This window comes from Rhizobium aethiopicum (genome assembly GCF_014197535.1).
Lineage (GTDB): Bacteria > Pseudomonadota > Alphaproteobacteria > Rhizobiales > Rhizobiaceae > Rhizobium > Rhizobium aethiopicum_A.
In genome coordinates, this window is record NZ_JACIFV010000005.1 from 56,252 (window position 1) to 112,503 (window position 56,252).

General features: G+C 60.3%; 52 protein-coding genes, 2 tRNA genes and 6 pseudogenes (2 of these 60 running past the window's edge). 28 read left to right on the forward strand and 32 right to left on the reverse strand.

The genetic code is table 11. The features are described from left to right. The 3 genes from GGD53_RS09365 to copM all read left to right on the forward strand — a co-directional run. Positions 1-315 carry the end of a hypothetical protein gene (locus tag GGD53_RS09365; protein WP_184455214.1) on the forward strand. 450 nt of this gene lie to the left of the window's left edge, so only the last 315 of its 765 coding nucleotides appear in the window; the start codon falls outside the window, past its left edge; it ends in the stop codon at positions 313-315. Positions 316-375: 60 nt separating this feature from the next. Beyond that, positions 376-747: a hypothetical protein gene (locus GGD53_RS09370; RefSeq protein WP_184455216.1), complete on the forward strand. Its 372-nt coding sequence runs from the start codon at positions 376-378 to the stop codon at positions 745-747. A 75-nt stretch (positions 748-822) separates the two neighbouring features. After that, positions 823-1,182: a CopM family metallochaperone gene (gene copM / locus GGD53_RS09375; RefSeq protein WP_184455218.1), complete on the forward strand. Its 360-nt coding sequence runs from the start codon at positions 823-825 to the stop codon at positions 1,180-1,182. Between the two features lie 240 nt (positions 1,183-1,422). On the opposite strand, the gene GGD53_RS09380 is transcribed toward copM, so the two are convergent. Beyond that, positions 1,423-2,472 carry an aldo/keto reductase gene (locus GGD53_RS09380; RefSeq protein WP_184455220.1) on the reverse strand — a complete coding sequence of 350 codons (1,050 nt, stop codon included), beginning with the start codon at positions 2,470-2,472 and terminating at the stop codon, positions 1,423-1,425. Between the two features lie 254 nt (positions 2,473-2,726). On the opposite strand from GGD53_RS09380, the gene GGD53_RS09385 reads away from it, so the two are divergent. Further along, positions 2,727-3,431 (forward strand): HAD family hydrolase, encoded by a 705-nt coding sequence (locus tag GGD53_RS09385; RefSeq protein ID WP_184455222.1) that lies wholly within the window; start codon positions 2,727-2,729, stop codon positions 3,429-3,431. A gap of 30 nt (positions 3,432-3,461) precedes the next feature. On the opposite strand, the gene GGD53_RS09390 is transcribed toward GGD53_RS09385, so the two are convergent. Together GGD53_RS09390 and GGD53_RS09395 are read right to left on the reverse strand one after the other, a co-directional pair. Then, a complete protein-coding gene (locus tag GGD53_RS09390; protein ID WP_184455224.1) occupies positions 3,462-3,962 on the reverse strand; it encodes a hypothetical protein in 501 nt (166 codons plus the stop codon). Further along, entirely contained in the window at positions 3,959-4,588 is a 630-nt protein-coding gene (locus GGD53_RS09395; RefSeq protein ID WP_184455226.1) for a DNA-3-methyladenine glycosylase I, read from the reverse strand. The genes GGD53_RS09390 and GGD53_RS09395 overlap by 4 nt, the downstream gene beginning before the upstream one ends. Positions 4,589-4,836: 248 nt before the next feature. Between GGD53_RS09395 and GGD53_RS09400 the strand changes: the two genes are divergently transcribed. The 3 genes from GGD53_RS09400 to GGD53_RS09410 all read left to right on the forward strand — a co-directional run bounded on the left by GGD53_RS09400 (position 4,837) and on the right by GGD53_RS09410 (position 7,208). Further along, positions 4,837-5,583: a L,D-transpeptidase gene (locus tag GGD53_RS09400; RefSeq protein WP_184455228.1), complete on the forward strand. Its 747-nt coding sequence runs from the start codon at positions 4,837-4,839 to the stop codon at positions 5,581-5,583. Positions 5,584-5,718: 135 nt separating this feature from the next. Then, positions 5,719-6,411, forward strand: coding sequence for a L,D-transpeptidase (locus GGD53_RS09405; protein ID WP_064800799.1), 693 nt, complete (start codon positions 5,719-5,721; stop codon positions 6,409-6,411). A 122-nt stretch (positions 6,412-6,533) separates the two neighbouring features. Continuing rightward, positions 6,534-7,208, forward strand: coding sequence for an outer membrane protein (locus GGD53_RS09410; protein ID WP_184455230.1), 675 nt, complete (start codon positions 6,534-6,536; stop codon positions 7,206-7,208). Positions 7,209-7,231: 23 nt separating this feature from the next. On the opposite strand, the gene GGD53_RS09415 is transcribed toward GGD53_RS09410, so the two are convergent. From GGD53_RS09415 to GGD53_RS09430, 4 genes are all read right to left on the reverse strand, one after another. Then, on the reverse strand, positions 7,232-7,669 hold the full coding sequence (locus tag GGD53_RS09415; protein ID WP_184455232.1) for a hypothetical protein: 438 nt from the start codon (positions 7,667-7,669) through the stop codon (positions 7,232-7,234). Positions 7,670-7,712: 43 nt separating this feature from the next. Continuing rightward, entirely contained in the window at positions 7,713-9,023 is a 1,311-nt protein-coding gene (gene glcF / locus GGD53_RS09420) for a glycolate oxidase subunit GlcF (protein ID WP_184455234.1), read from the reverse strand. A gap of 238 nt (positions 9,024-9,261) precedes the next feature. Beyond that, positions 9,262-10,461, reverse strand: a complete 1,200-nt coding sequence (gene glcE, locus GGD53_RS09425; protein ID WP_184455236.1) for a glycolate oxidase subunit GlcE — start codon at positions 10,459-10,461, stop codon at positions 9,262-9,264. Then, positions 10,458-11,897, reverse strand: a complete 1,440-nt coding sequence (locus GGD53_RS09430) for an FAD-linked oxidase C-terminal domain-containing protein (protein ID WP_184455238.1) — start codon at positions 11,895-11,897, stop codon at positions 10,458-10,460. Before GGD53_RS09430 ends, glcE begins: the two co-directional genes overlap by 4 nt. 157 nt (positions 11,898-12,054) lie before the next feature. On the opposite strand from GGD53_RS09430, the gene GGD53_RS09435 reads away from it, so the two are divergent. The 6 genes from GGD53_RS09435 (at position 12,055) to GGD53_RS09460 (ending at position 18,584) form a co-directional block, all read left to right on the forward strand. Continuing rightward, positions 12,055-12,951: a LysR family transcriptional regulator gene (locus GGD53_RS09435; protein WP_184455239.1), complete on the forward strand. Its 897-nt coding sequence runs from the start codon at positions 12,055-12,057 to the stop codon at positions 12,949-12,951. Between the two features lie 319 nt (positions 12,952-13,270). Then, positions 13,271-13,783 (forward strand): NUDIX hydrolase, encoded by a 513-nt coding sequence (locus GGD53_RS09440; RefSeq protein WP_184455242.1) that lies wholly within the window; start codon positions 13,271-13,273, stop codon positions 13,781-13,783. Positions 13,784-13,846: 63 nt separating this feature from the next. Next, a complete protein-coding gene (locus GGD53_RS09445; RefSeq protein WP_184455244.1) occupies positions 13,847-15,346 on the forward strand; it encodes an inorganic phosphate transporter in 1,500 nt (499 codons plus the stop codon). Between the two features lie 17 nt (positions 15,347-15,363). Then, positions 15,364-16,101 carry a 16S rRNA (uracil(1498)-N(3))-methyltransferase gene (locus GGD53_RS09450; protein ID WP_184455246.1) on the forward strand — a complete coding sequence of 246 codons (738 nt, stop codon included), beginning with the start codon at positions 15,364-15,366 and terminating at the stop codon, positions 16,099-16,101. Between the two features lie 144 nt (positions 16,102-16,245). Beyond that, entirely contained in the window at positions 16,246-17,619 is a 1,374-nt protein-coding gene (locus GGD53_RS09455) for a glutamate--cysteine ligase (RefSeq protein WP_184455248.1), read from the forward strand. A 98-nt stretch (positions 17,620-17,717) separates the two neighbouring features. Further along, positions 17,718-18,584, forward strand: coding sequence for a DUF937 domain-containing protein (locus GGD53_RS09460; protein WP_184455250.1), 867 nt, complete (start codon positions 17,718-17,720; stop codon positions 18,582-18,584). 86 nt (positions 18,585-18,670) lie between these two features. Here the strand turns inward: GGD53_RS09460 and GGD53_RS09465 are convergent, their stop codons facing one another. Continuing rightward, positions 18,671-18,970: a DUF1127 domain-containing protein gene (locus tag GGD53_RS09465; protein ID WP_184455252.1), complete on the reverse strand. Its 300-nt coding sequence runs from the start codon at positions 18,968-18,970 to the stop codon at positions 18,671-18,673. A gap of 256 nt (positions 18,971-19,226) precedes the next feature. On the opposite strand from GGD53_RS09465, the gene GGD53_RS09470 reads away from it, so the two are divergent. Next, positions 19,227-20,183 (forward strand): LysR substrate-binding domain-containing protein, encoded by a 957-nt coding sequence (locus GGD53_RS09470; RefSeq protein ID WP_184455254.1) that lies wholly within the window; start codon positions 19,227-19,229, stop codon positions 20,181-20,183. 7 nt (positions 20,184-20,190) lie between these two features. Here the strand turns inward: GGD53_RS09470 and GGD53_RS09475 are convergent, their stop codons facing one another. The 5 genes and pseudogenes from GGD53_RS09475 to GGD53_RS09495 all read right to left on the reverse strand — a co-directional run bounded on the left by GGD53_RS09475 (position 20,191) and on the right by GGD53_RS09495 (position 24,999). After that, positions 20,191-20,832 carry a TetR family transcriptional regulator gene (locus GGD53_RS09475; protein WP_184455256.1) on the reverse strand — a complete coding sequence of 214 codons (642 nt, stop codon included), beginning with the start codon at positions 20,830-20,832 and terminating at the stop codon, positions 20,191-20,193. Between the two features lie 227 nt (positions 20,833-21,059). Further along, entirely contained in the window at positions 21,060-21,476 is a 417-nt protein-coding gene (locus tag GGD53_RS09480; RefSeq protein WP_184455258.1) for an MAPEG family protein, read from the reverse strand. A 106-nt stretch (positions 21,477-21,582) separates the two neighbouring features. Further along, complete coding sequence (locus GGD53_RS09485; RefSeq protein WP_184455260.1) at positions 21,583-22,137, reverse strand: hypothetical protein; 555 nt, start codon at positions 22,135-22,137, stop codon at positions 21,583-21,585. 2 nt (positions 22,138-22,139) lie between these two features. Next, positions 22,140-23,624: an IMP dehydrogenase gene (guaB, locus tag GGD53_RS09490; protein ID WP_184455262.1), complete on the reverse strand. Its 1,485-nt coding sequence runs from the start codon at positions 23,622-23,624 to the stop codon at positions 22,140-22,142. A 383-nt stretch (positions 23,625-24,007) separates the two neighbouring features. Next, positions 24,008-24,999, reverse strand: a pseudogene (locus GGD53_RS09495) (MBL fold metallo-hydrolase). Between the two features lie 240 nt (positions 25,000-25,239). On the opposite strand from GGD53_RS09495, the gene GGD53_RS09500 reads away from it, so the two are divergent. Continuing rightward, on the forward strand, positions 25,240-26,664 hold the full coding sequence (locus tag GGD53_RS09500) for a DHA2 family efflux MFS transporter permease subunit (RefSeq protein ID WP_184455266.1): 1,425 nt from the start codon (positions 25,240-25,242) through the stop codon (positions 26,662-26,664). A 5-nt stretch (positions 26,665-26,669) separates the two neighbouring features. Here GGD53_RS09500 and GGD53_RS09505 read toward each other — a convergent pair whose 3' ends face one another. The 4 genes from GGD53_RS09505 to GGD53_RS09520 form a co-directional block, all read right to left on the reverse strand. Then, complete coding sequence (locus tag GGD53_RS09505; protein ID WP_184455679.1) at positions 26,670-27,053, reverse strand: VOC family protein; 384 nt, start codon at positions 27,051-27,053, stop codon at positions 26,670-26,672. 107 nt (positions 27,054-27,160) lie between these two features. Further along, positions 27,161-28,435, reverse strand: a complete 1,275-nt coding sequence (locus tag GGD53_RS09510) for an O-antigen ligase family protein (RefSeq protein ID WP_184455268.1) — start codon at positions 28,433-28,435, stop codon at positions 27,161-27,163. Between the two features lie 343 nt (positions 28,436-28,778). Further along, positions 28,779-29,486, reverse strand: a complete 708-nt coding sequence (locus GGD53_RS09515) for an RlmE family RNA methyltransferase (protein WP_184455270.1) — start codon at positions 29,484-29,486, stop codon at positions 28,779-28,781. 10 nt (positions 29,487-29,496) lie between these two features. Beyond that, positions 29,497-31,053: an exopolyphosphatase gene (locus tag GGD53_RS09520; protein ID WP_184455272.1), complete on the reverse strand. Its 1,557-nt coding sequence runs from the start codon at positions 31,051-31,053 to the stop codon at positions 29,497-29,499. 244 nt (positions 31,054-31,297) lie between these two features. On the opposite strand from GGD53_RS09520, the gene GGD53_RS09525 reads away from it, so the two are divergent. Further along, positions 31,298-31,371: transfer RNA gene (locus GGD53_RS09525), tRNA-Gln, on the forward strand. An 893-nt stretch (positions 31,372-32,264) separates the two neighbouring features. On the opposite strand, the pseudogene GGD53_RS09530 reads toward GGD53_RS09525, so the two are convergent. Next, positions 32,265-32,626, reverse strand: a pseudogene (locus tag GGD53_RS09530) (succinoglycan biosynthesis protein exoi). A 24-nt stretch (positions 32,627-32,650) separates the two neighbouring features. Here GGD53_RS09530 and GGD53_RS09535 point away from each other — a divergent pair. The 3 genes from GGD53_RS09535 to GGD53_RS09545 all read left to right on the forward strand — a co-directional run bounded on the left by GGD53_RS09535 (position 32,651) and on the right by GGD53_RS09545 (position 34,641). Beyond that, positions 32,651-32,733 (forward strand) — tRNA-Ser (locus tag GGD53_RS09535). A 774-nt stretch (positions 32,734-33,507) separates the two neighbouring features. Next, positions 33,508-33,693, forward strand: a complete 186-nt coding sequence (locus GGD53_RS09540; RefSeq protein ID WP_210303142.1) for a hypothetical protein — start codon at positions 33,508-33,510, stop codon at positions 33,691-33,693. A 564-nt stretch (positions 33,694-34,257) separates the two neighbouring features. Next, positions 34,258-34,641, forward strand: a complete 384-nt coding sequence (locus GGD53_RS09545; RefSeq protein ID WP_184455274.1) for a hypothetical protein — start codon at positions 34,258-34,260, stop codon at positions 34,639-34,641. A gap of 301 nt (positions 34,642-34,942) precedes the next feature. Here the strand turns inward: GGD53_RS09545 and GGD53_RS09550 are convergent, their stop codons facing one another. Then, positions 34,943-35,317, reverse strand: coding sequence for a thermonuclease family protein (locus GGD53_RS09550; protein WP_184455276.1), 375 nt, complete (start codon positions 35,315-35,317; stop codon positions 34,943-34,945). Positions 35,318-35,432: 115 nt separating this feature from the next. Here GGD53_RS09550 and GGD53_RS09555 point away from each other — a divergent pair, with 115 nt between their 5' ends. Beyond that, entirely contained in the window at positions 35,433-35,888 is a 456-nt protein-coding gene (locus tag GGD53_RS09555; RefSeq protein ID WP_184455681.1) for a hypothetical protein, read from the forward strand. 113 nt (positions 35,889-36,001) lie between these two features. Here the strand turns inward: GGD53_RS09555 and GGD53_RS31625 are convergent. Then, positions 36,002-36,204 (reverse strand): annotated as a pseudogene (locus GGD53_RS31625) (hypothetical protein); the annotation flags it as partial. A 289-nt stretch (positions 36,205-36,493) separates the two neighbouring features. On the opposite strand from GGD53_RS31625, the pseudogene GGD53_RS09560 reads away from it, so the two are divergent. Continuing rightward, positions 36,494-37,426: pseudogene (locus GGD53_RS09560) on the forward strand (sialate O-acetylesterase); the annotation flags it as partial. Between the two features lie 229 nt (positions 37,427-37,655). Here GGD53_RS09560 and GGD53_RS09565 read toward each other — a convergent pair. Further along, positions 37,656-38,000 carry a hypothetical protein gene (locus tag GGD53_RS09565; RefSeq protein WP_246717727.1) on the reverse strand — a complete coding sequence of 115 codons (345 nt, stop codon included), beginning with the start codon at positions 37,998-38,000 and terminating at the stop codon, positions 37,656-37,658. Between GGD53_RS09565 and ligD the strand changes: the two are divergent. Then, positions 37,999-39,049 (forward strand): annotated as a pseudogene (gene ligD, locus GGD53_RS09570) (non-homologous end-joining DNA ligase). The gene GGD53_RS09565 and the pseudogene ligD overlap by 2 nt on opposite strands. A gap of 367 nt (positions 39,050-39,416) precedes the next feature. Here the strand turns inward: ligD and GGD53_RS09575 are convergent. Next, entirely contained in the window at positions 39,417-39,671 is a 255-nt protein-coding gene (locus GGD53_RS09575) for a hypothetical protein (protein WP_210303161.1), read from the reverse strand. A 144-nt stretch (positions 39,672-39,815) separates the two neighbouring features. On the opposite strand from GGD53_RS09575, the pseudogene GGD53_RS31630 reads away from it, so the two are divergent. Continuing rightward, positions 39,816-39,944, forward strand: a pseudogene (locus GGD53_RS31630) (pilus assembly protein CpaA); the annotation flags it as partial. A 71-nt stretch (positions 39,945-40,015) separates the two neighbouring features. On the opposite strand, the gene GGD53_RS09580 reads toward GGD53_RS31630, so the two are convergent. The 5 genes from GGD53_RS09580 to GGD53_RS09600 all read right to left on the reverse strand — a co-directional run bounded on the left by GGD53_RS09580 (position 40,016) and on the right by GGD53_RS09600 (position 45,395). Continuing rightward, positions 40,016-40,825: a membrane-anchored protein gene (locus tag GGD53_RS09580; protein WP_184455280.1), complete on the reverse strand. Its 810-nt coding sequence runs from the start codon at positions 40,823-40,825 to the stop codon at positions 40,016-40,018. Positions 40,826-41,200: 375 nt separating this feature from the next. Beyond that, positions 41,201-42,223 carry a methyltransferase gene (locus GGD53_RS09585; RefSeq protein WP_184455282.1) on the reverse strand — a complete coding sequence of 341 codons (1,023 nt, stop codon included), beginning with the start codon at positions 42,221-42,223 and terminating at the stop codon, positions 41,201-41,203. Positions 42,224-42,630: 407 nt separating this feature from the next. Then, on the reverse strand, positions 42,631-43,581 hold the full coding sequence (gene fcl / locus GGD53_RS09590; protein WP_184455284.1) for a GDP-L-fucose synthase: 951 nt from the start codon (positions 43,579-43,581) through the stop codon (positions 42,631-42,633). Continuing rightward, complete coding sequence (gene gmd / locus GGD53_RS09595) at positions 43,582-44,643, reverse strand: GDP-mannose 4,6-dehydratase (RefSeq protein WP_184455286.1); 1,062 nt, start codon at positions 44,641-44,643, stop codon at positions 43,582-43,584. It abuts the gene before it with no gap. 593 nt (positions 44,644-45,236) lie between these two features. Beyond that, positions 45,237-45,395 (reverse strand): hypothetical protein, encoded by a 159-nt coding sequence (locus GGD53_RS09600; RefSeq protein WP_184455288.1) that lies wholly within the window; start codon positions 45,393-45,395, stop codon positions 45,237-45,239. A gap of 318 nt (positions 45,396-45,713) precedes the next feature. Here GGD53_RS09600 and GGD53_RS09605 point away from each other — a divergent pair, with 318 nt between their 5' ends. Next, positions 45,714-47,765 (forward strand): polysaccharide biosynthesis protein, encoded by a 2,052-nt coding sequence (locus GGD53_RS09605; RefSeq protein ID WP_246717729.1) that lies wholly within the window; start codon positions 45,714-45,716, stop codon positions 47,763-47,765. Here GGD53_RS09605 and GGD53_RS09610 read toward each other — a convergent pair. The 3 genes from GGD53_RS09610 to GGD53_RS09620 form a co-directional block, all read right to left on the reverse strand. Next, positions 47,741-49,015: an O-antigen ligase family protein gene (locus tag GGD53_RS09610; RefSeq protein ID WP_184455290.1), complete on the reverse strand. Its 1,275-nt coding sequence runs from the start codon at positions 49,013-49,015 to the stop codon at positions 47,741-47,743. The genes GGD53_RS09605 and GGD53_RS09610 overlap by 25 nt on opposite strands. A 361-nt stretch (positions 49,016-49,376) precedes the next feature. Then, on the reverse strand, positions 49,377-49,625 hold the full coding sequence (locus tag GGD53_RS09615; RefSeq protein WP_184455292.1) for a hypothetical protein: 249 nt from the start codon (positions 49,623-49,625) through the stop codon (positions 49,377-49,379). Between the two features lie 38 nt (positions 49,626-49,663). Beyond that, entirely contained in the window at positions 49,664-50,050 is a 387-nt protein-coding gene (locus GGD53_RS09620) for a DUF2934 domain-containing protein (protein ID WP_184455294.1), read from the reverse strand. A gap of 187 nt (positions 50,051-50,237) precedes the next feature. Between GGD53_RS09620 and GGD53_RS09625 the strand changes: the two genes are divergently transcribed. Both GGD53_RS09625 and uxuA read left to right on the forward strand, forming a co-directional pair. Further along, positions 50,238-50,960: a GntR family transcriptional regulator gene (locus GGD53_RS09625; RefSeq protein ID WP_184455296.1), complete on the forward strand. Its 723-nt coding sequence runs from the start codon at positions 50,238-50,240 to the stop codon at positions 50,958-50,960. A gap of 44 nt (positions 50,961-51,004) precedes the next feature. After that, on the forward strand, positions 51,005-52,192 hold the full coding sequence (gene uxuA, locus GGD53_RS09630) for a mannonate dehydratase (protein ID WP_184455298.1): 1,188 nt from the start codon (positions 51,005-51,007) through the stop codon (positions 52,190-52,192). 66 nt (positions 52,193-52,258) lie between these two features. On the opposite strand, the gene GGD53_RS09635 is transcribed toward uxuA, so the two are convergent. Then, positions 52,259-52,906 carry a TetR/AcrR family transcriptional regulator gene (locus GGD53_RS09635; protein ID WP_184455685.1) on the reverse strand — a complete coding sequence of 216 codons (648 nt, stop codon included), beginning with the start codon at positions 52,904-52,906 and terminating at the stop codon, positions 52,259-52,261. Between the two features lie 123 nt (positions 52,907-53,029). Between GGD53_RS09635 and GGD53_RS09640 the strand changes: the two genes are divergently transcribed. Beyond that, positions 53,030-54,214 carry an HlyD family secretion protein gene (locus tag GGD53_RS09640; protein WP_184455300.1) on the forward strand — a complete coding sequence of 395 codons (1,185 nt, stop codon included), beginning with the start codon at positions 53,030-53,032 and terminating at the stop codon, positions 54,212-54,214. A gap of 24 nt (positions 54,215-54,238) precedes the next feature. Continuing rightward, the gene (locus GGD53_RS09645) at positions 54,239-55,822 is read left to right on the forward strand and encodes a DHA2 family efflux MFS transporter permease subunit (RefSeq protein WP_184455302.1); all 1,584 of its coding nucleotides are present in this window, start codon (positions 54,239-54,241) and stop codon (positions 55,820-55,822) included. A gap of 85 nt (positions 55,823-55,907) precedes the next feature. On the opposite strand, the gene GGD53_RS09650 is transcribed toward GGD53_RS09645, so the two are convergent. Continuing rightward, a protein-coding gene (locus GGD53_RS09650) for an aldose 1-epimerase family protein (RefSeq protein WP_184455304.1) crosses the window boundary here: on the reverse strand, positions 55,908-56,252 show its end. 525 nt of this gene lie beyond the right edge of the window; 345 of the gene's 870 nt are visible here — the last part of the coding sequence; the start codon falls outside the window, past its right edge; it ends in the stop codon at positions 55,908-55,910.

The window sequence follows — 56,252 nt, forward strand, 5'->3', positions numbered from 1 at the left end:
CTCTTGTCGCAGATCGGCCGCGGCGTGAAGCGGCGCCATGAAGCCGAGGCGGCCGGTCGAATGCCTGAAGACACGGTGGAGAGGCTGATCGCTGCGCATCTCAGCGGGCTTTCCGGACTTTCCTGCCGGCATTGCCTCGTGACCGACATCGCCTATGCCGTCATCGACCGCAACGGCAAAACACATGAGGAGGCCGACCTGCTGCACGGCGTCGCCCCGCCGCCGGCGAAAGCGGTCTGGACCTGGCCGGTCGCTCCGCTCGGTGAGGAAAGCAGGGATTACCGGATCGAACACAAGGTCATTGCCGGCTGGTGATCGGGATGTGACCACCGGCGGTACTTGGCTTGCAGCCGGCATTCGCCTATATCAGACGCCATGCGCATGCTCGCCCTCATCACGATGTTTCTCGGCTGGCTGATCTACAGCGCCATGTCGGCATGGGCGGGCTGTCCGACATGCGCATCGATGAATGCGCCGACTGCCGGTGACAGCGGCAGCATGCAGCATGAAATGGCTGGCATGCATATGCCGAAAGAAGCGGGCCAGGCCGCCGCTCCCTTGAAAGATCCCTGCGCCAGCGGAAACTCCGCGCATATGCCGCTTTGCGCCGCCTGTCTTCTGCTGCCGCCGGCAGTGATGGCCGTGGCCGGCGGAAAAGCCGATTTCGGCTATTCCGCGCCGCCGCTTGCCCGCGCCCTCGATGACGACAGGCCCGCTCCACAGGCACCCCCTCCCCGACTGGTCTGACACCGTGTTCCCCATGCAGAATGGGCGGCTTCGGTTGCCCGGAAACTCTATTGCCAGACAGAGGAAGGAACTCTCATGTCTTTGAAAATCATCACGCTTACCGCAATGCTTGCCGCTTTTGCCGCCCCCGCTTTTGCCGAAGACAAGCCCATGGATATGAGCAAGCCAATGGGCAGTCACGACGCGGCCAGCCACGCCTTCAGCGAGGCGAACGACAAAATGCACAAGAATATGATGATCGAGTATAGCGGCGATGCAGACGTCGATTTCGTCCGCGGCATGATCCCTCATCATCAGGGCGCCATCGATATGGCCAAGGTCGAGCTCCAATACGGCAAGGATCCCGAAGTCCGCAAGCTCGCCGAAGCCGTCATCAAGGCGCAGGAAGCCGAGATCGCCGAGATGAACGCCTGGCTCAAGGCCCACAAGAGGTAGCCGATCCCAGGTGAAGGGAACGCCTGGTATTACAGGCGTTCGTCATCCTTGAACCGGCCCCTCATCCGGCTGCCGACACCTTCTCCCCGCTTGCGGGGCGAAGGGGATATGCCGCACCGCCTTCCTCAACCTCAAGGTTGGATTTGGCACGTCCCCTCTCCCCGTTTTTACGGGGAGAGGGGTAGGGTGAGGGGCAGCCACCCGCACGAAGCAGCCGGACGTGGCACGATGCCAATAACCTCAATCCTTCGGCTCGAAATCGGCCGGGCGTCGGCCCGCGCCCTGCCGTGACAACATCCAACCCGGATATTCAGGGGCGAGCGCGCTCACCTCGTCGAGCCTCTGCATATCGCCTTCGTCGAGCTTCAGCCTGACGGCGGCAAGGTTCTGGTCGAGCTGGTCGACGCGCTTGGCGCCGATGATGACCGAGGTGACGAAAGGTTTGGCGAGGATATAGGCGAGCGCGACGGTCGCGACGCTGACGCCGTGCTTTTCGGCGACCTCGCGCATGACGGCGACGCAGGCCCAGGCTCGGTCCCTGTCGACGGGCGGGAAGTCGAAACTGGCGCGGCGGCCATCGCCGTTGCCGGGGGCGCCCGGACCATACTTGCCGGAGAGCAGACCGCCGGCGAGCGGCGACCAGACCATCAGGCCGAGCTTTTCCTCCTGCATCATCGGCACGATGTCCCGTTCGAGATCGCGGCCGGCGATGGAATAATAGGCCTGCACCGTTTCGAAGCGGGCAAAGCCGCGGCGTTCGGAAAGACCGAGCGCCTTCGAAATACGCCAGGCCTGCCAGTTGGAAACGCCGATATACCGCACGAGGCCGCGCGAGACGAGATCGTCGAAGGCGCGCAGCGTTTCCTCGATCGGCGTCACCGTATCGGTCGCGTGGATCTGATAGAGGTCGATATGATCGGTCTGCAGGCGCTTGAGGCTCGCCTCGACCGAATCCATGATGTGGCCGCGCGAGGCGCCGCGGTCGTTCGGCTGGTCGCCCATGACGCCATAGACCTTGGTGGCGATGACAACATCCTTGCGCGGGATGTCGAGGTTCTTCAGCGCCTGGCCGAGCAGCCTTTCGGATTCGCCTGACGAATAGACGTCGGCCGTATCGATGAAATTGACGCCTGCTGCAAGCGAACGCTCGACGATCCGGTCGGCGGCATTCTGGTCGACATCGGCGATGGCGCCCCACATGCTGCCTTCTTTGGCTTCGCCGAAGGTCATCGTGCCCAGGCAGATTTCCGAGACGAAAAGTCCCGTATTTCCGAGTTGATTGTAACGCATGGTCGAAAAAATCCTTTGTGTCTGCCGCAAGAGGGACTTGCGAACGGAAGAACTTCATCTTTTGATTATTGGCCTGCGCGCGACAGGCACAGCCGTGGCTGGCTGCTGGGTGAGGCCCATTCGATGTAGTGCAACGGCGACGCTTTTCAACGCCAACCCTTGTCGCATCGAAGGCGGACGCCCTTGTCTCGACATAGCCCTTGTCTCGACACAGGCGGCCGATAGATTGCGGCCATAGTTCAAGAGGTGCGCATGTGACGACCCGAGCACTGACGACGATCGGCTTCGATGCCGACGACACGCTTTGGCAGAACGAACAATATTACCGACTGACCGAAGCCCATTTTACCGAGCTTCTTGCCGATTTCGCCGAAGGCCCGAAGATTTCCGAGCGGCTGCTGGAAGCGGAGAAACGCAATCTTCGCCATTACGGCTTCGGCATCAAGGGCTTCACGCTATCGATGATCGAGACGGCGATCGAGATCACCGAGGGCAAGGTGCCGGCCAGCGTCATCGCCAAGATCCTCGATACCGGCCGCGACCTCCTCAGCCATCCGGTCGAGACCATGCCGCATGCGCGCGACACGCTGGAGGCGCTTGCCGGCAAATATCTGCTTGTCGTGATCACCAAGGGCGATCTCTTCGACCAGGAGCGCAAGCTTGCCCAATCCGGGCTCGGCGACTTCTTCGATGCGGTCGAGATCGTCTCCGACAAGACGGCCGTTACCTATCGCCGCATCTTCGCCAAGGTCGGGGACGGGCCGGAGCGGGCGATGATGGTCGGCAATTCGCTGAAATCGGATATCGTGCCGGCGATCGCCGCCGGCAGTTACGGCGTCTTCGTGCCGCACGAACTCACCTGGGTGCTGGAACATGTGGACGAACCGACGGAAGCGCCGCGTTTCCGCAAGATCGGCCATCTCGGCGAATTGCGCGAGCTGATCGACGGGCTCGCATAGCGGGCCAAGGCGACACGCATAAACCCAGCCTCATTTCGCCTTGGGAGGCGCCTTCGGAAACAGCGAGGGAGAGTCCGGCTCAGCCGGCGGCTGCTGCGGGGGGGCGGCCAACGGCTCGATCAGGATGCTGAAGGGGGCCCCGAGGCCGCGGCGCGGCGAGACCTTGGAGTAGTAGGGACGCAGCAGCCAAGTGGTGTTTTCCTTCACCGTCGTCTGAAAGCTCAAACCGTCCTCATCGGTGCCGAAGAAAGCTTCGTCATCGGGTTTCGACAGGTCGAAGATCGCCAGGAAGGCGAACTTGCTCTTGGTGGAAAAATCGATCTTCACGTGCTGACCGGCGCGCACCGGTAGCGTGTAGACATGGCCGCTGCCGAATTTCGTCCATCCCTTGAGCTGCATGGTGACGGCCGGAAACTGCAGCTTCTCCAGCTTCTCGCCGGGATCGAGCTGCGGCGTCTGCGCCGCGGCAAAGGCCGGCAAGAAGAATAGGGCAAGGGCAGCGAACACTATTTTCACGGACAGATCTTTCATGGTCGAACCAGGACGGCGCGCATCGCCTCCACCTCGGGCCGGCAGAAACAGCCCTCCAGATGATCGTTGACGAGGCCCATCGCCTGCATGAAGGCATAAACTGTGGTCGGGCCGACAAAGGTCCAGCCGCGTTTCTTCAGATCCTTCGAAATGGTGACCGATGTCGGCGTCGTCGGATTGGCGACGATGTGGTCGCGATCGACCACAACAGGCCGCTCGTTGTGGCCGGGTTCGTAGCGCCAGAAATAACGGGCGAGCGAGCCGAATTCGTCCCGAAGTTCGATGGCGCGCCTGGCATTGTTGATCGTGGAGACGATCTTGCCGCGATGACGGATAATGCCGGCATCGGCGAGACAGCGAGCCACATCCTTCTCACCGAAGAGGGCAACCTTCTCGAAATCGAAGCCGGCGAAGGCGGCGCGGAAACTCTCGCGCTTGCGCAGGATGGTCAGCCAGGAAAGACCGGATTGGAACCCTTCGAGGCAGATCTTCTCGAAGAGGCGGATATCGTCGGTGACAGGGCGGCCCCATTCCTCGTCGTGGTACTTGAGATAGTCCGGCAGGTTGGCGTGCCAGTGGCAGCGGCTCCTGCCGTCCTCGCCGATGATGATGCCAGTCGTGCTCATGTCCGCTTCATTCTCCGGGATCCGCTTCGTTCTCCGGTCATGATTCCGGCTTTACCATTTGCAAACCGTCTTTCCAAACCGATCCGTAACCCTGACGAAAAGTTTATTCGCCCGGTCGGTCTTTCATGGATCGATCTTTACCATTCGCTGGCGGATGGAGTGGCAGCGTCTTTCCCGGTCGGAACATCTCCGCCCAAGCGGACCCGTCCCGCCAGTCCATTTTCGGTCATTTGTAGAGAGTTCGTCCGATGATGAAACACCTTTTTCTTGCCGCAGCCTTCTGCGGCACCTTCTCCACGGCCGCCATTGCAGACGACCGCTACGCCACCCGCCCACCTGTTATCCTCAGCCCCGATCTGACCGCACCGTGGATCAATCAGCTCGGCGGCAAGGTCCGGCCTGTCGTCTATCAGCGCCCGGTCGTCCAGCCGCAACAGCGCGGCCTTTTCCAGCGCCGCGTCATCCGCCAGGCGCCGCAGCCCGCCCCCCAGACCGTTTCGGCGATCAATCCCGGCATCCCGGCAATCCGCCACCCGATCGAGCCGCAATATCTGCCGCAGATGGTCGATTACGACACCACGGAAAAACCCGGAACCATCGTCATCGATACCAACAATCGCTTTCTCTATCTCGTCATGGACGGCGGCAAGGCGCGGCGCTACGGTGTGGGCGTCGGTAAGCCCGGCTTCGAATGGGCCGGCGCCCACAAGATCACCCGGAAGATCGAATGGCCGGACTGGACGCCGCCTTCCGAAATGATCAGCCGCGAAGCCGCCAAGGGTCATTACCTGCCGGCGCGCATGGACGGCGGCCCGGAAAATCCGCTCGGCGCCCGCGCCATGTATCTCGGCTCGACGCTCTACCGCATCCATGGCACCAATGCGCCCTGGTCGATCGGCAGCGCCGTTTCTTCCGGCTGCATCCGCCTGCGCAACGAGGATGTCGTCGATCTCTACGACCGCGTCAACGTCGGAACCCGCGTCATCGTCATGTAAAGACACAGGCGATATCTTGGAAGCCGCAAGAACAGGCGGTTTCCTTCAGCGAAATTGCTTTATCCGGCCGGGCCGATCTTGAATCGAGCAGGAGTTCATGTAGCTTCGGGCGAATTTGCTTGAGGGGAATCGATCATGATCAAACTAATGCCGGGTCTGGCTGCCGCCGGACTTGTCCTGTCCTTGATGTCTACATCCGCCTTTGCAGCACCGGCTGGCTCCACGCCCGACAATACACGGGCTCCGGCGCAGATCGTGCGCGTCGCGCAGATGCCGAAATATGTGAAGCCGCAGTTCAAGCGCAAGAAAGTGCGCCTGGTGACGACGGAAGTGGCCGGCACCGTCATCATCGATACCAACAACAAATATCTCTACCTGGTCGAAGGCAACAACCGCGCCACCCGCTACGGCATCGGCGTCGGCCGCGACGGCTTCGGCTGGTCGGGTATCGTCAAGATCGGCCGCAAGGCCGAATGGCCGGCCTGGACGCCGCCGGCCGAAATGCGCCGCCGCGAAGCCGCCAAGGGCCACATCATCCCCGCCTTCCAGGAAGGCGGCGAGGACAATCCGCTCGGTGCGCGCGCCATGTATCTCTACCAGGGCGGCCGCGACACCATCTTCCGCATCCATGGCACCAATCAGCCGTGGACGATCGGCCTCAACATGTCCTCCGGCTGCATCCGCATGATGAATGAGGACGTGATGCATCTTTATGATCGCGCCCCCGTCGGCACCAAGGTGATCGTCATCGGTCCCGGCAACAAGCAGGGCAAGGTGGCGTTCGAGGACCGGGGCATCGACGTGTTGCGCACGATGTTCGGCGGCTGAGCAACACTTGCGAAAAAACGAAAGGCGCATTCTGACGCGCCTTTTCTTTTCCTTAGACTTTACGGCGGAAAGCTGGCACTGGTGCCTAAGAGTCGACATATTTGCAATATCGGGGCTATTCAATGACATCTGCGCTGCGTTCCTCCGCCTCCCTGCTTGCGGGCATCGCGCTTTTCACCATCTGTTCAGCAGCCTCCGCCTCGGCGGAAGACCTGGAATTCTCGATTTACGGCGGCTATCAGACCGCGCCGCACAGCGGCGTCGACGTCTCGGACGGCACGCATTTCACGGCCGGCTGGGAAGGCAAATCCTTCGGCAGCCCGCCCTATTACGGTGGCCGCGTCACCTGGTGGCTCGAGAATTTCAACAAGCCGAACTGGGGTATCTCGCTCGACTACACCCATGACAAGGTCTATGCCGACGACGACACGCTCGCCAAGGCCGGCTGGTCGCATTTCGAATTCACCGACGGCCTGAACCTGCTCACCGTGAACGGTCTCTATCGCTTCCAGGATCCGACCCGCCGCTGGACGCCCTATCTCGGCGCCGGTGTCGGCGTCAACATTCCGCATGTCGAAGTGATTCGCCCCGAGGGCAAGACCTGGGCTTATGAGTTCGGCGGCGTGACGCTGCAGGCCCAGGCCGGCGTCGACTTCAAGGTGACCGACCGCTGGTCGACCTTCGTCGAATACAAGGGGACCTATTCGCGCGTCGACGTTCCGATCGACAGCGGCGACCGACTGAAGACCAACGTCTTCACCAACGCCGTCAATGTCGGCGTATCGTTCCACTGGTAATGAATTGAAATTCAGCTGCGGCGCTATTTCATGCCGCAGCTGACCTTGCCCTCGACGGCGTAAGGTTTGCTGCCGCCCTCGATCGTCAGGGAATAGGTGCCGCTGAAATTCGCCGCCGGCTTGCCACGGGCGCCGGCGACCACCACCAGATCCAGCGTTGCGCCGCCGGTATCGTCACCGCCGCCGTCGAAGACTTCCAGGAGCAGTTCGCCATCGCGCGACCAGTGATTGCTCAGATGCTGCGATTCGAACACACGTTTTGCAAAAGCCGCTTGTGCTGGATCCTTGACAATAAGCGCGCCGCGGAAATGGTTGAGCCTATGGCCGCCTTCGTTTGCGAAACCGCTTTCGAGGGTGAAGCGCGCCTGCGCGTCATCGGCGGAACAGAATAGGCGGCTGTCGGCATGGGCCGCGCCTGCCGCACCGAGCAGTCCCGCAAGTACAATCATTCCCCGCCACATCACCCAACCTCCCGGGATCAGCCCGAATGGGCCTGCATTCCCTTCAGCCTAACGGCAAACCGGTTAATTTTTCCGGCATAGCGCCGCCATAGGCCCAATCGAGAAGTTCGACCGTATGCAGGATTGGGATCTCGGTGCCGGTGGCGATCTGGGTGATGCAGCCGATATTGCCGGTGGCGATGATATCGGCCTCGGTGGCCTCGATGTTCTTGACCTTGCGCGCCTTCAGCGCCGCCGAAATCTCCGGCTGCAGGATGTTGTAGGTGCCGGCCGAGCCGCAGCAGAGATGGCCTTCGGCCGGATCGCGCAAAGTGAAGCCCGCCGCCTTCAGCAATTGCTTCGGCTGAAGGGTGATGCGCTGGCCGTGCTGCATCGAACAGGCGGAATGATAGGCGACCGTGATGCCCCTCGGCAGATGGGCCGGCAGGTCGAGGGTCGCCAGATATTCGGTAATGTCCTTTGCCAGCGCCGAGACCCTGGCCGCCTTTGCGGCATAGGCGGGGTCGAGGCGCAGCATGTGACCGTAATCCTTGATCGTCGTGCCGCAGCCCGATGCGGTGATGATGATCGCATCGAGGCCATGGCTGTCGATCTCGCGCGTCCAGATATCGACATTGGTGCGGGCGCTTGCGAGCGCCTGTTCGGCCCGACCCATATGGTGGACCAGCGAGCCGCAGCAGACCTCGCCTTCCGGCGCCACGACCTCGATGCCGAGCCGCGTCAGCAGCCGGATGGCCGCCGCGTTGATGCCGGGATCGAGCACTGGCTGGGCACAGCCGGACAGGATCGCCACCCGGCCGCGCCGCTCCGCCTCGGGTCGATGGGTGCCGGGTTTTGAAAAGTCTGAAGGCGCGGGGACGCGGCGCGGCGCAAGCGCCAGCATGGCGGCAAAGGGTTTCAGCGCTGCCCCCCGCATCAGTCCGGCAAAGGGGCGGCCGAGACGGGCGAGATGGAGCGCCAGGCGGAAACGGCCGGGATAGGGCAGTACGGCGGCGAGAATGGCGCGCGTCAGCCGGTTTATGAACGGCCGCCTGTAAGTCTCTTCGATATGGGCGCGGGCGTGATCGACCAGATGCATATAGTCGACGCCCGAGGGACAGGTGGTGACGCAGGCAAGGCAGGAGAGACAGCGGTCGATATGGGTGACGACCTCGGCATCGGCGCGGCGGCCGTTTTCCAGCATGTCCTTGATCAGGTAGATACGGCCGCGCGGGCTGTCGAGCTCGTTGCCGAGGGTCACATAGGTGGGACAGGTGGCGGTGCAGAAACCGCAATGGACGCATTTGCGCAGGATCTGCTCGGATTCGGCGACATGGGGATCGAGCAGTTGGGTTGGGGTGAAGTTGGTTTGCATCTAGCGGGGCCTCCGCTTGGGGGGCGCTGTGCCTGGGGCACCCGCCTCTGTCCTGCCGGACATCTCCCCCACAAGGAGGGAGATCAGATGGGCGCAACGGTTTCCCCAAACAACCACCGTGGAATTACTTCGATACGGTAGAGAGGGACCGGTGATCCGACCTCTTGCCAATCTCCCCCCTTGTGGGGGAGATGTCCGGCAGGAGAGAGGGGGGTGACCCACGCACAGACTCATCTTCTCACCCCATCTTCCCCGGATTGAAGATCCCAGCCGGATCGAACTTCTCCTTCACCCGCCGCGACAGCATCGCCACCGCCTCCGGCTCCGGATGAAAGGCGGCCGTTGCCGCCCTCGCCACCGCCGACGCGCGGATCAGCGTGGCATGGCCGCCGCCGAGCGCCTTGATGAAGCGGCGGACCAGCTCTGCTTCGGGGTCTGCCTCCATCCTCATCCAGACGAGGCCACCCTGCCAGTCGTAAAAGGCGTCGACACCGGCTTCCAGGCGAAGTGCCGCGACCAGCTGATGGCCGGTTCCCGGCGCGACCGAGACGCGCCAGACCGGCCGCGTCGTGCCGTCGGCATAGGGCAGCACGTCGCGGATCTCCTGCCAGAGCCTCTGGCTTTCCGGCTCATCCAGCCGCGTCACCGTGGCAAAGGCCGACATGACAGCCGCAAGCTTTTCGATGCGCACGTCGACCGAACCGGCCAGGCCTTCGACGCGCAGAACCGTCGCCTCGCCCTCGGGCAATTTGCCGGCAAGGAATTTCCAGGTCACCGTCAGCGGCAGATGGGCGGCACTGGAGACCTCGACCGGCAGCGCCATCGCCGCCGCCATGGCATTGGCCGCTTCGGCATCGTTGAGGCCGGAGAGAACCAGCGTCTGTTCCGTCTTCGGGCGCGGTGGCACGCGGAACGTGACTTCGGTGAGAAAACCCAGCGTGCCGTGCGAGCCGGCAACCAGCTTGACGAGATCGAGGCCGGTGACGTTCTTCATCACCCGGCCGCCGGCCTTGATGATCTCGCCCCTGCCGTTGATGAAGCGCACGCCGAGCAGGCTGTCGCGGGCAGCGCCCGCAATGAGGCGGCGCGGGCCGGAAACATTGGCGGCGAAGACGCCGCCGATCGTCGGCTCGCCCGACCTGCGCATGACTGGGCGATGATCCATCGGCTCGAAGGCGAGCATCTGGCCGTTTTGCGAAAGCACCGCCTCGACCTCGGCAAGCGGCGTACCCGAGCGGACCGTCATGACCATCTCGCCGGGATTGTAGGCGACGATGCCGGAAAGCCTGGTCGATCGCAGCCGGTCTTCTGATGCAACGGCATTACCGAAACCCGAGCGCGTGTCACCGCCACAGATAGCGAGCGGCCGGTTCGTCTCCGCATGTGCGAGGACGATCGCCGCCGCCTGTTCCTCGCTTGTCGGCATCAGATCGATCATGCGGCGGGGCGCCCTTCGAGCGGGAAGACCTTCGACGGGTTGAGGAGCCAGCCGGGGTCGAAGGCGGCGCGCACCGCCATCTGCTGGGCGAGATCGGCCTCTGAATACTGATGGCGCATCAGGTCGCGCTTTTCAATGCCGACGCCATGTTCGCCGGTGAGGCAGCCGCCGGCGTCGACGCAGAGCTTGAGGATATCGTTGCCGGCGGCTTCGGCGCGGGCGGCATCCTCGGGATCGTTGGCATTGAAGAGGATCAGCGGATGCATGTTGCCGTCGCCGGCATGAAAGACGTTGGCGACCCGCAGGCCGTAATGATCGACGATCTCCGTGGTCGTCTTCAGCACATGGGAAAGCTGGCTGAGCGGCACGGTGCCGTCCATGCAGATATAGTCGGCGATGCGGCCGGTGGCGCCGAAGGCGGATTTGCGCCCCTTCCAGATCAGCGCCGCTTCGGTGGCCGACTGGCATTCGCGCACCGTCTTCACAGCGTGCCGGCGGGCGATCTCGACGATGTCTTTCAGGGTGGCGTCCATTTCGGCTTCCGAACCCTCGACCTCGACGATCAGCAGCGCCCCGACATCGAGGGGATAGCCGGCATGGGCGAAGGCCTCGCAGATCTCGATCGCCGGCTTGTCCATGAATTCGATAGCAACCGGGATGATGCCGGCGGCGATGACATCGGCAACGCAGGCGCCGGCCTCTTCCGAGCTTTCGAAGCCGAAGAGCACCGGACGGGCGCCTTCCGGCTTGGCGATCAGCCGCACGGTCGCCTCGGTGACGATGCCGAGCTGGCCTTCGTGGCCGCAGACGAGGCCGAGCAGGTCGTAACCGGCCGCATCAAGCGCCTTGCCGCCGAGCTCGATCACCGTACCGTCGACCAGCACCATCCTGACGCCGAGCAGATTGTTGGTGGTGACGCCATATTTCAGGCAGTGGGCGCCGCCGGAATTCATGCCGATATTGCCGCCGATCGTGCAGGCGAGCTGCGAACTCGGATCAGGCGCGTAGAAAAAGCCGTCGGCCGAGACGGATTCTGAGATGTTGAGATTGGTCACTCCGGCCTGAACCACGGCGACGCGGTTCGGCAGATCGATTTCGAGAATGCTGTTCATCTTCGACAGGCCGAGCACGACGGCATCCTCCTGCGGAATGGCGCCGCCGGAAAGCGAGGTGCCGGCGCCGCGCGGCACCACGGGAATACCGTAACGGTGGCAATAACGCATGACGGCTGCCACCTCGGCCGTGGTGCGCGGCAGAGCGACGGCGAGCGGCAGGCGACGATAGGACACGAAGGCATCGGTTTCGAACGGCACCAGCTCGCGCGTCTCATGAATCAGACATTCCGGCGGCAGAAGATCGGCGAGATCGGCAACGATCCGGGCGCGGCGCGCCAGCACATCGGCGCGCGGGGCGAGAAACGGAATGGCGTCGGACATGGTGTTCTCCCTGGCCCTGACGACGGGAAATCGCAGCGGGAAGATGACAGCGGGACGGGCCGCCAGCCTCTGCCGCCGGTGAACCGGCTTAGCACTTTCCCGAAAGTGGCGCAAATGCTAAGCACTTATGTCAAAAGGGGAAAAGTCTGAAAACCTTATGACCAATCTGGGTGATCTCGAAATCTTTGCCAAGGTCGTTTCGACGGGAAGCATGTCGCTCGCCGGGCGGGCGCTCGGCTTTTCTCCTGCCGTCGTTTCCAAGCGGATCAAGCGGCTGGAGGACCGGCTCGGCACCAGGCTTCTGCAGCGCACGACGCGGCAGATCTCGCTGACGGAAGCCGGACAAGGTTTTTACGACCGCGTTCTCGGTATTCTCGCCGGGTTGGAGGAGGCCGAATTCTACATTTCCGGCCGCTCGGCGCAGATGCACGGCACGCTGAAGATCTCGGCGCCGACCTCCTTCGGCCGCATGCATATCGCGCCGCATCTGAAGGCTTTCATGCAGGCGCACCCGGAGCTTGCGATCAACCTGGTGCTGACCGACGAATTCAGCGACATCATCGGCAGCGGTTTCGATCTGGCGATCCGGATTGCCGAACTGACCGATTCCAGCCTCGTCGCCCGACGGCTGGCGCCGGTGCGCCGGCTCCTCTGCGCTTCGCCGGATTATCTCGCGGCGCATGGCGAGCCAAGGCATATCGACGACCTGAAACACCATCGCTGCCTGCCGGCGCACAACAGCGATAGCTGGCGGCTGAACGGGCCGGACGGGCCCCTCAGCCTGCGGCCCGACGGCATGCTGATCACCAACTCCAGCGAGGTGATCCGCGAGGCTGTCATATCAGGCCTCGGGATCGCGCTGCGCTCCACCTGGGATATCGGCGAGGAACTGAAGACCGGCCGCCTGGTGCAGGTGCTGCGCGCCTATGAGGGCTCGCACAATGTCGCACTCTCGGCCGTCTATCCCAGCCGGCAGTTCCTGCCGGCCAAGGTACGGCTGTTCATCGACTATCTCACCGAGCTTTACGGGCCAGTCCCCTATTGGGAGCGCTGATACCGCCGTAACCGCGGGCAGAAGGCAACCCAGCGTGGGAAGGCGAGGCACGGTTGCCACATTTTTAAAAAAAGAATCGTGGTGGAACAACGGATTCCGCCATTGATTGGAGATGCGGACGAAGCCATATTGTACACCTGTGCAATATGGCGCATTCGAGACAGGTCGTGGCGGATTTCTGAGCCTGCCCCAGCTCGATTTCCCCTATCAACGGCGGTTAAATCATGTTTCGGTCGTCTGCGGCTTTGGATTGCGTAAGCGTTCCGTGATACATGTATATGAGTGATTCCTAACAACCACTGTAAAGGTGACCCGACAATTGACTCTTCTCGCCCGATTGGCATCCGATGTGCAACTGATGTTCCGGCGCCCGCCGCGACAACAATATGGTGCGATCTGCTACCGGGTGAAGAAGAAAAGCGGTGATGTCGAAGTTCTGCTGATGACGAGCCGTGACACCGGCCGCTGGGTCATTCCCAAGGGCTGGCCGATGAACGGGAAGTGCGCCCATGAGGTCGCCGCGCAGGAAGCCCTGGAAGAAGCCGGCGTACGCGGCGCGGCCGAGGCGGAAACGCTCGGTTCCTACACCTATCAGAAGGTGCTGCGTGACGGGGTGCAGGTCGTCTGCAAGGTGCAGGTCTATGCGCTTGAGGTCACCGACATGGCAAAGAACTTCAAGGAAAAGGGCGAGCGCACCATCGACTGGGTCTCATGCGACGAGGCGGCCAGCCGCGTCCGCGAACCAGAACTTCGCAACCTCTTCCTCGCCTTCAAGCAAAAGATGACCGATAGACTGTCGGCCAAACCGGCGAAACAAATTCCGGCGGAATGAATCCTGCCATCTTGCACTGCTAGGAAAGCAGCGTAGAAGCAGATTCATCCTTCAGGAAAAAGAATGCCGCCCCGTCCCGCAGTTCTGACGAAACGCACGCTCGACAAGGACCTCGATAAGATCACCTATGTCGAGGACGCGGCAAAGCATGTTGCGCGACGGCTGGTGGCGCCTGGGCTCGGGCTGATTTTCGTCGGCCTCGTCATGCTTTTTGCAGGCGTCTACGTCTTCGACCGGCCGGGAGCCGTGCTCGTCGTGGCGGCAGCGGCCCTTGCCGGCTACATGGCGCTGAATATCGGCGCCAACGACGTGACCAACAATGTCGGTGCGGCCGTCGGTGCACGCGCCATGACGATGGGCCAGGCGCTTGTCATTGCTGCGATCTTCGAGGTCCTGGGGGCAACGATCGCCGGCGGCGAAGTGGTCAAGACGATCTCTTCAAACATCGTCGATACCGTCCAGCTGCCGCAGGCAGCGCTTGGCTGGATCATGATGGCGGCGCTGATGGCCGCGGCCCTCTGGATCAACCTTGCAACTTGGATGAATGCGCCGGTTTCCACCACGCATGCGATCGTCGGGGCGGTGATCGGCGCCGGCATCTCAGCTGTGGGGCCGGAGCCGGTGAACTGGGGGGTGATGTTTGAGATCACCTCAAGCTGGATCACTTCGCCATTGATCGGCGGGCTGATCGCGGCCGGCCTGCTCTATCTCGTCAAGACACTCATCATCTATCGCGACGACAAGGTCGCGGCGGCACAGCGCTGGGTGCCGGTGCTGGTGGCCGTCATGGCCGGCGGCTTCATGGCCTATATGGTGCTGCAGCTGTCGCCGGTCGGCAGATTTCCGCCCCTCACCGTCATTCTGATCGGCATCGGCATTGGGCTGGTAAGTTGGCTTGCCGCTCGGCCACTTGTTCTCGCGCAAGCGCGGGATCTCGAAAACCGCAACAGCTCACTGCGGGTGCTGTTCCGGCTGCCGCTGATCGGCTCGGCGGCACTGCTTTCTTTTGCGCATGGCGCAAATGATGTTTCGAACGCGGTTGGGCCGCTTTCAGCAATCGTCCATTCGGTCGGTATCGGCGGCGACGGCGGCGTCGGCCATCCACCGCCCTGGGTGCTGCTGATCGGCGCCTTCGGCATCTCCGTCGGCCTGCTGCTCTTCGGGCCGCGCCTCATCCGCCTCGTCGGCGAGGAGATCACCAAGCTCAACCCGATGCGCGCCTATTGCGTGGCTCTCTCGACCGCTTTCACCGTCATCGCCGCCTCCTGGCTTGGCCTGCCGGTCAGCACCACGCATATCGCCGTCGGCGCGGTCTTCGGCGTCGGCTTCTTCCGCGAATGGTACACTCGCCGTTCCAAGCGCCGCATCGCTTATATCAGGCGCAAGGCCGACAGCTGGGAACTGGATGAACCGGAGGAGCCGAACATTCATGAAAGGCGGCGGCGCTATCTCGTGCGCCGCTCGCATTTCATGACGATCATCGCGGCCTGGATCATCACCGTGCCGGTTTCGGCAGCGCTTGCGGCGATGATTTATTGGGTTATGTTCGCGCTCTTTGTCTGAAACCTCAGGTTTTTCAAATGCGCGCCAATTTCCGCATGCAACGGCTTTTCGTCGACGCGCCGCTTTCCAGCGGCGCCGTCGTGGAGGCGAATGCCGAACAGTTCAACTATCTCGCCAATGTGCTGAGGATGGAGAACGCTGCGGAGATCCTGCTCTTCAACGGCCGTGACGGCGAGTGGAAGGCCTCCCTCTCCTTCCCCACGCGCAAACGCATCCAGCTGACGGCAACCGAGCAGACGCGGCCACAGCCGGCGCCTTGCGATCTGCATTATCTCTTCGCGCCGCTCAAAGTCGGGCGCATGGATTATCTCGTGCAGAAGGCGGTCGAAATGGGAGCAGGCCTGCTGCAGCCTGTCATGACCCAGCACGTGCAGGGCAAAATCACCAATCTCGACAAGCTGCGCGCCAATGTTGTCGAGGCGGCGGAGCAATGCGGCGTTCTCGGCATCCCTGATGTGGCCGAACCGGTGAGACTTTCCGATCTGCTCGACCGCTGGCCGAGCGAGCGGCGCATCATCTATTGCGACGAGGGTGATGCCGGGCAAAACCCGCTGCCGGTGCTGGCAGCCATCCAGGAAAGGCATCTCGCTCTGCTCGTCGGGCCGGAAGGCGGCTTTTCGGAAGACGAGCGGGCGCGGCTTCGAAGCCTCGATTTCGTCACCGCCATTCCGCTCGGGCCGCGCATCCTCAGGGCCGATACGGCGGCCGTTGCGGCGCTGGCGGTGGTCCAGGCGGCGATCGGCGACTGGACGTGAGCGGGAAAACGGTTGACGCGGAAATCACTGCTGTTTTTTTGATGCGTCGTTGAAAGAATTTCACTTGCAACATACGTGGCTTGGGTCCTAATCACCTTCCAATTGCCCGGCCCCCTGGGCGCCTTTTGAATACAGGTACCCCGCATGGCCCGCGACACTACCGACCAGACCCCGCTCTCTTCGGTTCAGGAATTGACCGATTACATCGCCGCGGGCAACAAGCCGCGGGAGCGCTTCCGGATCGGCACCGAACATGAGAAGTTCGCCTTCTTCCGCGCCGACAACAGCCCGGTTCCCTACTTCGGCGATGCCAGCATCTCGGCCCTGCTCACCGGCCTGCAGAAAAAGAGCGGCTGGGAGCCGATCCTGGACGGCAGCAACATCATCGGCCTTGCCGAACAGAACGGCATGGGCGCGATCTCGATCGAACCAGGCGGTCAGTTCGAACTCTCCGGCGCGCCGCTGGAAACGATCCATCAGACCTGCAAGGAATCGAACCAGCACCTGGCGACGCTGCGCGAGATCGCCGAACCAATGGGCATCCGTTTCCTCGGCATCGGCGGCAGCCCGAAATGGACCTACGCCGAAACGCCGCAAATGCCGAAATCACGCTACGAGATCATGACCCGCTACATGCCGAAGGTCGGCACCAAGGGCCTCGACATGATGTATCGCACCTGCACGATCCAGGTGAATCTCGATTTCTCCTCGGAAGACGACATGCGCAAGAAGATGCGTGTCTCCATGAAGCTGCAATCGCTGGCGACCGCGCTCTTTGCCTCCTCGCCCTTCACCGAAGGCAAGCCGAACGGTTTGCTTTCCTGGCGCGGCGATATCTGGCGCGATGTCGACAACCGGCGCTCCGGCTTGCTCGACTTCACCTTCCGCGCTGACTTCGGTTTCCGCGACTACGCCGAATGGGCGCTCGACGTGCCGATGTATTTCATCGTCCGCAACGGGCGCTATCACGACTGCACGCATGTGACCTTCCGCCAGTTCATGAACGGCGCCTTGAAGGGCGAGGTCGCCGATCCCTCGCCGACGATGGGAGACTGGACCAATCATCTTTCGACGCTCTTCCCCGATGTGCGGCTGAAGCGTTTCCTCGAAATGCGCGGCGCCGACGGCGGCCCGTGGCGGCGCATCTGCGCCTTGCCGGCCTTCTGGGTCGGCCTGCTCTATGAAGATGCGGCCCTCGAGGCCGCCGACGAGCTGACGAAGGATTGGAGCTTTGCCGAGGTCAGCGCCCTGCGCAACGCCGTTCCGGCCGAAGGGTTGCAGGCTGAATTTCGCGGGCACGCGCTGCTCGAGATGGCCCGCGAGGTGGTCGCCATATCGAAGGCCGGCCTCAAAGCGCGCGGCAAGCTCAACGGCGAAGGCCAGGACGAGAGCATCTTCCTTGCGCCGCTCGACGAGGTGCTTGCCAAGAAGGCGACGCTCGCCGAGGATCTGCTGTCGCTCTATCACGGTCGCTGGCAGGGTTCCGTCGAACCGGTCTTCGAGGACTATCAGTACTGAGACCGTCCTAAGCTCTTCTGGCAAAAAGCCGTTTGCACATTACCATTTCCGGATATAGTGGCGTTACAACGCGTCACGACTCGGGGAAAGGGACCTCCATGCTGCCACTCTTCGACATGATGATGCAGGCGCAGAACGGCGCCGCGATGGAGGCCGTCGCCCGGCAATTCAACCTGGCGCAGGAACAGGCGACCAAGGCCATGGCGGCGCTGATGCCGGCCTTTTCCGCCGGCCTGAAGCGCAGCACCAACAATCCTTACGATTTCGTCGGACTGATGCAGGCCGTTGCCTCCGGCAACTACGCGCGATATTTCGAGGATATGAGCCGGGCTTTCACGCCGGAGGGCATTTCTGACGGCAACAATATCCTTGCCCAGCTTTTCGGCTCCAAGGAGGTTTCGCGCGCGGTCGCCGCCCAAGCCGCGCAGATGACCGGCATTGGACAGGACATCTACAAACAGATGCTGCCGGTGTTGGCCGATACGCTGATGGGCGGGCTCTTCAAACAGACGACCGGCCAGATGGCTTCGCCGGTCAACCCCTTCGTCAATACGGCGATGGCCGAGACCATCCAGCAATGGCTGGAGAGTACCGGCTTCCCGCCGAAACCGAAGGCCGCGCAGCCCAGCATCTTCGACAATCCCTTCACGCAGGCGATGCAGCAGATGTTTTCGCTGCCGAAGGCTCAGCCGACACCTCAGCCGAACCCCTTCCTCGACAATCCCTTTGCCAAGGCCTTCCAGGAGATGATGGGTGGACTTGGCCAGCAGCCGGCGGCTCAAAAGCCGGCAGCCAAGACGCAGGCAGCGCCGAAGGAAGAGGCGAAAGTCGCGGCCGAGAGCTATGGCGAGATACTGAACGCCATGTTCGACAGCGGACTGGAAGTGCAGAAGAGCTACCAGAGGAATCTGGAGGCGATTTTCGAAACCTATCGGCCGAAGCCTTCGCCTGACACCAAGACATAAAAAGACCCGGCGATGGCTGGGAAAGCCGATCACCGGGTCAAGCGGCAGGGCTATTGGCTATCACCCTGCGGGGAAACTCGACGCTCCTACTCCTGGTAGGAGCGGAAGAGCGACAGGCGCCAGCGATTGCGCGCCGAGCGCGTCAGATGTTCCGACGGGTCCTCGAAGAAGGTCGACGCCAGGAACGCGGAGGTCAGATCGGCCCTGGTGAGGCCGATATCTCTCAGCTGCGTGTCGTTCAGATCATGCAGCGCGTTGATCTCGATGCGATTGCGGAACACGCGAAAGAGAGAGGCCAACGGTGCGAGACCTGCCGCCAGACGCTGGGAAAACGTCGGGGTCGGCTTGTCGCAATCGAGTTCGAGTGTCTGGTCTGTCATGCGCATTGAACTCTCCTTTCTGTACAGCGCCGCGCGTCCTTCAGACGTGGAAAGGGCGCTGTAACGTTTCAGATCTGCGCGCAAAGCAACCCACCCCTCCCGCGAGGTCGTGCGAGAAGGAGCAAGCTGAATTCCGCTTGAACAGGCAGGGTGTCTGTCCTTCACTTTGCTTTGATTTGCATCCCGAAGATGCCAAAGACCTATTGATCAGTCCAACGAATGTTTCTAATGATTATCATCAGCTATCTTTATAGGTGACCCCATGTCCGCGCCTCTTGATCTCGACCAGTTGCAGACTTTCATCGCCATCGTCGATTCCGGCAGCTTCACCAAGGCCGCCGACAGGGTTTACAAGACCCAATCCGCCGTCTCCATGCAGATGCGCCGTCTCGAAGAGCGCATCGGCAAGCAGCTGTTCATCAAGGACGGCCGCGGCAACCGGTTGACCGTCGAGGGCGAAAAACTGCTCAACTACGCCCGGCGCATCATCCGCCTCAACAATGAGGCGATCGCCGCCTTTGACGACAATAGGCTGGAGGGGACGCTGCGCATCGGCACGCCGGACGATTACGCCGATCGCTACATGCCCGATATCATCGGCCGCTTCGCCAAGACCCATCCGAATGTCGAGCTTTACATCGTCTGCGAGCCCTCGGTGGATCTGGCCGAGCGTATGCACAAGGGCGAACTTGATATCGCGCTCGTCACCCACAATCCGCGCGAGCGCATGTCCGATGTGGTGAGAACCGAGCCGCTCTGCTGGGTCGGCTCGGCCAACCATCCGATCCGCGACGACGCGCCGGTGCCGCTTGCCGTTGGCCGCCGCGACTGCCAGTGGCGCCAGCTCGCCTGCTCGGCGCTCGATGCCGTCGGCCGCGAGCACCAGATCCTGTTCACCAGTTGGTCCTGCACCGTCGTCGCCGCGGCCGTCCTTGCCGGGATGGCGGTCTCGGTCATGCCGGAATCGGCGCTGCGGACGGGCATGAAGGTGCTGAGCCAGGCCGACGGTTTTCCGGCGCTGCCGCCGGTGCAGATCGGCATCATGAAACGGCCGGGCGTCTCGCTGTCGCTGATGAACGCAATCACGGCCCATATCACTGCCTGCCTCGACAACATCACGCCGGCTGTCGTCGACGACGGTCTGGACGCGGATGTCAAATCCGCCCAGGCGCGCCTTTATCCGCGGCTGAAGGCTGCCAATATGGTGCCGAGCTGGTAGGAAGGCTCTATGCGGCGCTCGGCACGCTCGTGGCGAAAAGGGAAGCGCGGATGACGCGTTTCCACTCGCCGAGCATGCGCCGCGCTACCGTCTCTTCGCTGACGGCGGCAAGCCGGACGACGGCGCCGATCAGGTGGCTGAAAAGGTAAGTGCGCGCGAACATTTCCTCGTCGCAGAGGTCGGGAGCCAATCTGCGTACAGCGTCATCAAAGATACCGGCGACGCGACCGCTGTGCTCGATATTCAGCCGAAGCAGATCCTGATCGGTCTCCGTTCCCATCCAGACGCCGAGATACACGGGATCGCCGCGATAGGATTCGTAATACCAGTCGATGGTGGCGCAGACGAGATCGATGGCCTGGTCGAGTGACTGCACGTCGCTGAACATCGCCGCCGTCTTCGCCTGGATCGCCGAAGCGTGCTGGTCGAACAGGGCTTTGACGATCGCCGCCTTCTCCGGGAAGTATTGGTAAACCGAGCCGATCGGCACCTTGGCGGCGACCGCGAGTTCCGTCATCCGCATGGCGCTGACGCCTTTTTGGGCGATGATTCTGGCGGCGGCAGCGAGGATAAGATCCAGCCTCTGGATGCTACGCTCCTGCTTCGGCTTCCTGCGCAAGCCGATGCGATCCATGCTTTCCGCGCCCATGTCGTTCCCATTCTTATTGTTTCGCAGCGGAGGCTATCTGCCACCACCGCGTCGAGCGGATATGACATGCAGGCCTTCATCAGCGGTAAATGGAAACGCTCACATTTTAACGATCGGCAACCGTCTGGAAAATCAGGCTTCTAGACCACATTGCTCTGATTGACTTGCACGCGAAAAACGTCGACTAGTTGTAAAATCCAGTGAGCTGCTGCCTGCGCACATCAGCGTCAGCCCACCGCCATCCAGATTGCGAGCCAACCCCACATGGCTGCAAGCACCAGATAACCGGCAGCGAAGATTGGGCTGCGGTAGCGGAGATCATTGCTGGTGACGTGAATGACGGCATGAGCATAACGCAGGATGACGAAGGTCCAGGCGAGGCAGACGGAGACAAGATTGTCTGCTTCGGTGACATAGAGAAGAACACAGCAGGCGTAGAAGAGCACAGGCAATTCGAACTGGTTGGCGAGGCAGTTCTTGACCACAAGGCTTTCGGCGGGTTCGTCACGATTTTCGCGATACTCCGATTGCTCTATCTTGCCGGCGCGGACCATTTTCGCGCGCCGCGTGCCCAGAAGCGCATAAATACCATAGACCAGGGCCACATGGGCGAGGAGTGGCCAGAAGATTTGATAGGCGGTCATATGGGCCTTAAGTCCTTTCCGCATTTGCAATCTTTCGAGCAATAGCCGAAAGCGGAACCGGATACCACGCGGCCTTAAATCGCAGAGACAGACGGCGCAAGCGCCCTCAGCCTTCGCGCGGCGACAGCCAACGGGCAATGGCAAGCCGAGCGGCAACGATGAAGCAGATAGCGAGGCTTGCGAATTTCAACCGCGTCATCCACGGCAGCAGGTGCATCGCAAGACCTTCAGACGCGCCGTTGTCAAAGGCGATCAGGCTGGAAATGTTCTCGCCGTAGTCGGAGATGCCGTAGATGAAAGGCAGCAGATAGATTGCCTTGGCAGCGAGCGGATGAAGCGACCGGCCGAACCACGAGCCGACAGGGCCAAGCCTGAGGAAAACAAGGAACAGCAGCGCCGTCAGCAATGCCGGAAAGATCAGCTCCGGCCCGAAATACATGGCGTTGAGCAATTTGGCTGCCGTCTCGTTCTCGTCGAGCAGCTTCTGCATGTGGAAGACGGCCGATTCGTCGTAACCGGCGAAATAGGTGTCGAGCACCGCTTGCCCGGTTTCGTGCTTGAAGGGCACGACGAAGCCGAAGGTCGTCCAGGCGAGCACGGCAAGGCAGAGGGCGGCGAGCAGCGCGACGACCCAGAGGGGAATTGCGCTGCCCGCCTTCATGATCAGAGGCCGGCGCCCGGATAATTCGGGCTCTCGCGGGTGATCGTCACGTCATGGGCGTGGCTTTCGCGAAGACCGGCGCCGGAGATGCGCACGAAGGTGGCGCGCTCCTGGAAATCCTTCAGATCCTTGCCGCCGACATAGCCCATGGCCGCCTTGAGGCCGCCGGCGAGCTGGTGGACGACTGCCGCTACCGGCCCCTTGTAGGGCACCTGGCCCTCGATTCCTTCCGGCACGAGCTTCAGCGTGTCGCGCACCTCCGCCTGGAAATAGCGGTCGGCCGAGCCGCGGGCCATGGCGCCGACGGAGCCCATGCCGCGATAGGCTTTGAAGGAGCGGCCCTGGTAGAGATAGACCTCGCCGGGGCTCTCATCGGTGCCGGCCAGCAGCGAGCCGATCATGACGGCGGAAGCGCCGGCGGCAATCGCCTTGGCCAGGTCGCCGGAAAATTTGATGCCGCCATCGGCGATGACGGGCACGTCCTGATCGCGCGCGGCCTCGACTGCCGACATGATGGCGGCGAGCTGGGGAACGCCGACGCCGGCGACGATGCGCGTCGTGCAGATCGAGCCCGGGCCGATGCCGACTTTGACGGCATCGGCACCCGCGTCGATCAGCGCCCTGGTGCCGTCATAGGTGGCGACGTTGCCGGCCATGATCCTGACCGAGTTGGACAGCTTCTTGACGCGGGCAACGGCATCGAGGACGCGCTGCGAATGGCCATGGGCGGTATCGACGACCAGAAGGTCGACGCCGGCCTCGATCAGCCGTTCGGCCCGCTCAAAGCCGTCATCGCCGACGCTGATGGCGGCGGCGGCGCGAAGCCTGCCCTGCGCATCCTTGGAGGCGTTCGGGTTCAACTGCGACTTCTCGATATCCTTGACGGTGATGAGACCGACACAGCGGCCTTCCGGGTCGACAACCAGCAGCTTCTCGATGCGATGCGAGTGCAGCAGGCGCTTGGCTTCCTGCTGATCGACGTTTTCCTTGACGGTGACCAGATTGTCCTTGGTCATCAGCTCATGGATCTTCTGCTCCGGATCAGAGGCGAAGCGGACGTCGCGGTTGGTGAGGATGCCGACGAGGCGGCCGGACTTCTCGACGACCGGGATGCCGGAGATGCCGTGCGACTTCATCAGGGACAGCGCTTCGGCAAGCTTCGCCTCCGGGCCGATGGTGACCGGATTGACGACCATACCGCTTTCGAACTTCTTCACCTGGCGGACCTCTTCGGCCTGCTCGATCGGCGTCAGGTTGCGATGGATGACGCCGAGGCCGCCGGCCTGGGCCATGGCGATCGCCAGCCGGCTTTCGGTGACGGTATCCATGGCCGAAGAGAGGATCGGGATGTTGAGATCGAAGTCGCGAGCGATGCGGGTTGCGATATTCGTCTGGCCGGGCATGACCTCGGAATGGCCGGGCTGCAGCAGCACGTCGTCGAAGGTAAGCGCGTCCGCGCCGGTTGCCGTTTCAATGATGCGGGCCATGGCCAAATTCCTTCAGTTAAGAAAATGCAACCCGTCCCGGAAACGAATCGTCCGCACCGGCGGTGTGCATGAGTTGCTTGGAAGTTGGCGAGGGCTGGTAACACGTCTATGACAGGAAGGAAATAGCAAAAAGCCCGGCGTGGCCGCCGGGCTCGTCATGGGAGCCATGCATCCACCGCATCGGCCCGAAAATCGGAATCGATTTCGGAAAGCACGATGCGTAGATTCTAAGTGTTACAGCGTCCTTTGCGCGTCTGATAAGACGCGCGGCGCTGTAAGGCGCATCGCGTCAAACCTCATTCATGCGATGCGCTTTAGCTTTTTGTTTTTACGCATGTCGTTATCCCGGAACCGCTGCACACTTCCGGGCGACATGCGGTAGATCAAATATCGAACTGATAGGTCTTCGGCACGAAGCGATAGCCGCCATCCTGCGGTTCGGCGAAACCGACAGCGGGGAATGGCATGTGATAGCCGAGGAAGGCGATCTTGTCGGTGGCGATCATGTCGAAAACCTTGCGGCGGCTGGCTGCCGCCTGCGCCTTGTCCATATCGAAGCGCACTTCCCAATTCGGGCGCAGCAGCGACAGAATATAGTGGTTGGCCGTATCGCCGGTCAGCACCAGGCGCTTGCCCTCGGATTCCACATGGAACACCATATGGCCCGGGCTGTGACCGGCGGCCAGCATCGCCGTCATGCCGGCCGCAACGCCGTCGCCATCCTTGATGAAGGTGGCTTTTTCGACGAGCGGCGTCACGTTGGCGAGCACGGCCTTGTGGCCGCCTTCGGCGGGCGTGCCTTCGCGTGATTTGTTCGACCAGAAATCATATTCGGCCTGGCCGATGACATAGCGGGCATTCTTGAAGGCGGCTGCGCCATTTTCCATCAGGCCGCCGATATGGTCGCCGTGCAGATGGGTGAGCGCCACGAGGGTGACATCGTCCGCCGAGTATCCTGCAGCTTTCAGGCCTTCGGCAAGCCGGCCGGCGCCACGCGCCCGCCCTGACGCACCGAAGCCGGTATCGACAAGAATGACATCCGAGCCGGTATCGATGAGGGCAGGCGAATAGCCGCTCAGGATCTTGTCGGGCGGCAGGAAGTTTGCGGTCAGCAATGCCTTGACCGTTTCGGGATCCTGATTGGTGCCGTAGGTTTCATAGGGTTTTTCGGAGATGTTGATGCCATCGCGCACCACGGTGAATTTATAGGAACCGAGCTTGAATTGATCGATCTCGGGCAAAGGCACTGCATTCATATTGTTGCTTTCTCCAGTCGCGGCCGCGGCCGCCTTCTCTCTTGAAATCACCGGCGCCGCCAGCAGCCCGAACCCTGCGGCAAAAACGTGCGCCGCTTTATTGGCGTTGGAATTGCCATATCCACTCCCGACGCGCGGTGTCATTGCGCTGCCTCGACGATATGCCCGCCCGGATTCCCGCCCGGGCGAGGTGAACATAGGTCATTCTTGATAGGGAAGGTTGCCGGGCAAGCCATCTCACGCAGACGTGAACCAAACGTGCCATCGAAGCGGATTGAAGGATTGGCAGGTCCAGGAAGTGGGTCTACACAGCAAATGCCTTTCCTGCTCCAATCCGCAGCCTATCACGGCTCCCGCCTATGAACCGCATCGTCCCGCTGATCCTTGCCGTCGCTCTCTTCATGGAGCAGATGGACTCCACCGTGATTTCGACGGCGCTGCCGGCAATCGCCGCCGACCTGCATGTCGGACCGATCACGCTGAAGCTGGCGCTGACCTCCTACATGGTGGCGCTGGCGGTGTTCATCCCGGTCAGCGGCTGGATGGCCGACAGATTCGGCGCCAAGAAGATCTTTCGCCTCGCCATCTCAGTCTTCGTCATCGGCTCGATCTTCTGCGCCGTCTCCTCCAATCTCGGAGAATTCGTCGTCGCCCGCTTCCTGCAGGGCATGGGCGGCGCGATGATGACGCCGGTCGGCCGTCTCGTCCTGGTGCGCACCACGCAGCGCAGCGACCTCGTCTCGGCCATGGCGCTGCTCACCATTCCCGCCCTTGTCGGCCCGCTCACCGGCCCGCCGCTCGGCGGCTTCATCACCACCTATTTCAGTTGGCATTGGATCTTCCTGATCAACGTGCCGGTCGGCATCATCGGCATCTGGCTTGCAACGATCTTCCTGCCGGAGGTGGAAGCGATGGCGCCGCCGAAGCTCGATTTCACCGGCTTCGTGCTTACCTCGTTTTCGGCCGCGGGTGTCGTCTTCGGCCTGTCGGTGGTCAGCCTGCCGGCCCTGCCGCCGATCATCGGCATCACCGCGACCTTGATCGGCCTTGCCTGCGGCGTCCTCTACATCAGCCATGCGAAGCGCCACCCGGCGCCGATCCTCAACCTCAACCTGTTCAAAAATCCGACGTTCCGGGCTTCGACCATGGGCGGCAATCTCTTTCGAATTTGCGTCGGCGCCATGCCGTTCCTGACACCGCTGATGCTGCAGCTCGGCTTCGGGCTGACGCCGTTCCAATCCGGCCTCATCACCTTTGCCGGGGCGATCGGGGCGATCACCACGAAGTTCATGGCCAAACGCGTTTTCGCCGCCACCGGCTTTCGCACGACGCTGATCGGCGCCGCCATGGTGACGACCCTTGTGACCGTCATCACCGGCCTCTTCACGCCGGCAACGCCGCACCTCGTCATCATCGGCGTGCTGCTCTTGGGCGGTTTCTCCCGCTCCTTCATGTTCACCGGCGTCAATGCGCTTGCCTTCGCCGATATCGATGATGCTGAAGCCAGCCAGGCGACATCGATGAGCTCCGTCATGCAGCAGGTCAGCCTGGCGCTCGGCGTCGCGGTGGCGGCCGCAATATTGGAGACCTCGATCTATATCAGGGGCGAGGCGCTTGATGTCGCTGATTTCCACCTGGCTTTCTACATCATTGCCGGACTGACGGTGATTGCGACCATTCCCTTCATCCGGATGGATCGCAGCGCCGGCGCGCTCGTGTCCGGCCACCGCTCGAGACGCCTGGCGGCATCTGCGATCGAGGCCGAGCAGCAAGCAGTGAAATGAGCTCCCTATTCAGAGCTCTCGCAGACGGCAGAGAGTTTGTTGCCGTCGAGATCGCGGACATAGGCGGCATAGAAATGGGCATGGTAGGAGCGCAGACCCGGCCCGCCTTCATCGGCGGCGCCTGCCGCGATTGCCGCCGCATGGAAGGCATCGACGGCTGCCCGCGTTTCGGCGGTGAATGCGACCATGGCGCCGTTGCCCGCAGTTGCCCGGTGGCGATTGAAGGGCGTCACCACCCAGAAGCGGCAGCGCGTATCGCCTGGCGCGGAATAGCCGATCTCCTCCTGCGAAAAATGCTGGCGACGATAGCCGAGCACGGGCAAAACGGCATCGTAAAAATGCCCTGCGCGGTCGAGGTCGTTGGTTCCGAGCGTGACGTAAAGAAGCATGGAATCATCATCGGCCGGGATCGCCCCGAGATCAAGCTTGCTCTGCGCCAGCTTCCGCCTTGCGGCCTTTGAAGCCCTTTGCAAGCCGCCGCCGATGTGCAGGACCGTCAGCTCGAAACAACGGGCGCAAAGCGTATGCTGCCTCGATCCGTGCAGATCAGGGCGACCATATAGGCGAAGATCGGATCGAGAGCCTTCTGGTTAAACATGATGCCAAAGCTACCGGTTATGACGTAGCTGCTGAAGAGCAGAAGAGCGAGCGCAATCGCCAGATCGCGGCCCGGCCCGGCTTTTTTTCTCCACGCGCCGATCACTGGTGTGAGCAGCATCAGCGAAAGCGCCGCGATGCCGAAAACGCCGGCATCAATTCCCGCGGTCAGAAAACCGTTGTGGACATGCGTGAAGGACAGTTTTGGCCTTATGTTATCAGGCAACTCCGCCAGAACCGAAGCCATCCGGTTTTGCGGGCCGTAACCAGTCAACGGGTCCTTACTGATTGCCGATAGTGCACCTTTGTACAAAGCGAACCGCGCACTCAGCGAAGTGATCTCACCGTCGGTGCGTTCCAGCGATGGCAGATCCCCTCGCAGCGCTTCGATGCGATGAAGGACCGGGCCGCTGCCTAAGGCAATAAGGCCCACCAATAGCAGGGAGCCTGTGATGGCGAGGCTGCGCAGGCTCAGATGGAAGTCATGTTTGCGAAAATACCAGAGAAAGATGACGAGATGGACGGGAATAACCAGCCAGGCCGAACGCGTTCCCGACAGCAGAACGCAACCGATACCCGCGGCGTATCCCAAAATCGCAATCCTTTGCTCCATGCTTTTGGGAGATTGAAGGTTGAGGAGCGCAATGCCGCCGAAGAGAATGCCTATGATCCCGAGCAGCGCAGCGTTCGTAGTCCCGCCCTCCGCCCGGTCCATAAGAAATGCAATCTGCAGAAGACTGAGCAGAAAAGTAACGATCATGCCGATCCCTGCGCCGAGGATGAAGAGCGGCACGAGACGGCCATCGGGAGATTGGCGCATCCGCGGCAATACCAGCCAGATCGAAAAGAAGGGCAGGAGCCGGAGTATCCAGTGCAATTCTTCGGAGTAAGGGGGATTGATGAACATGCTCGCGATCATCACTAACGGGTATATCGACATACCGACGGCAACCAACCGGTCGGATCTCGACAGGTTCATGGCAAGGCGGCCTGTCGCCAGGGAGTAGGCGCCCCACAGCATCGACGCGAGGAGGATGAAGGAGTTAAAGTTCGGCGAAAGTCCTGGAACGATTGAAAAGAGAAAGACCGCAATGCCGTTGTTTCGGTCGTGTGCACTTGCAGCCTTATTCCCGGGATAAAGCACTTCTATCATGAGTTGTTTGAAATATTTCATTTTGCCGGCCTGATCGTATCGGTCCTGCCTCGCTACGGATCGTGATGTCTGCTGTCAAGCCGGGGGCGCAATCCATAACCTTATCCAATGCGGTATTCAGACAACAGAATTCCGAATCGCCGTAACCCAATTTCCACAATGATCAACGATGCGACGCACGGATCAAGCTGATCGGCAGAAAGACACGGCTGAGGTGTAGGTTGATTTGATCTCTGATCGGTATCGCTTGCATGCGAGACACCGTTAATCGAGCGCGGCTAGCAACTACCCGTGCCTGGAACTGCCATCCGGATCCAATTAGGATCGCCATCATCGGACAAGAGTGGCCCGAAGATCAAGCTTGCTATTCAGCTTCCACCTTCCGCCCTTTGAAGCCCTTGGCCAGCAGGAACATTTCCACCGATTCGGCGCGCGACGAGTTCGGCTTGACATGGACGACCTGGCGAAAGTTCTGCTTCAGCATGGCGAGCAGATCACGCTCGGTGCCGCCCTGGAAAGTCTTGGTGAGAAAATGCCCGCCCTCCTCCAGCACTTCGATAGCGAAATGGGCAGCCACCTCACAGAGATGCATGGTGCGCAGATGATCGGTGCGGTGGTGGCCCGTGGTCGGCGCGGCCATATCGGAAATGACGAGATCGGGCGTGCCGCCGACAGCCTCCATCAGCTTTTCCGGCGCACTGGGATCGAGGAAGTCGAGCTGCAGGATCTTGACGCCGGGAAGCTGGGCCATTTCGAGGAAATCGATCGCAGCCACACGCACGTCCTCATCCGTCGAGCCAGTGACCTTGGCGGCGATCTGTGACCAGCTGCCCGGCGCTGCCCCCAGATCGATGATGCGCCTGGCGCCGCGCAGGATGTGGTATTTCTCGTCGATCTCCAACAGCTTGAAGGCGGCGCGGGCGCGGTAGCCTTCGAGTTGGGCGCGCTGCACATAGGGATCGTTGATGTGGCGTTGCAGCCATTGGCGGGAGGATGCCTTCATCTTCTTGTTCTTGACGCGCTGGCCGAGCTTGCGGCCGGTGCGATTTCCCGCGATCGGTGCCTTCGTCATGCCCTTCCCCTTATTTCGCCCGCTGGCCGCGGCGGTTGCGGTTTCGCCGCCACACGCCGTCGTCGGCCATCATGTCGGTGAGCAGGCCTTCCCTCAAGCCGCGATCGGCAACGCGCATGCGCGGGCTCGGCCAGCGGCGGCGGATCGCCTCGAGAATGGCGCAGCCGGCAAGCACGAGATCGGCGCGGTCCGGCCCGATGCAGGGATTGGCCGCACGGCTTTCGAAATCCCAGGAGAGAAGCTTTGCTTGCATGGCGGAGACCTCGTCATCCGACAGCCAGATGCCATCGACCTTGCGCCGGTCATAGCGCGGCAGGTCGAGATGGACGCCGGCAAGTGTCGTCACCGTGCCCGACGTGCCGATCAGGTGAAAATCGCCGGTCCCAAAGATCTCGATCTCCGGGCAATCGAAGCGTCCGAGCATGGCTTCGACCTCTCGCACCATGCCCTCGAAAAGTTCCGGTGTGACGTCGCGACCGCCGTGACGCTCCGACAGGGTCACGACGCCGACCGGCAGCGAGGTCCAGTGGGTGATGTGATTGGCCAGCCGGCTGAAGCGACTATCGCCGATACGGATGACGGCGATCTCCGATGAGCCACCGCCAATATCGAAGAGGACGACGGAACGGGTCTCGCGGCTAACGAGCGAGGAGCAGCCGGAGACCGCGAGCCGTGCCTCGGTCTCCCGGTCGATGATCTCAAGCTCCAGGCCGGTTTCGGCGACGACGCGGCCGAGGAACTCTGCGCCGTTGACCGCCTGCCGGCAGGCTTCGGTGGCAATCAGCCGCATGCGGCGGATCTCCCGGTTCTTGAGCTTGCCGGCGCAGATCCTCAGCGCCTCGATCGCCCTTTCCATCGCCTCGTCGGAAAGACGGCCGCTGGCGGCAAGGCCCTCGCCGAGGCGTACGATGCGGGAAAAGGCATCGACGACGCGGAACTGACCCGGCCGGGTCGGCTGGGCAATGAGCAGACGGCAATTATTGGTGCCGAGATCGAGCGCGGCATAGAGTTCTTCCGGCCATGCATGCTCGCCGGCGTGACGATCCCCTTGGCGACCGTTGCTCTCCTGGCGTCCTTTGCGGCCGTCGGCCGCGCCGTTCTGCATCTCGCGCGGGACGGCGCTGCGCGCCGACTCTTCAAGGCGGATTTCCTGCAGAGGGACATGGGAAGGCTTTGCCGACGACAGCGGCCGGCCCTGCAGCCCGCGCTTGCCGCGATGCTTCCGGCGGTTGCGCCGGCTCGATGCCTGTTGTTCGCTGCCGGGCCGGGCGGCATTGACTGCCGCGTCCTGTTCCACCTTCTGGTTTTGAACTGAACTATCCTGCGAAGCGCCTTGACCGCCGCGACGGCGGCGCTTTCGCTTGCGAGCCGGATGTCCGGCCGCATCGTCCATCGGGCGCGCAGGCTGCCCGGCACTGCCGGGGAACTCATGCGAAGCGGGATGGGCGACGCTGCGGGTCTGCCCGCCGCGCTTGCCCTTGCGACGCCTGGACTTCTTGCCGTCCCTGCGCCCTGCCGCCGTCGCCCCGTCATATTGCGGCTTCGCACCGCCTTCGGGGTCTTCCACGTTGTTTTCCACCACGCCGCGCAAGTCCCTGGGATATGCAGCAGGCGCTCGTTTGATTTTTTCGTTGCCGCAAGGATATCAGCGCCCGCCAAAATCACCAAATTCTTTTTTGATAGAGGGCTTTGCGAAAGAGTTTCGCCCCTCGCCTGAGAAGCCCGATTTTTTTCAAAACAGGTATTTGCAATTGCCGGGCTTTTGTTTATAAGCGCCGCACACCAGCCGAACCGCCCGCCGGTTCGCTTGCTGGGGAATAGTTCAATGGTAGAACAGCGGACTCTGACTCCGTCGATCTTGGTTCGAATCCAGGTTCCCCAGCCAAAAATTTTTCCAATACAAACAAAGCGTTACGGTCATCGTCGCTGCTTCTTGCTGCCGATTTCACGTCGCATCTACTGCAAGAAATTTCTCAATGTTTACAACGGTTCTCATTTGTTGACGGCGGCTCCGTGCGACATGTGTGCGACATGCCGGCTCGCCTAAACCCCGGCCGTCCCTCTCTTTTTTAACCTTCGGAGTTGTGCGATCCTTCCTCAATGCCCGCCTCCTCGAAAAGAACGCCGTCCTCCGATCCGCATCGCTCCCTGCGGCTTCGACTTGCTTATCCATCCGCAAATTAAGTCTGTACTGTAGGAAGCTGACCTGCTCTCTATAACTGCTAGCTTCCAAGGAAGTTTTAGGTGAAATAATTTCAATGAAGATCCCGAAAAACAGCTGACGATATACCGGGCGATTTCGTCGCATTTATCGTTGTAGGCTCTTGCATCTCACAGAGTGTGCTCATTTTTTTATCGGCTGGAGCATCCTTTGCGTCCTCGGCTTGTTCCGCCAGGTACGGCTTGTTTCGCGGCAAAGAGACTGAGAGCCAGAAGTATGCATTCTACCGGTTTTTATTTTTTCTCCTGACGGCAGAATATACATGGAGCGGGTTTAGGTGGGCTCAGGCCAAAAGCGATCGTCAAAGCCGCCCGTGACCTCCATCATACCTCGATCTGCTCTGTGAATTTCTGGAACCTGTCTATCCGGCGCTGATGCTCGCCTTGCCTCTCACAGGGCCGCCAGCGCGCTTCGTGGAAAAGGCCGGGGGAAGATGCTCCGCACTGAAGGCCGCGTCGTGGGGCCATCTCTTTGGGCGGCACTCAGAAACTTCGGTGAGCTTGCCGAGGTCATCTTCGGGCAAGTCCATTTCCAGCATCATGTCCGATGCCAAAGCCTCACGACTTCGATTTCCGCCAGCCGGCGGCCCAAGCTTCAAACTCCGAGCAGAACCATCGTTCGCCATACTGGAGGCTGATCTTCGTCTCTGCGTAGCGTCGCTGCCCCGGCACGTGGAAGATGCGCTCGCCGGTGTTGATGCTGATATTGCCCTTGATCCGGCACGATTGACCGGAGCCGCCAGGAGCGCTCCATGAGGCCAGCATGTCGCTAGCGGTCCAGCCGCCGGCCCGCGACCGCGCCCATGACCAAACCCGGCGCCCTGAACAGCACCGATTTTTTCTGCGGATCGCCCTGACGCATGCCCCATCTCCGCCATGTCGCGCGCAAGATCGTATCCGCGTTGGCGCACGGCGAACATCTATCAAAAAGCGGTATCGTGCCCAAGGGTGGCCGAGGGGTTAAGGCTCCGGTCTTGAAAACCGTCGTGCGGGGAACCGTACCGTGGGTTCGACCATCCCATCCGCCAACCCGCATCGCGAGAACGCGAAGACCTCCGAACTATCCCCAGCCATGCTCTCAGCGAATCGGTTATCACGACATTAGCGGCGCGCGGTGTGCTCGATGCGTTCTCTAGCTATATCGAGGGATCAAATGCGAACATTGATTGCAGGTCTATTACTAATCGCAACGGCCCCACCTGCGCTGGCACAACCAGCAGCTTGGTCGAACGCCGAGATATGCGTGGCGGGTGGAATGACCTATTTTTTCCTCAATTCTGCACCTACCGTGAGTGAATTAGAATCTGGCTGGGTACGCCTTCGGAGCGCTTCCGGGAACAGCTATGATTGCCGTATCGATGGCGACGCAGTCGCATTCCGTTGGATAAACAAATGCAACGAAGACATGATGAGCAAAAGTACAAAATGGTCGCTGAAAGGCGACAGCCTAACGGTCGTGTCCAACATGAGGACGCAACGGTTCGGGAAAACGGGGGGCACCATCACCGCCCTAGACTGAGGTGCGGCGTCACATTGAAAGATTTGGCGGGCCTCAAGTGTTGCACCGACGATCCCGTTGACCCAAGGGACGAGCCGGCCGGTGGCTTCGATACCCGTCGAATATCTCTGTCGTGAGGTGACGACCAGACGTGGGGTCTGTCCGGCCCTTCTAGCTTGAGGCTCGAATTTCTTTCAGCGGGGCTAATCGGGGGCGGCCTGCGCCGCCCTACTCCCATCGGATAGGTTTGATTTCCGCGTGCATTCTGCCACGCTGCATCTACGGGGAGAAGGGGATGCAGAAATGGAAGTTTTGATAATTGCCGTGATTATCGGCTTGTTGCCGGCTGCCATTGCACAATCGAAGGGGCGTTCCTTCGTGCTTTGGTGGTTCTATGGAGCGGCGATATTCATCGTCGCGCTCCCCCATGCGCTGCTCATGAGTTCGGATACCAGTGCACTCGAATACAGGCGCTCGAAAGCGGAATGAAAAAGTGCATCCACTGCGCGGAGATCATTAAAGCTGAGGCAAAGGTCTGTCGCTTTTGCCATAACGGCGTGGGAGGTTGACATGGGGCAAGTTGTTGTCGCGCACGTAGCGATTGCTCTGTTCTTCGGTATCGCGTCGTTGCCTGCGTTAGCGAAGACCGAGTGCATCGGTGATGGAGAATACCGGGTTTGCACTGATAGCTACACCAAGGTAATTTGCATATCCGATCATACGACACTGAGGGCAATTCCTATTCGGTTGGCACCGAAACGCGGACCTTCTCAGGCGGCGGTCAAGAAATTATTAGCCGGGACAGCGACGGGAACAGCTACTCCGTAAAAAGCTGGTCTGATTCGTCGGGTGTGCACAGCAAGGATAGCGAAGGCAATTCTTGCACAATCACCACACTCGGAACGATCATTGGCTGCGGCCAGTAGCACGCAGCCACGAGACCCGCGCGAAAACGCGCGGCAGACTCCATCCGGTATTGGGTTGAGGCTCCCACGGACGGATATTAGGCGCGGCAGGGATCGATTGCCATTGGGGACAATTCGGGAGGGCGAAATGCAGAAGTTACTGATGTTGGCTGCGTTGATAGTTGCTGCGACATGGTTCTTCGGCGGGGGCGGGCGGGAACGCCAGAAGCCGACACCCGAAAGCGTGGCATATAAGGTGCAAACCGTTGATTTGCAGCCGTACGACGAGAAGAACTATCCCAAGCTCTTCCTATACCTCGGAGCCGTCCGGGTAGCTGGCGAGCTTCAAGACCTAAGGCGCGCCGCCGCTATGGAGGCTGCCTGGGATAATCGGTGTGATACAGTGGAAATGTCGGACTTTTCCGACAAAACCTATAGCAGCGGCGAGCTCACGGCATTCGTCGACTGCCGGAATGGATTCCGGATTTGGTACACCCAAAAGCGCGGCGTGATCCAAACAGCGCGAAACTAGCCGTACTTCTGCATTGGGTGCGCCTCAGTCGCGTGGCGGAGCGTATTCTGACCAGCCGAAGCGGGACCGAAGTAGGAAGATGACCGCCCGGAGAGCGATAGCGCCCTTGCCACCGGCAAGGCGGAGAAGAAGGCCGATAAGAGCTGCTTCGAGCTTCGCGGCGCCGATATCCAACTCGCGGCAAAAGCGTCGCCTCACGGTTTCCGGATCGATCTTCAGCGCGTGGCCGAATCCAATGAGCTAACCTGATCGTCGTTTCGCGGTTCTCGTACGGTGGCGGACGAAAGGCCTGTGGCTCCACTTAGTCACACCAGTCATTCCGTTCCTTCGAGCTCCAGGGTCGCGCGACGCCTTCCTGCAGTAGCTTCTTCCCGATCTCTTCCCCATTCGCTCGATAGATGTTGACGAGTGGGCGATGAGACGGCGTACGGTCCACCGCGCCGCTGAACATCACTCGCAAGCCCTTTTCAGCCAGAAGCTCTTTCAGCCTGCCCTTGGCGATCAGCGCCAGCTTCCGTTCCTTGAGGCACTTCGCGTGCGATCCGATCTCCGGCGTGTCGATGCCAGAAACATACGGAATGCCTTCCCCCAGCAGTCGCATGTTCTGGCCGTCGCATTTCACGGTGTCGCCGTCGACAGCGGTCAGTGAGGCGCAAAGGATTAATTCGGCAATCATGCATAGCCTCTGTTCATCGGAGGTTCATTCCGTGGATGCAACCGTTTCCGACGTAAGGCGAGTGAACCCAAAGGGGGGTGTCATGGTTTTCGTTACATCGATCAAGTCATATCGCATCTCTCGCAGCTTGCTTCTTTCCGCAGCCAGCTCACTGATTGCTGCTTTCATCATGTCGTCTCCGGCGCATGCGTTGACGATGAAGGAGTGCAGCACAAAGTATCAGGCCGCCAAGGCCGACGGCTCCGCCAAGGACATGAAGTGGAACGATTTCCGCGCAAAGTTCTGTGGCGCCGATGCCGCCGCCGCCGATAAGGAAGACGAGGCGGATGTCGCAAAAACAACCGACAAAGAGCCGGAAAAGCCTACGGCCGCGGCCCCGAAAAGCGTAAAGTTCCCGAAGGCGATCGACAAGAGATACTCGAGTGAACCGCCGGCCAAGGGCCGGTTGCATACGTGTGTTGATGCCTATCACGCCGCCAAGGATGCCGGCACGCTCGGCGATCTGAAGTGGATCCAGAAGGGCGGCGGCTATTGGAGCCTCTGCAACACGAGCATCAAGGCCGCTGGCTGAACGAATATCTCCGATCCAAAAATATGGAGGGCCGTCCGTTGTGGCGGCCTTTCTTTTATGACCGCCGCCGGGGAAGTACGATCAGTTCGGCAGTCGTTACGGCGCCCGTTGCTTTCCGAGGCCCCGAGCTTCCGTCTCAGCGCCTGTTCCTGCTGGTAGGTTTTGTGGGGAAAATGCTCCCAGCACCACCAGCGAACGGGCATCGCCTTGGAGGGCTGTGGCCGAAGCCTCCCCACCCTTCGCAACCCTCTTCCTCGCAGTAGTGCTCAATGAGCACATTAGCGCCCGGCGCCGATGCAGAGAAAATGCCCCGCAGGTAAGCGCACGGGGCATTTTGTACTAACGTGCCGCCAACCGGAGGAGTCGCGGCTTGTAGAAGAATGACATGTTTCTCTGGCGGTTCAACTAGCCTTAACTTGCTACTCTTGTTGTGGAAATCAGGTCGCGCTGAGATCAACCAGATTGATAATCTCAGGTCCACCATTGCTGAAGGTGGTTACCCGGCTGGAGGTTCGCAAGTTAGTAAGTTTAGGCAATTGATCATCTTCAGAACCGTACCATCCTTTTACGTGAAAGGGGGCGTATGACAAGCAAAAGGTGAAGTTATGCGCACAATGCTAACAGTCGGCGGGGCCGCCGTGATCGCAATGTACCTTCTCGGCGGCATGAGCGCGAGACATGAGATTTTTCCTTGGCCACAACTTTCCGCGATGAAGAAAATGGTTGGCGGAGAGAAGCCGGCGGCTCCAAGCCGCTATACTTTCGACGACAAGCAACGACTCATCGGGGATGAATCGAAAACGCTTGTGACCTGCCCGACTCAAACCGATCGAACTGCTGTCTTGCTCGTCCTTGGCCAATCGAACGCGGCCAACCACGGCGGACAACGGTACCGGTCAAATTATGGCGCTCGCGTTGTAAACGCATTTGACAAGCGGTGCTTCATCGCGGCGTCGCCGCTTCTTGGATCGACCGATACCAGGGGAGAGTACTGGACGCTTCTTGGCAACAAATTGATCGCATCGGGACAAAATGACGGTGTCGTCCTCGCATCGCTTGCATATTCCGGATCTCAAGTCACGCGATGGGCAAAAGGCGGCGACCTCAATCCTGTGCTGATCGATACAGTGAAACAGCTTCAGGATTCCGGCTATCGGATAACGAGCGTCCTTTGGGTCCAAGGAGAGGCGGACCTCGTACACGGCACCACCGGGGAGGACTATCAGGAACGTTTCCTGTCGATGATTGACACATTGCGTCAGCACGGCGTCGAAGCACCTGTTTACATTTCGATCGCATCGAAATGCCTCGAACCAACCAACGGCGGCTTCAAGGAGCATATTCCAGATAATCCGATTGTACGGGCGCAACTGGCCCTGTCAAAAAGCGGTCACGGTATCCGAGAGGGCGTCAATTCTGACGCGTTACTCGATGGAGACGACCGCTACGACGATTGCCATTTCGGGGGCACAGGTGAAGAGAAAGTGTCGGAGGCTTGGCTGAACCTTCTGCGTGGGGGTAGCCGCCTGGAACCCTCCCCACAGTCTTCGCTTTTCGGGCCACAGGCCAAAGCGGGGCGAGTTGTGTCAACACGGATCTCGCAGGAGGAATACCCATCGTTTCCTGCTGTACAACAAGATGTAGTTGGTAAATGATGAGGGTTGCGAACGCGAACCATGGACGCCGGCTGGGGCTCAAATGAGCGGTCGTGGCGCAGACAATGAGTTCAGCGATCATACCTGCTTCCTCGACCTCCGTTGCGCCGCATCAGTCGGTGATAGTATTCCTCGACCTTTCGCATAGCCTCGCGCGGTTCAGCTTCGAATCCTTGTGTGGTAGCACACGCTGCCTTACTTGCGGGCCATGGCCGCTCCATTGCCATTGGCCACCGTTCGGGCCGCCGCTCTCAAACCGAATCCTCCCGATGATTATCTCCCCGTCATAGCTCAGCCAGTCGAGATCCGTCGGCTGGTCGGACTCGTCGATCTTCGTGCCGCGCCATTTGTAGAGGGCTTGGTATCGAGTGGACATGTTCTGAAACATCGCCCCAGATGGCCCAATAATCAATCTGGTGAATTGCTTTTTGAGCTTTTGTTGCTGAACTGCCGGCATGACAAAGCCGCCTCGCACGCCTTCCCAGCCGCTGCTTGGTGACGCTGACGCACCGCTCCGAAGCCGGCCGCGTAAGAAGCGTAACCCGGCCCAGCATCAGCTCACCCTCGACCCAATGCCGGCGCGCATCGATCCATGCCTCGCCCTGCTGAAGCCTCGCCCGCCGAAAGGCCGGCAATGGGCGTTCGAGGTGAAATGGGATGGCTACCGCCTGGCGGTTAATATTGAGTCGAAGGGTGTGAGGATTCTGACCAATGGCGGCCATGACTGGACCGAACGGTTTCCTGCCATCGTCGCCCAGGCGAAGCGGCTTCCTGTCTCAACAGCGATATTGGACGGCGAAGCCGTTGTCTTCGATGAGCTGGGCAGGTCTGATTTCGGCAAGCTCCAGCAGTCGCTCGGCGGCCGTGGCGGAAAGCGGACATCGTGGGAATCGGTCTTGATGGTCTTCGATCTCCTCTACCTCGATGGCCATGACCTCACCGGGACAGAGCTCACCGCGCGGCGCCATCTGCTCGAGGGGATAGTGCGGGCCGGCGGCGAGGAGGCCATTCGGTTATCCGAGGAGATCGAGGCAGATGGTGAAACGCTTCTGCGCATCGCCTCGAGCATGGGCTTGAAGGCATCATCGCGAAAGATCGGAACAGTACGTATCGCGGCGGGCGCGGTGGCGAATGGCAGAAGATCAAATGCATCCAGAGCGACGGCTTCGCGATCATCGGCTATCAAAGGTCCAGCTCGGCGTTCGGGAATATCGGCGCGCTGCTGTTGGCTGCGCGGAGAGAGGACCAGCTGGTCTACGTCGGATCGGTCGGTACTGGCTTTAAGGCAAACCAGGCATTGGAGCTTCGCGCTGCGATGGACAAGCTTAAGGTGCCGGAGCCTGCGGTGAAATATTTCGGCGCGAGAACCTGATCTGGATCAAACCGAAACTTGTCGCGGAGATCGAATATCGCGCCTGGACGCATGACGGCAAGCTGCGGCATCCGTCATACAAGGGGCTGCGTGATCCAGCGGATAATGCAGCCATATATCAATTAAAGCCGTAGACTGGAGTAGGTAGAAGACAAGCCTCCTTTTGCTATCCTAGGAAACGCGAACTACCTCGTTGGATATCAGGAGCAGAAAACTGCCATCGTCGAGGCGCTCTGCCACGTCTCCATCTTCGGTGACGTAATCGGTCCTTGGTTTTACAAACCGTGCTCGAGACGTCCGTATTTGTTCAATGACAGTAAAATTTCGGCCTTGAGCGTTCGAACACTGGAAACGCTTCGTTTCAACATAGTTCGTCATGTTCAGTTACCTCGGACAGGAAATTCCAGCCCAAATATTTTGGACACTAAGGCCCAGAGTCAAGAACATCACCCTCTTCTGCCGGTTGCTGTGTCCGAGCTCCAATACGCTGAGGGCCGCCTTTCACGTATCGTCGTCTTCGAGGTCGGCGATGTCCTCAGCCAATACCTCGGCGTGCTCGGACAGAAGAAGCATCGCCAGGTCAGGGTCGCTTTCGAAAAGCTGCTCCTCCTTGGCTTTCAACTTTCCGATATAGAAATTGTGGATATGCAATGAACCAGTCATCTCGCGAGGCTTGGCATGCTGATGCTCAATTTCGGGTTTGCACTCCGTGCCACGAGAATAGTGCGGCTCAGGCACTCCCATCAACATCGCCATCCTCGTCCCCAGCCAATTCTCCCTAAATGCCATTAATTCCTTGATTTTCCAGTCGTGCCGGATATCTTTTTTGGCATCATCGGCGCCCTAATGTCCAGAACTGTAGCCGACAGGTGATGCCCGCCGTTTTTTGAAACCGAGACAGCGCTCTTTTCCTCCTTATCGGGGGGCGACGCTGGGGCCGGCCTCCTGCTCTTCGCCCTTGGTATCGGCCTCTGGACCTTCGGCCTATTCCGCGCCGGCGACGCCAAACTTTTCCTGCCGATCGGTCTTCCGGCCCCGACAAGCGCTAGCTAAAAGATGTCTTGGCGTTGTGTTCTGTGGCAGCTTGAAGGTGAACCGGGTCATCTCGATTGAGAAGCCGGGGAAGATCGCTGTTGTGAATTGTCGGTTGCTTGTTGCGCCGCTTTGGACTTTGGTTCTTTGGCGCCATGCCAGAGCGGCAGGCCGACTTCTTCCGAGACCTGCGGATCGGCTGTGTAGATGGGATAGCCTTGCCTGAGCAGCCTTATCAGAATGTCCCGGTCGAAACGGGTATGTTTGCGGGTCAGGTTGGCGCTGTTGTATATGTGGCCGTTCGAATGAGGATTTATGCCGGTTATGATGACCGCGCTGGCGCCGTTGTGTAATGCAAACAATACTGCGATCATTCCGTTCGAGCACTTGGTTTCAGCGTCGAGTTCAAGGTTCACCAGTCCGGTGGCTTTGTGCATCAACGCTATGCGCTGATAGCGGCCCACGAGATGGAGATCCCGGTAGCAATAGCTGAACGAGTTCAGATTATTTTTCACGCGCTCCTGGCGCTTTTGCCCCCGCCGCCAGGTGAGAACATAGAGAGCGCCGGTGCGGTGCCCGGTGAGGACGCGCCTTGTCTCCACGGCTGCCGGATTGCCGCCCTGGAGCTCGTTGAAGCCCATCAGGGTGATGTCAGGCTCATCGATGCCCCAGGCGTGGACGGCTATTTGCGAGGCGTTCACCGAAATAATGCGATATGTCTCATCAAAGCCGACGGGCTTGTGGGAAACGGGTGCCGATCCAACGACCACGACAGGACCGGCAAGTGGTACACTGGTTTTCGGAGGCTTCGGCCTAGTCAGGCTATATCTGATGCGGCGGTAGATGATTTTATGCATCTGCGAGAGCAAATTTGGCATTCGAAGTATCACTCCCGCTCATGCTTAGCCTGAATATCTCAAATTAAGGGGTGAACCGGCCCAAAAATCTGAGATGCGTTTGTACCAAAAGGTCATCAGATTGCAAGGTTGAGGCCGACGCAACCATACCGCATGTCCACGCAGCTCGAATTTAAGGCTTCGAGGACCACAAAATTGTGGCTTGTTTAGGTGCGCGCCTCCTCTCGAAATGAAGGGTAAAGAGTTCACCGTCGGTCGCAGCATATTTGCGCTCTGTCGACTTTCATGATCTCTCAGTAGGAAAAGGTCCGCGTTGGACCCTACGTAGGATTATTCCGGGTTTCCAAGCCAATCCTTCTTGAATTTGCACGACGAGCTAAGATTGCAGCGAAATGGCTATCTAAAGAGAATGAGGCTTGCCGGGGTTGGCGGCATCGATTTGACCGTGACGCCGGCAAGGCCAGCCATTCTTGCCATCTCGGTTAACTCGCTTTGCGTATAGGCCTGGCCCGCCGGGGTGCTGGCGAGCATCTCCCAGGAGAAGGCCGCTGGAAAAGGGGGCGACACGCCATCTTCGTTCGGCACAAAATCCACCCCGACGATCCGACCGTCCTCTGCAAGACTCGCGATGATCTTTCGCAACAGCGCGGCACAGGTCGGGAAATCGAAATGGTGCATAAAATTCGGAAGCAGGACGAGATCGAAACCGGCGCCCCAGTCGACATCGAAGGCGCTGCCGGCGATCGTCCGGTACCGGTCAGCCACGCCTGATTGTTCCGCATTCTGCCTCGACAGCTCCAAGACGGCGCCCCAGTCGACGGCGACGATCTCCGCCGATGGAAAGGCCTTGGCAATCTCGATCCCGAAGAGGCCCGGACCTGCGGCGATGTCCAAGACGTTCTTGGGAGACCCCGGCCAGCTAGATATTTCGCCAGCCAGCAGTTTGGCGCTGAGCCCGGTGAAGGAGCCCATGCCGCGCGCGAACTTCAACCAGACGGGGTTGTCCGCCGACAGGTTTGCCAGTCCGGCCGAACCGCCGTTTCGCACGACGGCAGCCGGATCGCGCAGAAAATTGTCCAGTACTTCGGGTGCGGCGACGAACTCGATGGCACAGCCCATATAGGCCGGCGAATTGCGATCGAGGAACATTCTCGTCGACGGTGTCATTCGGTACTGTCCGCCCTCCTTGGTCAGGAAGCCATGGACCACAAGGTAATCGCAGAGGATGCGCACCCCTCGCTCCGAGGCGCTTGTTGCCGACGCCAGCACTGCTGCCGTTTTGCCCTCGCCGATATGAGTAAAGAGATCAAGCTCGATGGCCGCCTTGATCGCTGCCGTCTTTCGGCATGCAAACAGCGCATCGACCACAAGTTCGGGCGACACGGCGCCAGCATGGGCATCCTCGATGATCGTTTCCACGGAATCCCCCCAGAGTATCGACCGATCTTGCCTGGCAGCGCCAGCCGCGGAAATTATGCGTAAATTCGGCTTTCCTACAATACTCACCGCGCTAACCCTATCGGGTTCCTCCGCCGCAATGGCAGAGCTGTCCTAGGCCGCCAGCCAGCAGCTGGTAATGTTCGAGCCGACGGGAACAGGAACCGAATGGAGCCATGTTAACTAGCTGGAGCAGTAGCGGCCCATCGCCGCCTGTTACGACAAATCCGACAGGTGATTGGCCACATTCCTCGCTCCGGCTACCATGCGGACTTGGCTGCCATTCAGAGGATAGTCTGGACACAATGCGGTGATGGAGGCTGGCGAGGCCTCAATGCAGCGAACATCGACGCGGAAATAGCAAAATGCCGATCTACACAGCCTGGGTATTAGACCGCTGAACCGGCTCCATTTTCGGATTGCAGGAACCAGGCATAAGTGGCTCTGACGCCGTCTTCGAGCGAAATGTGCGGTTCCCAGCCCATGTCCTGCAGCTTCTTGTTGCTCATCAGCTTTCGCGGCGTGCCGTCAGGCTTGGAAAGATCATGAATGATCTCACCCTTGTAACCGACAACGCGGCAGACCAGACGCGTCAACTCGATAATTTCGAGATCCGTGCCCGAGCCGACATTGACGTGCTGCGAGCCCGAATAGGTTTTGAGCAGAAACACCAGGGCGTCGGCGCAGTCGTCGACGTGAAGAAACTCGCGGCGCGGGGTTCCTGTGCCCCAGACTACCATATGCGGGTCTTTGCGCAGTTTCGCAGCATGCGCCTTGCGGATAAGCGCGGGCAGCACATGGCTGGAATTCAGGTCGAAATTATCGCCGGGGCCGTATAGGTTGGTCGGCATGGCCGAAATATAGTCCCGGCCATATTGCTTGCGATAGGCTTCCGCGAGCTTGATACCGGCGATCTTGGCGATCGCGTACCATTCGTTGGTCGGCTCGAGCGGACCGGTCAACAGAGCCTCTTCGGAAATCGGCTGTGGAGCGAGCTTCGGATAAATGCAGCTTGACCCCAGGAAGAGAAGCCGGTCCACTCCCGCCCGGTGGGCAGCTTCGAAGATGTTGGCTTCAATGATCAGATTGTCATAGATGAATTCAGCGGGATAGCTGTCATTCGCGAGGATGCCGCCGACCTTGGCAGCGGCGAGAATGATCGCGTCTGGCCGGGTTGCTTCAACAAATTTCTCGATCTCGTCCTGCCGCTTCAAATCGACCTCGGCGCGGGTGGCCGTGACGACGCTGCAAGCTTCGGATTGAAGCCTGCGCACCAGAGCGCTGCCGACCATTCCGCGATGACCGGCAACCCAGATCTTCTTGTTGGATAGATCGTACACTCAGACCTCTTTCCGGCTGCCTTGAGCCTTCCAGTGCTTGATATCCTCGCGCACCATCTCAGCGGCGAGCGCGCGAACCGGCGTCTTGTGGTGCCAGCCCAGATTCTGACGTGCCTTGGTCGGGTCACCAAGCAAAACGTCGACTTCTGTCGGACGGAAATACCGAGGATCGATTTCCACAAGGCACGCTCCGGATGCGGAGTCATAACCCTTTTCGTCGACGCCGGACCCCTTCCATTCCAAGGTGATGCCGACGTCGGCAAAGGCCCACTCGACAAACTGGCGGACACGCGTCGTCTCACCGGTTGCCAATACATAGTCATCGGGCTTGTCCTGCTGCAGCATGAGCCACATGCCCTCGACATATTCGCGCGCATGGCCCCAGTCACGCTGGGCGTCAAGGTTGCCCAGGTAGAGCTTGTCTTGAAGCCCGAGGCTGATGGCAGCCACCGCCATCGTGATCTTACGCGTGACGAAGGTCTCGCCGCGAAGCGGGCTTTCATGGTTGAACAGAATGCCGTTTGACGCGTGCATGCCGTAGGCCTCGCGATAATTCACGACGATCCAGTAGGCATAGAGCTTGGCTGCTGCGTAGGGAGAGCGCGGATAAAATGGCGTCTTCTCGTTCTGTGGCACTTGCTGTACGAGACCGTAGAGCTCCGACGTCGACGCCTGATAAAACCGGGTTTTTTCCTCAAGCCCCAGGATACGGATCGCTTCAAGCAGTCTCAACGTCCCGACACCATCGGCATCCGCCGTATATTCAGGCGTTTCGAAGCTGACACCGACATGGCTTTGTGCGGCCAGGTTATAGATTTCATCGGGCTGAGTCTGCTGCACGATCCGCAGGAGGTTGGTCGAGTCGATCATATCGCCGTAGTGGAGGACGAAGCGTGGATGGGCCTCATGCGGATCCTGGTAGATATGTTCGATGCGGCCGGTGTTAAAAGACGAGGACCGCCGCTTTATACCGTGCACGGTATAGCCGTTGCTCAGAAGCAATTCGGCCAAATAGGCACCGTCCTGACCAGTCACCCCAGTGATAAGCGCAGTTTTCGTCATTTTTCACGTCGTCTTTCGATGCAATCTTCGGGAGGTGTTTATGGAAATGACCAAATTAGCGCAACCCCAATGCGACAGAACCCCGGACAAGCGAAATTCGACATTGTCGTTCCGTTCGGTTGACGGCGGTTTGCACAGTGAGACTTAGTTTCCGTTTATCAGATCTCCAAAAGGAAAAACATGATCTTGGTGACGGGGGCGCCGACTTATCCTTGGCTTCACGATGAAGCGGTCAAAGGCGACATCGCGGACTACGACCTTGTCGAAGCGCTGCTCCGTTTCGATCGCCCCGCAATCCTGAACTTCGTTTGGCCAGGTCATGATCGCCGGTGCGCCATCGATGCGGGCCAAGCTAGAGCGGGACCGAGACTGGCACTCGCGCGGGACCGTTTTGTCAAAGAAGTCGGGAGAAAAACGTCACAAGCGGCAGCCACCGCCACCCAACGTTAATACCATAACAATCGAAACTGTCTCCTATCTCTTTGCCGTGAGCGCGGCCCTAATACCGGTGCAGGAGCCATTAGTTCGCAGCTGTAATATAGCGAGTGCCGCCGGCGCGTCACGATCGCGACAGCGGGGGCGATCGGAGCTCATCATCTGGCGAGGGATTCTTGCATCAGCGGCAACCGGCCTGTCTTGGGAGCGGTTATCTCCGGCCAAACTGGCGGGCTATATCCTCCTTCTGAGCTGGCAATTACAATTGCCAAGGCAAAGGAAGCAAAAATGAAGGCCGCGATGACCTTGTAAGCCATCTCCGGATTCCTCGTTGGCCAGCGTTTCTCAAATACAGATAGTATGATGAATCACCAGTTACCATGGTGCCAACCGCCGACCGGCGGTGGGTCCTCTCCGGCGAGACAGCGCGATAAATTCAGTCGGCATGGGGTGGCGGAAGAGGCGTGAGTTCTTGGTTTGACCGCTGCTGGAACGTTTAATCATAAGCGATCGCAATCTACTTCTGATAGATAAGCGGTGCGGAAGACTTTGATTTCCGATTATTTCAGTTGCGCTCGTTGTAGAAAATGACAAGAAGGTGGGTGTCTGATTGATCCGCGAGACGCTGGGAAGCAATGCCTGAAAATACCCCCACTGAGACGCCACGCTCGAGATGGTTCTTGGTGCCGATGCAGGCGCTCGTCGCTCCTCTGCTGGCCATGCCGCGTGCTGCCAAACGCGCGCTCGCCTTGCTGGTGGATTCCGGTCTTTGTGTCCTGACGATCTGGCTGGCTTATTGCTTCCGTCTGAACGAATGGACGGTGCTCACCGGCGTACAGTGGCTGCCGGTCTTCGTTTCCTTGTGCATGGCGCTTCCCATCTTCATCGTCATGGGCATGTATCGGGCGATCTTCCGTTATGCCAACATGGCCGCTTTCATTGCCGTTCTAAAAGCAATTGCGATCTACGGCGTCGCCTTCATGACGATATTTACGGCGCTCAGCGTTCCGGGCGTTCCGAGAACCGTCGGCATTCTCCAGCCCTTCCTGCTCTTGATTGCGATCGGCCTGTCACGGTTGGGCATCCGTTATTGGCTCGGGGACACCTACCAGCGTATTCTTCACCAGAATACGCTCGCCAAGGTGCTGATCTATGGGGCAGGAAATGCCGGCCGGCAACTCGCCGGCGCTCTGACGAACAGCGCCGAACTCAATGTCGTCGGTTATCTCGATGATGATCCGCGCCTTAAGGGCGGCATCATGGGCGGTTTGCCGATCTATGACCCGTCGGATCTTCCGGTGCTCGCCGAAGCACTTGGCGTGCACAATGTGCTTCTTGCTCTTCCATCCGCATCGCGGCAGCGTCGCAATGAAATTCTCGAGCATATCCGCAAAGCCAGGGTGAACGTCCGGACATTGCCGGATCTCACGGCGCTGGCACAGGGACGAGTCGCGGTCTCCGATATTCGTGAGCTGGAGATCGAAGACCTGCTGGGCAGGGAAGCGGTTGCGCCGCGGCAAGAGCTGCTCGACAAGGCGATGCGCAACAAGGTGGTGATGGTCACGGGCGCCGGCGGCTCTATCGGCGGCGAGCTATGTCGCCAGATTCTGCGCAACGCGCCTTCGAGCCTCATCCTCATAGATCAGAACGAGTTTGCGCTTTATAATATTCATGCCGAATTGCTGAAGCTGGCCGAAGTTTACAAGCATGAGAGCCTGCAGATCGTGCCGATCCTTTGTTCGGTCCGCGACCAGGATCGCATGGAACATATTATGCAGAGCTGGCGGCCTCAGACGCTTTATCACGCCGCCGCTTACAAGCATGTGCCTCTCGTCGAACACAATGCCGTGGAAGGCATCAAGAACAATGTCATGGGGACATTGATCACCGCACGTGCGGCAAATAAATGCGGCGTCTCGAATTTCGTGCTGATCAGCACGGACAAAGCCGTGCGCCCGACGAATGTGATGGGCGCCAGCAAGAGGCTGGCCGAGATGGTGCTGCAGGCGCTTGCGGCAGAGCTGACCGCTGACAGATTGCGGACGAACTTCTCGATGGTCCGCTTCGGAAATGTCCTCGGTTCCTCCGGATCCGTCGTGCCGCTGTTCCGGCAGCAGATCAAGGACGGCGGCCCGGTTACCCTGACGCATTCGAAAATAACCCGCTACTTCATGACCATTTCGGAAGCCTCGCAACTTGTCATTCAAGCGGGCGCCATGGCCGACGGCGGCGATGTTTTCCTGCTCGATATGGGCGAGCCCGTCCGCATTGCGGATCTCGCCCGCAAGATGGTCGAACTGTCCGGATTGACCGTCCGGGACGTGGATAATCCAGAAGGGGACATCGAGCTTGCCGTTACCGGCCTGAGGCCGGGCGAGAAGCTTTATGAAGAACTGTTGATCGGGGATAACCCCGAGACAACTGAACACCCGCGGATTATGAAGGCGCGCGAGGATTTCCTGTCTTGGGCGGAACTTTCAAAGAAGCTCAACTCGCTCAATGCGTCATTGGACCGAAACGACATGGTCGCGGCACGTGCGACTTTGGCAGAACTCGTTTCCGGCTATTCCTCGACGGGCGAGGTTTCAGATCTTGCGTTTACCGGCGCCGAAACCAATCCGGCGCATGAAGATGTCAACGCGCTAGCCTCAGGCGCAGGAAATCAGCTTCGAACGACAGGTGCATAACGCGTGCTGCCCCGGTCCGCACAAATAAGCGCGACCATATAGGCGAAGATCGGATCCAGCGCTTTTTGGTTGAACATGATACCGAAGCTGCCGGTTATGATGTAGCTGCTGGTCAGCAAGAGAGCGAGCGCTATGGCTAGATCCCGGCCAGGGCCAGGTTCCTTTTTCCACGCACCGATCACGGGTGTCAGGAGCAGCAGCGAAAGCGCTGCGATGCCGACAAGGCCGGCGTCAATTCCCGCGGTCAGAAAGCCGTTATGGACATGTGAATAGGGCAGTTGTGGCCTTAGGCCCTCAGGGACTTCTGCCAAGACAGCAGCCATCCGGTTTTGCGGGCCATAGCCGGTGAACGGATCCTTGGTGATTGCCGATAGGGCGCCCTTATAGAGAGCAACCCGCGCGCTCAGCGAAGTGATATCGCCATTGGTGCTTTCGAGCGATGACAGATTGTCCTGGAGCTCACGGACGCGATAGACAACCTGGTCGCTGCCCAAGGCGAGAAGTCCCAGCAGCAGTACCGAGCCGGTGATGGCGAGGCTGCGCAGACTGACATGAAATCGGTTTTTGGGAAAATACCAGAGAAAGATGACGAGCTGAACGGGGATGACAAGCCAGGCCGAGCGTGTTCCGGAAAGCAGCGCGCAGCCTAGGCCCGCGGCATATCCCAATATCGCTATCTTTTGCTCCATGCTTTTGGGGGATTGAATATTGAGTAGCGCGACGCCGCCGAAAAGCACGCCAATAACGCCCAGCAGCGCCGCGTTCGAGGTTCCCGCCTCCGCCCTCGGCATCAGGAACAAGACCTGAAGCAGGCTGAAAAGAAAAGTAACGATCATGCCGAGACCCGCGCCGAGGATAAAGAGCGGCATAAGGTGACCATCGGGAGATTGACGCATACGCGGCAAAATCAGCCAGATCGAAAAGAACGGCAGGAGCCGGAAAATCCAATCCAGTTCTTCCGAGAAAGGCGGATTGACGAATATGCTGACGATCATCACCACCGGGTAAATCGTCATGCAAATGGCAACCACTCGGTCGGACTTCGACAGGTTCAGAGGAAAGCGGGCTCTTGCCAGACAATAGAGGCCCGAGACCATCGACCCGAGGAGGATGAAGGAGTTGAAGTTTGGCGAAAGTCCGGGCAGGATTGCAAAGAGAAAGACCGCAATGGCGTTGGTTCGATCAAGCGCGCTTCCAGACCCGTTCCCGGGATGAAGCACCGCAATCAAGAGTTGCCTGAAATAATTCACTTTGGTAGCCCTGACGTGTCGCTTTCCAGCCTCGCTAAGGACCGTTGTCACCGCTGTCAAGCCGTGAAGGCAGGAGGAACCTGCGCTTTTTTCACTGTCGTATTCTGGCAACAGCAGATTCGAATGCTCGTTGCTCTTGCTCGACGACGGTCGCAACCGGCTGCAACAGCAAAGCTGTTCCGAACAGAAAACACGTTTGAGGTGCGAACCTATTGAGAAGCTTTGTCATCTGGCGGCGCATTTCCGCTATCAGGGAACACCCGCAGGTACAGGATCTGAATCTCTCGCCATTCCAACCGAAGTGGCCGGCCGTTATAGGACAGCGACGCGCCAGTCGCGCAGCCACTTTTGGTACCTGGAGCTATCGCCAATATGGACGCGGCGCGCTTTCCACCGATGACCGGCCGAGGAGATAGCCGAACCCGAATGCGAGAATACCAATAGTGAGCAATGCGCTTGCGGTGTGCGGGTGGTTTCTAGCCCCGGCCGTGACTGCATAGACCTCACGTTTCACTCCGCTAGCCGCCGATTGGGCAACCTTGGCCAGTCCTTCCGGCGGCTCGATGGGTGTGCCGGTAAATCCGGCGTCCAAGTCTTTTTTATCAACCATATCGGAACACCTTTCCTGCATTGGCTCAAGACTGCAATTTAATCTTGCTCGCGTGTGCCGGGCGAGGCTTCGCGTTGGTCCGCGTCTTCGAGATCCGTCTTGACCAGGAAAGCATCGCTATGTTCGCGTGCGGCCTCTCGCAACGCTTCCAGCTTGGGAGGATTGTCGGCCTCGCCATATTGCGCATCGATCTCATGCTCGGCGCGGATCCAGTGATCCCGATGCCTGCCCTCCGGCCTGCCTTCCTTCTCCCACAGCGCATGTGCTCTTTTCCGGATTTCCTCCTCGCGGAGCACCGCCGGGCCGGTTTCGTGTGTGGCTTGCCGCGCCATCTTCCCTTTCCGCGCGCCGGTGAGGGAGGATTCCTTCAGCCGTGTGTCGTCGGTCGTAACTTCATTTTTCGTGCGTCGTACCGGGTTCTTCATCGGCGCCTCCTTGATTGGATTTCAACCAATTCGGCTGATCTAAGTTCCAACCAACAGTCTCGACAGCATCGAAACGCGGGGTGAAACGACCGCGAACCTTCAAATGTGATCCAATTCCTCTGCAGGTCTTGGCAGGGTGGTTCAGCTGATATACTAGTATGCCAGAACACGATTACCGGTTTTGATTATGCGGCAGTCCTCCGAAGCCCAAGCGCCTGCGGTTTCGATTTCCCAGGAAGTCGGTCCGAGGTTGCGACGCGTCACCACGGCCGGTGCGATCTACGAACGTCTCTATGCCGACATCGTCTCGCTCAGGATGCCGCCTGGCCTGTTGCTGCAGGAAAAGCGGATCGCCGAGGATTTCGGGGTGAGCCGCACGCCGGTGCGCGAGGCATTGCTGAGGCTCTCCGAAGGCGGGCTGGTCGACATCTATCCGCAGTCGGGCACGGTCGTGTCGCGAGTACCTGTCGCCTCGATCCCCGAGGCGGTGGTCGTGCGCAAAGCGCTCGAAGGTACGACCGTCGAGACTGCGGCTGAAACCGCCAGTGCTGCCGATATTGCTCATCTTGACGCCATCATCTCCCGGCAGCGCTCGCTTGCCGTGGTCGGCAACGCCTCGAACTTTCACGAGGAGGACGAGGCCTTTCATGAGGCGATCGCTGAGATAGCAGGTTATCCCGGCATCTGGGCGCTTCTGAAGACGGTCAAGGTGCAGATCGACCGGGCGCGGCGGCTGGCGCTGCCAGCGCTTGGGCGCATGGACAACGTTGTCTGCGAACACATCGTCATTCGCGACGCGCTCGCCGCCCATGATGCTGCGGCTGCACGCGATGCGATGATCCATCACTTGAGCGCCGTCATTCCCGATGTCGACGAGCTGCGCTCGCGTTACCCCGATTATTTCTGCTGACGGCAGGATCACTACGAAACGAAAAGGCGAGGAAAGGAACAAGGATGCGGCAGGGTTGGAGATGGTTCGGGCCGGAAGCGCCGGTGACGCTCGATGATGTCCGTCAGACCGGGGCGACCAACATCGTCTCGTCGCTGCATCAGGTGCCGATCGGCAGGGCCTGGACGGAAAGGGAAGTGCGCGAGCGCCAGTCCCTGATCGAGACGACGCCAGCCGATCGCTCGCCGCTGGTCTGGTCGGTCGTCGAAAGCATTCCGATCCCCGATGCCGTCAAGCGACGGGGCGGGGAGGCGAAGGCCGAAATCGAGGCGTGGATCGCCAGCCTCGAAGCGGTCGCCGCCTGCGGCATTCCGATCGTCTGCTATAATTTTATGCCCGTAGTGGACTGGACCCGCACCGAACTCGATTTCGTGACGCCGACCGGGGCCACCGCAATGCGCTTTGATCATGAGCGTTTCGCGGCCTTCGATCTTTTCATTTTGGAACGGCCGGATGCGGCACGAGATTATTCCGATGCCGATCGCGAACGGGCGCGCATCGTCTTCGAGGCGATGTCGCAGGAGGAGATCGCCGAGATCACCCGCATCATCACATCGGCTCTGCCGGGTTCGACCACCGAACCTCTGACCATTCCGGCCTTCCGGGAAAAGCTTGTCGCCTATAGCGGCATCGATGCGGCAAGGCTGCGCCGGCACCTGATCGAATTCTTGGAAGCGGTGACGCCGGCCGCCGAAGCACGCGGCGTCAAGCTGACGCTGCATCCCGACGATCCGCCGCGGTCGCTGTTCGGCCTGCCGCGCATCGCCTCGACGGCCGATGATTACGCTGCTCTCTTCGATGCGGTGCCGTCGAAGGCGAACGGCATGTGCTATTGCACCGGCAGCCTTGGCGTGCGCGCCGATAACGATCTGCCGGCGATCGCCCGCCGTTTCGCCTCACGGATCTATTTCGCCCATCTGCGCGCGACGACGCGAGAGGGCGATGGCCGAACATTCCATGAAAGTGCGCATCTGGAGGGCGATGTCGACATGGTTGCGGTGCTCAGGGAACTTGTCTCGGAAGACCGCCGCCGCGGCGCTCAAGACACCATCGTCTTCCGCTCGGACCATGGCCATCGCATGCTCGACGATCTCGACAAAACAGTCACGCCCGGTTACCCGGCCATCGGCCGCATGCGCGGGCTCGCCGAGCTTCGCGGCATCCTGCATGCGCTGGGCGCTCCGCCGAATTGAGAACTTCTGCGCATTGCGGCGCTGCCCGGCGGTAGAAATCGTTGCGCTCTGAGCCCCGGCAAGGCTTCAGAGCGCACAGCCCTTCAAAAAAAGATCGGTGCACATCTTTGCTCTTGCTGCTATTTCTTCGGTCGGCGGCGGCTGTTGCTGACGCAGCATCGCAGCTCGCTGCGGCTCCATGATCATCATGCCGCGCAGCATCCCGCAGGCAGCGTGCGGATCGTCAAGCGCAATAAGACCACAGTCGATCTGCTTGCGAAGCCAATCCTCCATCAACGTGTTGGTTCTGACGATCGCTTTTTCATAGAAGGCACTGGCGATCTCGGGAAAACGGTCGGACTCACTGATGACGAGCCGGGTCACGGTGATCGTGTCCAGCGACAGCGCCAGCGTTCCGTAGGCCAGCAGCATGCGCTCGAGCCCCTCTCGGAGATCCGCTGCGGCCAGCGTGCTCGGGTCAAGCGCCGTGAGAAAATGTCCTGTCCGCTCGATGATCATTGCGGAAAACAGATCTGCTTTCGTCGGAAACAGCCGGTAGAGCGTCTTGGTGGAAACACCCGCGTCTTGGGCGATCGCGGCTATGCTGGCGGCGGCGTAGCCATTGTCGTGGAACTGCCGGTTGGCCGCCTCGATGATCACGCTTCTCGTATCCTCGTCGCAGCGAACCTGCGGCCGTCCTCGCGGCCTCTTCTCGATTTCGTGATTTTGGACCATCGTTATTTTCCAAATTCTGATTGACATCCCCTTTATAGAGCATATTTTGGAAAACAGCAAGTTTCCGAAATCGCATTTAGAGGCCGCAGCCCAAAAGACGGCGACCGTCATCAGGAGAAGGACATGACCATCAGGACGCTGCATGCCCATAACAACAACGCTGTCACCGAAACCGTCGACGAGGCCATACCGGCAAGCCTCGATGCCGGCACGCCACATCATCTCGCGGAGCCATCCGCTCCCGCTTCAGGAGAAAAAACCGTCCGTAAGCGCGGCCGTTCCCTGCTTTTGGGCGCCACTGCCCTGATGCTGATCGGCGCCGGCGCCTATTACGGTCATGATTACTGGACGGTCGGCCGCTTCCATGTCTCGACAGACGATGCCTATGTGAAGGCCGACACCAGCACCATCGCTCCCAAGGTCTCCGGCTATATCGCCGAGGTTCTCGTTATGGACAACGAGACGGTCAGGGCTGGCCAGCCGCTTGCCCGCATCGACGAGCGCGATTTCAAGGCCGCTCTCGATCAGGCCCGGGCTGACGTCGCTGCCGCAGAGGCTACCGTCAGCGCCAAGCAGGCTTCGCTCGACATTCAGCAATCGACGATCGCCGCTGCTCGCGCAACCGTCGATGTTGACCGCGCCAACGAGACTTTCGCCGAACAGAACAACAAACGTTATTCCAACCTTGCCACCAGCGGTTATGCCCCTGTGCAGACGGCGCAGCAGGCCGCTTCGCAGATTGCTGCCGCGCAGGCGACCATGGTGCGCGACAGCGCAGCGCTCGACGCCGCCGTCAAGCAGGTCGATCTGCTGACCGCCGAGCTCGTCCAGGCAAAAGCTGCGCTTGCCCGCAGCCAGGCCGTTCAGCGCCAGGCCGAACTCAATCTCTCCTACGCGACCATCACCGCGCCCGTCGACGGCACTGTCGGCAACCGGACACTGCGTGCCGGTCAATATGTCCAGGCCGGCACCCAGCTCATGTCGGTCGTGCCGACGGCGGCGGCCTATGTCATCGCCAATTACAAGGAAACCCAGCTGACCGACGTCCGCGCCGGCCAGCCAGTCGATATCGAGGTCGATACATTTCCTGGCCGCATCTATCGCGGCCATGTCGAGAGCCTTGCTCCGGCAAGCGGGCAGGAATTCGCGCTGCTGCCGCCCGACAACGCGACCGGTAACTTCACCAAGGTCGTTCAGCGCATTCCGGTCAAGATCGTGCTTGACGGCGAGGCCGCCAATGGCGACCTGCGTCCCGGCATGTCCGTCCAACTGAGCATCGACACTAAGGCCGATGCCGACCGCAGCTAGGCGAGGGGATCAGGAGATCGTGTCATGTCCACCATCGCAGCAACAGCCGTCCCGATATCGCATCCGGGCGCCGGCACCAGGGAATGGATCGCCGTCCTCGCCGGCATGATCGGCGCCTTCATGGCGATCCTCAACATCCAGATCACCAACGCCTCCCTCCTCGACATCGAGGGCGGCATCGGCACGGGCGTCGACAACGGCGCCTGGATCTCCACCTCCTACCTGATCGGCGAAATCGTGGTCATTCCGCTGACGGCCTATTTCAGCAACGTCTTCTCGTTCCGCCGCTATATCCTCGTCAACTCCATCCTTTTCCCGCTCTTTTCGATGGCTTGTGCCTTCGCCCTTGATCTCGGCACGATGATCCTGCTTCGCGGCCTGCAGGGCTTTGCCGGCGGCGTGCTGATCCCCATGGCCTTCACCATGGTGCTGACCAAGCTGCCGAAGAGCCAGCAGCCGCTTGGTCTTGCCATCTTCGCGCTGTCGGTCACTTTCGCCCCGGCGATCGGTCCGACGATCGGCGGCTACCTGACGGAGAATTACGGCTGGCAGACGATCTTCTTCATCAACACGATCCCGAGCCTCATCATGGCGGCCGCTCTTGCCCTGACGCTGGAAAAACAGCCGATGCAGCTGCACCTCCTGAAGGAAGGCGACTGGGCCGGCATCCTCACCATGGCGATCGGCCTTTCGGCACTGCAGACCGTGCTGGAAGAAGGCAACAAGGATGACTGGTTCTCCTCGCCCTTCATCGTCAAGCTCAGCATCGTCGCCTTCGCCTTCCTTGCCGCCTTCATCTGGATCGAGCTGACGGTCAAGAAGCCGCTGGTCAAGCTGCGGCTGCTCACTCAGCGCAATTTCGGCATCGGCGTGCTGGTCAATGTGCTCGTCGGCGTCGCACTCTTCGGCACCGTCTACATCCTGCCGCAATATCTCGGCCAGGTGCAGCGTTACAATGCCGAGCAGATCGGCAACGTGCTCGCCTGGACCGGCCTGCCGCAGCTGCTGCTCATTCCATTGGTGCCCGTTCTCATGAAGCGGTTCGACGCCCGCTATATCGGCTTCCTCGGCATCTCGATCTTCGCGATCAGCTGCTTCATGAACATCATGCTCTCGGCCGACAATGCCGGCGACCAGTTCTGGATCCCGAATATCGTGCGCGCCGTCGGCCAGGCCCTGGTGCTGACGCCGATCACCGCCATCACTACCGCCGGCATCGCGCCCGCCGATGCAGCCGCTGCCTCGGGTCTCACCAACATGCTGCGCAATCTCGGTGGCGCGGTCGGCACGGCCTCGCTCGGCACGATCCTGACGAAGCGCGAGCAGTTCCATTCGAATATCATCGGCCAGTCGATTACGCTGACCCGTGACGAAGTTCGCGATCGCCTGGCCAAATTGTCAGGCTACTTCATCCAGCACGGCGTCTCCGATCCGGCCGTTGCATCGCAGAAGGCAATCGTCGCGCTTGGCCAGACCGTCAAGCGCCAGGCCCTCATCATGGGCTTCAGCGACACCTTTGCCGTGATCGGCATGGTATTGGCACTGGCGGCGATCGCCCTGCTTTTCACGAAGAAGCCCCGGGCCGGCGCAGGTGCCGGCGCTCATTGAAGACGGTTGGGGCGCCGCCGGAAGATCGTCCTGAAGAAAAGCCCTCCTTTGCGGCCCGCGCGAAGGAGGGCTTCGCTGTGAAAGCCTATTGCGCGACCTCGACCGTGAAGGCGAAGCGCGCCATGGCACCGGGCGCCAGCATGGTGGTCGAGGGTCGCTGCGACAGTTCGCTCGAAGCTCCGGCTTGCGCAGCCGTCCCGTGCCAGGGTTCGACGCAGAGGAAGGGTGCGGCCGGCTTGGTCCACAGCGCAAGATTGGGCAGGTTTTCGAAATGGAACTGCAAGGCTGGTCCGCCCTCGGCGCCGTAGCGCAGCCCTTCTCCCGCACCTTCGGGGAAGATCATCGCGTCCTGCTCGAACATCGCATGATCCAGCTCCAGCCGGCCTTTGACGAAGGGCGAGGGCAACGGCGCTGGATTGATGAGGCCGCC

Coding starts and splice junctions, on each gene's coding strand:
- GGD53_RS09370 (WP_184455216.1), top strand. CDS start 376: ATGCGCATGCTCGCCCTCATCACGATGTTTCTCGGCTGGCTGATCTAC.
- copM (WP_184455218.1), top strand. CDS start 823: ATGTCTTTGAAAATCATCACGCTTACCGCAATGCTTGCCGCTTTTGCC.
- GGD53_RS09380 (WP_184455220.1), bottom strand. CDS start 2,472: ATGCGTTACAATCAACTCGGAAATACGGGACTTTTCGTCTCGGAAATC.
- GGD53_RS09390 (WP_184455224.1), bottom strand. CDS start 3,962: ATGAAAGATCTGTCCGTGAAAATAGTGTTCGCTGCCCTTGCCCTATTC.
- GGD53_RS09395 (WP_184455226.1), bottom strand. CDS start 4,588: ATGAGCACGACTGGCATCATCATCGGCGAGGACGGCAGGAGCCGCTGC.
- GGD53_RS09400 (WP_184455228.1), top strand. CDS start 4,837: ATGATGAAACACCTTTTTCTTGCCGCAGCCTTCTGCGGCACCTTCTCC.
- GGD53_RS09405 (WP_064800799.1), top strand. CDS start 5,719: ATGATCAAACTAATGCCGGGTCTGGCTGCCGCCGGACTTGTCCTGTCC.
- GGD53_RS09410 (WP_184455230.1), top strand. CDS start 6,534: ATGACATCTGCGCTGCGTTCCTCCGCCTCCCTGCTTGCGGGCATCGCG.
- GGD53_RS09415 (WP_184455232.1), bottom strand. CDS start 7,669: ATGTGGCGGGGAATGATTGTACTTGCGGGACTGCTCGGTGCGGCAGGC.
- glcF (WP_184455234.1), bottom strand. CDS start 9,023: ATGCAAACCAACTTCACCCCAACCCAACTGCTCGATCCCCATGTCGCC.
- glcE (WP_184455236.1), bottom strand. CDS start 10,461: ATGATCGATCTGATGCCGACAAGCGAGGAACAGGCGGCGGCGATCGTC.
- GGD53_RS09430 (WP_184455238.1), bottom strand. CDS start 11,897: ATGTCCGACGCCATTCCGTTTCTCGCCCCGCGCGCCGATGTGCTGGCG.
- GGD53_RS09435 (WP_184455239.1), top strand. CDS start 12,055: ATGACCAATCTGGGTGATCTCGAAATCTTTGCCAAGGTCGTTTCGACG.
- GGD53_RS09445 (WP_184455244.1), top strand. CDS start 13,847: ATGCCGCCCCGTCCCGCAGTTCTGACGAAACGCACGCTCGACAAGGAC.
- GGD53_RS09450 (WP_184455246.1), top strand. CDS start 15,364: ATGCGCGCCAATTTCCGCATGCAACGGCTTTTCGTCGACGCGCCGCTT.
- GGD53_RS09455 (WP_184455248.1), top strand. CDS start 16,246: ATGGCCCGCGACACTACCGACCAGACCCCGCTCTCTTCGGTTCAGGAA.
- GGD53_RS09460 (WP_184455250.1), top strand. CDS start 17,718: ATGCTGCCACTCTTCGACATGATGATGCAGGCGCAGAACGGCGCCGCG.
- GGD53_RS09465 (WP_184455252.1), bottom strand. CDS start 18,970: ATGCGCATGACAGACCAGACACTCGAACTCGATTGCGACAAGCCGACC.
- GGD53_RS09470 (WP_184455254.1), top strand. CDS start 19,227: ATGTCCGCGCCTCTTGATCTCGACCAGTTGCAGACTTTCATCGCCATC.
- GGD53_RS09475 (WP_184455256.1), bottom strand. CDS start 20,832: ATGGGCGCGGAAAGCATGGATCGCATCGGCTTGCGCAGGAAGCCGAAG.
- GGD53_RS09480 (WP_184455258.1), bottom strand. CDS start 21,476: ATGACCGCCTATCAAATCTTCTGGCCACTCCTCGCCCATGTGGCCCTG.
- GGD53_RS09485 (WP_184455260.1), bottom strand. CDS start 22,137: ATGAAGGCGGGCAGCGCAATTCCCCTCTGGGTCGTCGCGCTGCTCGCC.
- guaB (WP_184455262.1), bottom strand. CDS start 23,624: ATGGCCCGCATCATTGAAACGGCAACCGGCGCGGACGCGCTTACCTTC.
- GGD53_RS09500 (WP_184455266.1), top strand. CDS start 25,240: ATGAACCGCATCGTCCCGCTGATCCTTGCCGTCGCTCTCTTCATGGAG.
- GGD53_RS09505 (WP_184455679.1), bottom strand. CDS start 27,053: ATGCTTCTTTACGTCACGCTCGGAACCAACGACCTCGACCGCGCAGGG.
- GGD53_RS09510 (WP_184455268.1), bottom strand. CDS start 28,435: ATGAAATATTTCAAACAACTCATGATAGAAGTGCTTTATCCCGGGAAT.
- GGD53_RS09515 (WP_184455270.1), bottom strand. CDS start 29,486: ATGACGAAGGCACCGATCGCGGGAAATCGCACCGGCCGCAAGCTCGGC.
- GGD53_RS09540 (WP_210303142.1), top strand. CDS start 33,508: ATGGAAGTTTTGATAATTGCCGTGATTATCGGCTTGTTGCCGGCTGCC.
- GGD53_RS09545 (WP_184455274.1), top strand. CDS start 34,258: ATGCAGAAGTTACTGATGTTGGCTGCGTTGATAGTTGCTGCGACATGG.
- GGD53_RS09550 (WP_184455276.1), bottom strand. CDS start 35,317: ATGATTGCCGAATTAATCCTTTGCGCCTCACTGACCGCTGTCGACGGC.
- GGD53_RS09565 (WP_246717727.1), bottom strand. CDS start 38,000: ATGCCGGCAGTTCAGCAACAAAAGCTCAAAAAGCAATTCACCAGATTG.
- GGD53_RS09575 (WP_210303161.1), bottom strand. CDS start 39,671: ATGGCGATGTTGATGGGAGTGCCTGAGCCGCACTATTCTCGTGGCACG.
- GGD53_RS09580 (WP_184455280.1), bottom strand. CDS start 40,825: ATGCCAAATTTGCTCTCGCAGATGCATAAAATCATCTACCGCCGCATC.
- gmd (WP_184455286.1), bottom strand. CDS start 44,643: ATGACGAAAACTGCGCTTATCACTGGGGTGACTGGTCAGGACGGTGCC.
- GGD53_RS09600 (WP_184455288.1), bottom strand. CDS start 45,395: ATGGCTTACAAGGTCATCGCGGCCTTCATTTTTGCTTCCTTTGCCTTG.
- GGD53_RS09605 (WP_246717729.1), top strand. CDS start 45,714: ATGCCTGAAAATACCCCCACTGAGACGCCACGCTCGAGATGGTTCTTG.
- GGD53_RS09615 (WP_184455292.1), bottom strand. CDS start 49,625: ATGGTTGATAAAAAAGACTTGGACGCCGGATTTACCGGCACACCCATC.
- GGD53_RS09620 (WP_184455294.1), bottom strand. CDS start 50,050: ATGAAGAACCCGGTACGACGCACGAAAAATGAAGTTACGACCGACGAC.
- GGD53_RS09625 (WP_184455296.1), top strand. CDS start 50,238: ATGCGGCAGTCCTCCGAAGCCCAAGCGCCTGCGGTTTCGATTTCCCAG.
- uxuA (WP_184455298.1), top strand. CDS start 51,005: ATGCGGCAGGGTTGGAGATGGTTCGGGCCGGAAGCGCCGGTGACGCTC.
- GGD53_RS09635 (WP_184455685.1), bottom strand. CDS start 52,906: ATGGTCCAAAATCACGAAATCGAGAAGAGGCCGCGAGGACGGCCGCAG.
- GGD53_RS09640 (WP_184455300.1), top strand. CDS start 53,030: ATGACCATCAGGACGCTGCATGCCCATAACAACAACGCTGTCACCGAA.
- GGD53_RS09645 (WP_184455302.1), top strand. CDS start 54,239: ATGTCCACCATCGCAGCAACAGCCGTCCCGATATCGCATCCGGGCGCC.